The organism is Paenibacillus sp. J2L1-98 (genome assembly GCF_056269405.1).
Genome location: NZ_JBWDNW010000001.1, coordinates 979,974 through 1,037,644, shown reverse-complemented (window position 1 = coordinate 1,037,644; position 57,671 = coordinate 979,974). Strand labels below are relative to the sequence as shown.

35 protein-coding genes and 4 pseudogenes (2 of these 39 cut by a window edge) are annotated in these 57,671 nt (G+C 47.0%); 38 read left to right on the top strand and 1 reads right to left on the bottom strand.

All coding sequences use genetic code 11. The annotated features are described in order from the left end of the window. The 8 genes and pseudogenes from AC0YNZ_RS04590 to AC0YNZ_RS04555 form a co-directional block, all read left to right on the top strand. Positions 1 to 1,622, top strand: the 3' end of a protein-coding gene (locus AC0YNZ_RS04590; RefSeq protein WP_475825457.1) for a hypothetical protein. It extends 4,000 nt beyond the left edge of the window; the window shows 1,622 of its 5,622 coding nt (coding positions 4,001–5,622); its start codon lies beyond the left edge, outside the window; its stop codon occupies positions 1,620 to 1,622. Beyond that, complete coding sequence (locus tag AC0YNZ_RS04585) at positions 1,615 to 3,498, top strand: hypothetical protein (RefSeq protein ID WP_475825456.1); 1,884 nt, start codon at positions 1,615 to 1,617, stop codon at positions 3,496 to 3,498. Before AC0YNZ_RS04590 ends, AC0YNZ_RS04585 begins: the two co-directional genes overlap by 8 nt. Positions 3,499 to 3,912: 414 nt before the next feature. Continuing rightward, on the top strand, positions 3,913 to 4,248 hold the full coding sequence (locus AC0YNZ_RS04580) for a hypothetical protein (RefSeq protein ID WP_475825455.1): 336 nt from the start codon (positions 3,913 to 3,915) through the stop codon (positions 4,246 to 4,248). A 378-nt stretch (positions 4,249 to 4,626) separates the two neighbouring features. Further along, entirely contained in the window at positions 4,627 to 5,157 is a 531-nt protein-coding gene (gene sigK, locus AC0YNZ_RS04575) for an RNA polymerase sporulation sigma factor SigK (RefSeq protein WP_110771657.1), read from the top strand. A gap of 147 nt (positions 5,158 to 5,304) precedes the next feature. After that, positions 5,305 to 5,481, top strand: a complete 177-nt coding sequence (locus AC0YNZ_RS04570) for a hypothetical protein (RefSeq protein WP_475825454.1) — start codon at positions 5,305 to 5,307, stop codon at positions 5,479 to 5,481. Continuing rightward, positions 5,474 to 6,085, top strand: coding sequence for an ATPase (locus AC0YNZ_RS04565; protein ID WP_475825453.1), 612 nt, complete (start codon positions 5,474 to 5,476; stop codon positions 6,083 to 6,085). The genes AC0YNZ_RS04570 and AC0YNZ_RS04565 overlap by 8 nt, the downstream gene beginning before the upstream one ends. Before the next feature lie 48 nt (positions 6,086 to 6,133). Next, a pseudogene (locus tag AC0YNZ_RS04560) lies at positions 6,134 to 6,588 on the top strand (sigma-70 family RNA polymerase sigma factor); the annotation flags it as partial. Between the two features lie 741 nt (positions 6,589 to 7,329). Next, positions 7,330 to 7,740, top strand: a pseudogene (locus AC0YNZ_RS04555) (sigma-70 family RNA polymerase sigma factor); the annotation flags it as partial. 315 nt (positions 7,741 to 8,055) lie between these two features. Here AC0YNZ_RS04555 and AC0YNZ_RS04550 read toward each other — a convergent pair. Continuing rightward, positions 8,056 to 9,300, bottom strand: a complete 1,245-nt coding sequence (locus AC0YNZ_RS04550; RefSeq protein ID WP_475825452.1) for an NAD(P)/FAD-dependent oxidoreductase — start codon at positions 9,298 to 9,300, stop codon at positions 8,056 to 8,058. A 778-nt stretch (positions 9,301 to 10,078) separates the two neighbouring features. Here AC0YNZ_RS04550 and sigK (AC0YNZ_RS04545) point away from each other — a divergent pair. The 30 genes and pseudogenes from sigK (AC0YNZ_RS04545) to AC0YNZ_RS04400 form a co-directional block, all read left to right on the top strand. Further along, a complete protein-coding gene (gene sigK, locus AC0YNZ_RS04545; RefSeq protein ID WP_475825451.1) occupies positions 10,079 to 10,633 on the top strand; it encodes an RNA polymerase sporulation sigma factor SigK in 555 nt (184 codons plus the stop codon). An 808-nt stretch (positions 10,634 to 11,441) separates the two neighbouring features. Further along, positions 11,442 to 11,585: a beta-xylosidase family glycoside hydrolase gene (locus AC0YNZ_RS04540; protein WP_475825450.1), complete on the top strand. Its 144-nt coding sequence runs from the start codon at positions 11,442 to 11,444 to the stop codon at positions 11,583 to 11,585. 157 nt (positions 11,586 to 11,742) lie between these two features. After that, on the top strand, positions 11,743 to 12,708 hold the full coding sequence (locus tag AC0YNZ_RS04535) for a phosphotransferase (RefSeq protein WP_475825449.1): 966 nt from the start codon (positions 11,743 to 11,745) through the stop codon (positions 12,706 to 12,708). A 51-nt stretch (positions 12,709 to 12,759) separates the two neighbouring features. Then, complete coding sequence (locus tag AC0YNZ_RS04530; RefSeq protein WP_475825448.1) at positions 12,760 to 13,191, top strand: carbohydrate-binding protein; 432 nt, start codon at positions 12,760 to 12,762, stop codon at positions 13,189 to 13,191. A gap of 36 nt (positions 13,192 to 13,227) precedes the next feature. Next, positions 13,228 to 13,357, top strand: a pseudogene (locus AC0YNZ_RS04525) (glycoside hydrolase N-terminal domain-containing protein); the annotation flags it as partial. A 147-nt stretch (positions 13,358 to 13,504) separates the two neighbouring features. Then, positions 13,505 to 14,995 (top strand): glycoside hydrolase family 43 protein, encoded by a 1,491-nt coding sequence (locus AC0YNZ_RS04520; protein WP_475825447.1) that lies wholly within the window; start codon positions 13,505 to 13,507, stop codon positions 14,993 to 14,995. A 42-nt stretch (positions 14,996 to 15,037) separates the two neighbouring features. Further along, a pseudogene (locus tag AC0YNZ_RS04515) lies at positions 15,038 to 15,850 on the top strand (type 2 periplasmic-binding domain-containing protein); the annotation flags it as partial. A 240-nt stretch (positions 15,851 to 16,090) separates the two neighbouring features. Continuing rightward, positions 16,091 to 18,427 carry a helix-turn-helix domain-containing protein gene (locus AC0YNZ_RS04510; protein ID WP_475825446.1) on the top strand — a complete coding sequence of 779 codons (2,337 nt, stop codon included), beginning with the start codon at positions 16,091 to 16,093 and terminating at the stop codon, positions 18,425 to 18,427. A gap of 12 nt (positions 18,428 to 18,439) precedes the next feature. After that, on the top strand, positions 18,440 to 20,041 hold the full coding sequence (locus AC0YNZ_RS04505) for an ABC transporter substrate-binding protein (protein ID WP_475825445.1): 1,602 nt from the start codon (positions 18,440 to 18,442) through the stop codon (positions 20,039 to 20,041). A gap of 261 nt (positions 20,042 to 20,302) precedes the next feature. Next, entirely contained in the window at positions 20,303 to 21,274 is a 972-nt protein-coding gene (locus tag AC0YNZ_RS04500; RefSeq protein WP_475825444.1) for an ABC transporter permease, read from the top strand. Positions 21,275 to 21,297: 23 nt separating this feature from the next. After that, on the top strand, positions 21,298 to 22,179 hold the full coding sequence (locus AC0YNZ_RS04495) for a carbohydrate ABC transporter permease (RefSeq protein WP_475825443.1): 882 nt from the start codon (positions 21,298 to 21,300) through the stop codon (positions 22,177 to 22,179). A 75-nt stretch (positions 22,180 to 22,254) separates the two neighbouring features. Then, positions 22,255 to 23,880: an ABC transporter substrate-binding protein gene (locus AC0YNZ_RS04490; RefSeq protein WP_475825442.1), complete on the top strand. Its 1,626-nt coding sequence runs from the start codon at positions 22,255 to 22,257 to the stop codon at positions 23,878 to 23,880. A 586-nt stretch (positions 23,881 to 24,466) separates the two neighbouring features. Then, on the top strand, positions 24,467 to 30,733 hold the full coding sequence (locus tag AC0YNZ_RS04485) for an OmpL47-type beta-barrel domain-containing protein (RefSeq protein ID WP_475825441.1): 6,267 nt from the start codon (positions 24,467 to 24,469) through the stop codon (positions 30,731 to 30,733). 112 nt (positions 30,734 to 30,845) lie between these two features. After that, entirely contained in the window at positions 30,846 to 32,990 is a 2,145-nt protein-coding gene (locus AC0YNZ_RS04480) for an RICIN domain-containing protein (RefSeq protein WP_475825440.1), read from the top strand. 84 nt (positions 32,991 to 33,074) lie between these two features. Further along, positions 33,075 to 34,514, top strand: a complete 1,440-nt coding sequence (locus tag AC0YNZ_RS04475; RefSeq protein WP_475825439.1) for a glycosyl hydrolase family 28 protein — start codon at positions 33,075 to 33,077, stop codon at positions 34,512 to 34,514. 86 nt (positions 34,515 to 34,600) lie between these two features. Then, entirely contained in the window at positions 34,601 to 35,404 is an 804-nt protein-coding gene (locus AC0YNZ_RS04470; RefSeq protein WP_475825438.1) for an alpha/beta fold hydrolase, read from the top strand. Between the two features lie 1,365 nt (positions 35,405 to 36,769). Beyond that, positions 36,770 to 40,855 (top strand): OmpL47-type beta-barrel domain-containing protein, encoded by a 4,086-nt coding sequence (locus AC0YNZ_RS04465; protein WP_475825437.1) that lies wholly within the window; start codon positions 36,770 to 36,772, stop codon positions 40,853 to 40,855. 626 nt (positions 40,856 to 41,481) lie between these two features. Then, the gene (locus AC0YNZ_RS04460) at positions 41,482 to 43,245 is read left to right on the top strand and encodes a sensor histidine kinase (protein WP_475825436.1); all 1,764 of its coding nucleotides are present in this window, start codon (positions 41,482 to 41,484) and stop codon (positions 43,243 to 43,245) included. Then, complete coding sequence (locus tag AC0YNZ_RS04455; RefSeq protein ID WP_475825435.1) at positions 43,245 to 44,690, top strand: response regulator; 1,446 nt, start codon at positions 43,245 to 43,247, stop codon at positions 44,688 to 44,690. The genes AC0YNZ_RS04460 and AC0YNZ_RS04455 overlap by 1 nt, the downstream gene beginning before the upstream one ends. A 192-nt stretch (positions 44,691 to 44,882) precedes the next feature. Beyond that, on the top strand, positions 44,883 to 45,845 hold the full coding sequence (locus AC0YNZ_RS04450; RefSeq protein ID WP_475825434.1) for an ABC transporter permease: 963 nt from the start codon (positions 44,883 to 44,885) through the stop codon (positions 45,843 to 45,845). After that, positions 45,842 to 46,714, top strand: coding sequence for a carbohydrate ABC transporter permease (locus AC0YNZ_RS04445; RefSeq protein ID WP_475825433.1), 873 nt, complete (start codon positions 45,842 to 45,844; stop codon positions 46,712 to 46,714). Before AC0YNZ_RS04450 ends, AC0YNZ_RS04445 begins: the two co-directional genes overlap by 4 nt. Before the next feature lie 64 nt (positions 46,715 to 46,778). Next, positions 46,779 to 48,389 carry an extracellular solute-binding protein gene (locus AC0YNZ_RS04440; protein WP_475825432.1) on the top strand — a complete coding sequence of 537 codons (1,611 nt, stop codon included), beginning with the start codon at positions 46,779 to 46,781 and terminating at the stop codon, positions 48,387 to 48,389. A 170-nt stretch (positions 48,390 to 48,559) separates the two neighbouring features. Continuing rightward, entirely contained in the window at positions 48,560 to 48,673 is a 114-nt protein-coding gene (locus tag AC0YNZ_RS04435; protein ID WP_475825527.1) for a LamG-like jellyroll fold domain-containing protein, read from the top strand. Between the two features lie 121 nt (positions 48,674 to 48,794). Beyond that, positions 48,795 to 50,420: a glycoside hydrolase family 43 protein gene (locus tag AC0YNZ_RS04430; protein ID WP_475825431.1), complete on the top strand. Its 1,626-nt coding sequence runs from the start codon at positions 48,795 to 48,797 to the stop codon at positions 50,418 to 50,420. After that, complete coding sequence (locus AC0YNZ_RS04425) at positions 50,401 to 51,324, top strand: family 43 glycosylhydrolase (protein WP_475825430.1); 924 nt, start codon at positions 50,401 to 50,403, stop codon at positions 51,322 to 51,324. The genes AC0YNZ_RS04430 and AC0YNZ_RS04425 overlap by 20 nt, the downstream gene beginning before the upstream one ends. Positions 51,325 to 51,365: 41 nt before the next feature. Next, positions 51,366 to 53,741 (top strand): glycoside hydrolase family 95 protein, encoded by a 2,376-nt coding sequence (locus AC0YNZ_RS04420; protein ID WP_475825429.1) that lies wholly within the window; start codon positions 51,366 to 51,368, stop codon positions 53,739 to 53,741. Between the two features lie 122 nt (positions 53,742 to 53,863). After that, a complete protein-coding gene (locus AC0YNZ_RS04415) occupies positions 53,864 to 55,873 on the top strand; it encodes a glycoside hydrolase family 31 protein (RefSeq protein WP_475825428.1) in 2,010 nt (669 codons plus the stop codon). A 263-nt stretch (positions 55,874 to 56,136) separates the two neighbouring features. Next, positions 56,137 to 56,316, top strand: coding sequence for an aspartyl-phosphate phosphatase Spo0E family protein (locus AC0YNZ_RS04410; RefSeq protein ID WP_475825526.1), 180 nt, complete (start codon positions 56,137 to 56,139; stop codon positions 56,314 to 56,316). 406 nt (positions 56,317 to 56,722) lie between these two features. Continuing rightward, positions 56,723 to 56,944 carry a hypothetical protein gene (locus tag AC0YNZ_RS04405; protein WP_475825525.1) on the top strand — a complete coding sequence of 74 codons (222 nt, stop codon included), beginning with the start codon at positions 56,723 to 56,725 and terminating at the stop codon, positions 56,942 to 56,944. Between the two features lie 159 nt (positions 56,945 to 57,103). Then, positions 57,104 to 57,671: the 5' portion of an ABC transporter permease gene (locus tag AC0YNZ_RS04400; RefSeq protein WP_475825427.1), read on the top strand. 419 nt of this gene lie beyond the right edge of the window; the window shows 568 of its 987 coding nt (coding positions 1–568); the start codon lies at positions 57,104 to 57,106; its stop codon lies off the right edge, out of view.

Here is a 57,671-nt window from a genome sequence, read left to right as displayed (position 1 = left end):
CACCGAACGAGACGATGACCACCTTATTCGAGCTTGCGCCGCTGCTAAGCAGCGCAAGAACGCTGCTTCAACGATCGCGCCCTTTGACAGCAGGCGATATGAAGTTCGGGGCCAGTACAAGCAAGCCGGACGAAGTGACCGCCAGCTTAAATCCGCTGAGAATTACATTGGCGCTAGACGAGCTCGGCATTACCGAAACGACAGGTTTGAGGAAAACGCTTAAGCAATATGCCGAGGACATTGCAGCTTGGACCAACGAAGAAAAAGCGGCGAACATCGAAACGATTTTGAACCGCGGAATCGACATTTACAAGCAATTATCCATGTTCGGCCTTCCGCATTCCGGGTACGGACATATGCTCGAATGGCGAAGGCGGCAATACGAGGCGCTGTTTACTAGAATCAATTCGCTGATTACACGGTGGGACGAGAAGCTTGCAGCATTCGATGCCCTGATCAACGCATACGGGACATCTTCGGACAAGCTTTCCTTGCTGCAGCAAGCAGAGCTTACATTATCGACCGAATCTACCCAAACGCCGCTAGCAATTACGATAGATGCTTATAAAGCGCAATTAATCAATGGGAAAAGGGACGCATTTCTCAAAAAGCAAGACGCTTTTAAAAAGTTATTGGAAAAAAACGAATTGCATGAGTTATTTGCAGCGTTTGAAGCCGAGCTAGCCGGTCTATCATCTTTCGACGCGGCAGCATTCGAGATCGAGAAGGAAAAGCGGCAGCTTATCTTATTTGCCGACGACATGCAAAGAGGAACGGAGAGTTTGCGGCTGGAATTGGATAAGCGCGCCTTGCAAGTGGCGAAACTCGTACTAGAGCATGATGAAGCTATCGATGCCAATCGAAAGGTTGCGGCTTTATTGGAAGCCGGCAAACTTCTGTTCGGTGACGATTTCAGGATCGTGCCGGAGTTTAGTTTATCGGATCCGCTATTGGAAGAGTGGACAATGGCCTTTGCCGACATTGAACAGCTACTCGCCTATCAAAAAACTGGCCTTAATCAACCGTTTCCGATCGACGATTGGCTTTACGGTGTTGCGCGTGTACGCGACAAAATGCGGCATGTGGAGAATATGACGATGCTGGCAGACGCGCTGATCGAGAAGGATCTCAAGCTTGAGCCTGTGCAATTCCCGTACCGGAATACGGACAGCTGGCTCGCACTGGAGTATCCGGCCTCGTACAAGATCGAAGAAGACAAGCTGCTCTACACCGCAATGTACCCGCCGGCTGCGGGCGGAATTCAGCGCAGCCAATGCGGTATTCTGATCGACGAGTGGACGGAGGTTATCCCTGCAGAAGAGGAAACGACGGGGATCGCCTTCCATTACGATCGGCCTAATTCGGAAGCGCCGCAGTCGCTGCTGTTAGTTATGCCGTCGGATTTCAAGCAGGCTTGGCAATGGCAGGATGTTGTCGATTCGCTTCACGACACGCTGAATATGGCGAAGAAACGGGCTGTCGAGCCCAGCCATATCGATGCGACGGATTATGCCCGTTTCCTCCCCGCGCTCCTATCGGCGGTTACCGTATATCCGATTACCGCAGCGCTTTCCTTGGCCTTGAATAATGAATTTTATCGGGAGTGGAAAAACGGTGAATGAATTTATATCGATCGACAATATTCAGCAAGTCTTCGACAAAGTGCGTAAAATTCCGTCTATCCTGATGTGGAACAGGCTTGAAGGCCGTCCACGCACCCAAAAATTCGATCGTGCCTTAAGGGCGGAAGTGCGAGATCCTCTGTTCCTTTTGACTAAGCAATGGCAGATGGGAGAATTCCAAGGAGATGACGCCGGCTCGCCCTTAATCACGAAGGTGCATATGGAGACGATGCGATTTCAGAAATATAAAGCGAATTCCCATCCGGCACAAAAGTTCGAATCGAACATACCTCTCGAGACGAAAGTTGAGCATCGTACGCTACCGTTCAAAGCGGGTGACCAGGAATTGTCGCTCGACATCCGTCTGTTAATGGGCAGGCAATGGCTGAAAATGGCCGATACGCCTGAGCTTCAAGGGCTGAAGAAGGTTTTCATTCAAGCCTATTCCATTAAGCAGCCTGACCCAACTAAGCCGGAGGATGCGCATATATGTGCGCATCTCGGCGTTTGGCAACGGTATGCATCCGTTGCGGGAAGAGCAATGGACGGTGCAGCCCTCTACACTTATATGAAGGCATCGATAAGCCATCATGCCTATGATAAATTCCCAACGCCGGACAGGCAGGCGTTGACACAGATGCAGAAGACGCTGATCGAAAGCCTCGAGAGCCGGTTTACGGCTTGGTTCGAGAAATTGTTCAGCCAACCTGCAGAAGAAAATCAGGATGCATGGCTGCCTTCGAAGCTCGAATATCAATTTTCTTGTTCGGCACCCAGCAATGGCGAGGAAAAGGTATATACGGCGGAGGAGTATTATCATGGCAATCTCGATTGGTATAACCTGAATTCCAATCGCGCGGTGAGATCGTTGGGAGAGGCAGACGGATCGGATACGGCTGATGCGCTGGAATCGGCACTTACTCAATCGCTTTTTGCTTCGCAGATCAAATTCGACGGCATGCCGAATACGAGGTGGTGGGCATTCGAAGAAGGCAAGACGAACTTTGGAGATATCAAGCCGGATAAGACGGATTTGAATAAGCTGCTCTTAATGGAATTCGGCCTCGTTTATTCTAACGATTGGTTTCTCGTACCGGTTACAGTCGGAACTGGCAGCATTGCCAACGTCAAAGGGATGACAGTCGATAACGTATTCGGAGAACGCATATGGGTTCAGCCTGCGGGCGCAGGAAACGATCAGGATTGGCAGCGTTGGAGCATGTTCGCGTTAAGCGTTGATGGCAATAATCTCAATGAAGCTGCGGATTTGAGCCTTATGGTGCTGCCGACCGTGCCTAAAATTCAAGAAAGCGAGCCGGTAGAGGACGTGTACCTCGTTCGTGATGAAATAGCCAATATGGTATGGGGCATCGAGAACAAAATTTTGCTGCCGAACGGAGATTCGAAATCAGGCAGAGAAGCCGCATTGGAATTGCATAATTACTATCAGCGGTTGCTCGGCGGCGCTACGGCAGGGGGATCGGATGCAAAGGCGGATATCAAATATGAGCTTATGAGCACGATGCCTGAAAATTGGATTCCGTTTATTCCAGTTCACGTACCGGGCAGCAACAGAGAAATACAGCTACAGCGCGCGGCAATGCCGCGTATTCTCGAAGGGAATACGAGCAAGCCGGATAAGGTTCGTCCTCGCACGACGCTGCTAAGCGTAGGCTTGGATAAGCAGCCTAAAATCGCCTATCTGTTATTCGAAGAAGAAGTGCCAAGATCTGGCGTGCGCGTCTATCAAAGCTATCAACGCACAAGATGGCACGATGGGCGTGTCTATAATTGGCTCGGCATACGGAAGCAAACCGGCAGAGGAGAAAGCATCAGCAATCTTAGATTCGATGTGCTGGCAGATATGAAGAAATAGACAGCTAACACCCCGGTCTTCATTAACTGAGCCCCTTATAGTGGACATTGGAAAAACACCCTGGTGTTGAAACTGATGAAAACGATAGGGGGTGTTTTTCGTTATGGCAAAGTAGGGCAATTTTGTAGCACAACTACACTTCACACTAGATTGATTACCTGTAAACGTCAGTAAGCGTAATATAAAATATAGGCGAGCATACAAAAGGAGCGATGTAATAAATTGAAACCTAACCAAGTAAGAAAAATAATTAAGGGTATAAGCCTATTTGTTTCATTTCTTCTTTTAGCAGGATGCAAATATGTGGGAGATGTTAAACATCATCCGGTATCCAATTTAGAGAATATAGAACATTTATTTAGTGGCCCCTTTTTAATAACAACTAAAGGTAATGTCATTATTTAAAAAGATCAGTTGATTCATGCTAATGATAAGGATGATGGAACATTTGAAACCGATACCACTAAATTTGTTCAAATAGATAAATTGGATAGTGTTGTAAAAGTTGTCAGAGGTGAGAATCGAAACTTCGCACTTAAAGAGAACGGAAGTGTATGGTTTTGGGGAGAACCCCTGAAGTATGTGCATGAAGGTTTATTTGATTCCCATCCCCAAGTTAAAACGGCAACCAAATTCCCCTATGCCGATGAAGTTATAAATCTGTGGGGATCAGGTGATGGTTTATTTATCAAAAAAGGATGGAACCGTTTGGGGCTGGAAAACCTCGGATTGCCGACTCCCAACGAATAATGAAATGGCTAGCACCTAATTTGCAAGCCAACAGGAATTAAAAAAACCCCTTTTAGCTGTACACCCATATGATTGGTTAGATAATGCAAAAGTAGTTGGGAGTTGTATGACCGGAATCAAAAGTGACGGAACGGTTTGGGAGAAATATGATGGATCACCTTATATGATTAGTGGATTACATGACATTGTCGATCTTCAAGAAGGAGAAGAATATAATTTTTTATTAGATTATCTGAAATAATACAACAGGCTAAACTCTGTGACTTGGATGAGGACGGAATAATTATCGATCAGGACAATTCAATCAATGATATCATTCATGACATTAAAGCCGGAGTCATAAATATTGAAGATGTATACGGATGAAACGATGAAAATTTGACATCGCTTCGTGTTCACATTGTCAAAAAATTCGACAATACAGGGGAAGACTTGGAGGATTTGATTTCGATTGGAACAATCGGTCTGATTAAAGCGATCGAGAGCTTTCAGACCGGCAAAGGGACGAAGCTTGCTACATTCGCTGCTCGTTGTATCGAGAATGAAATACTTATGCATCTGCGTTCTTTGAAGAAGACGCGGAAGGACGTTTCGCTTCATGATCCGATCGGCACGGACAAAGAAGGCAACGAAATAACGCTGATAGATATCCTCGGCACGGAGGCCGATGATATTGTCGATAAGGTGCAGTTGAAGATTGAGAAATCGAAGATATATAAGAACCTTGATATACTGGATGACCGCGAGAAGGAAGTAGTCATTGGCCGCTTTGGGCTGGAGCATGGCGGGGATGAGCGGACGCAGCGGGAGATTGCGAAGGAACTTGGTATTAGCCGGAGCTATGTATCGCGGATAGAGAAAAGGGCGTTGATGAAGCTTTATCATGAGTTTTATAAGGCGAAACGATAAATAGATTCCGATCCAGACTGTTCTTTTAGAGCAGTCTATTTTTGTGTTTGAACGCTAATGCGGGATGTGTCATTTTAGGACACGTTCTGTGCTATACTTCAATTATAAGATAGCTGATCATAAATTTTGAATGGCCGGAGGGAAGTTATGAATCGTATACAGGATCTACAAAAGCTGATAAAGCTAACGGGAGATCGCGCCAAGTTAGATGCAAAGGCTAATGATACCTACGTCGTTTATAAAACAAAAGATGGGCAGTTTATGAAAGAATATAGCAATGGGAATATCGAAAAAATTGAAAAACAGGAAAATGATCATGAGTGAACCAACTGCTGTTATGTTTGTATTCGCAGGGAATAATGGCAGCGGAAAGAGCACCATTCGCAATCTAATTATCGATCGACTTGGGATTAGTGTTAATGTTGATCCAGATTCATTGGCACGCCGTATTGATAACGAAAATCATGAAAAACATAGGGTATCGGCAGGTAAAGACGCTATCAAGTTGGTTAGGGAGTGTATAAAGAACAAACGTGATTTTTCAATTGAAACGACTTTAGCAGGTGGGAATGCTATTCGTCAAATGCAAGAGGCGAAAGATAATGGGTTCGAAGTGATTATGTTTTACGTAGGTCTAGGAGATTACCGATTGAATATAGATCGGGTTGCTGCACGAGTTAAAAATGGTGGACATGATATTCCTACAGTAGACATCATTAGAAGAGATCAAACCTCTATGAAGAATCTGCTTGCTCATCTATACCTTCTTGATCACTTAATTGTTATTGATAATAGTGACTTAGATGGTGTGATTGTATTGGAAGCTGATGTCAACCATAATGTAATAAAATATATGGCTGAGACTATTCCTAATTGGGTGAAAGCGATAGAACAGCACTTACAAAATGAAATAGATACTGATGAATGAACCAATCGATGTGACATCACAAAGTTTGGTTCATTTTTATTACCATGAATGATGTTTGAAATGACATCGTGTTGTGTCCACAACGTCAAAAAAATCGATAATACCGGTGAGGTCTCGAGGATCTGATCTCAATTGGTACGATTGGATTGATTAAGGCTATTGAGAGCTTTCAGACTGGAAAAGGCACGAAGCTCGCGACTTTTGTGGCTCGTTGTATCGAGAATGAAATACTTATGCATTTGCGGTCTTTGAAGAAAACGCGGAAGGACGTTTCGCTGCATGATCCAATCGGTACGGATAAGGAAGGTAATGAAATTACATTAATAGATATCCTTGGCACGGAAGCCGACGATATTGTGGATAAGGTACAACTGAAAATTGAGAAAAGTAAGATTTATAAAAATCTTGATATATTAGATGACTGAGAAAAGGAAGTTGTGATTGGGCGATTCGGACTTGAGCATGGCGGGGATGAGCGGACACAGCGGGAGATTGCGAAGGAACAAAAGTGAAACGACTGCTGGCATACCGTTTCCGCTCGAATGTGCTCATTTACCACGTCAGTCTGATTAGGGGGCTGCCGAATGTTCATTTTTTTAATAACAGCCAGTCGACTGCAATTCGTAGTAATGTGCTAGAGAATATAAAGGGAATAGCAAGGATCTGGAATGTGAGTTGAAAATAACTTCTTACCTCCTCTAAACTAGTATCATTTTTAAAATCTGGAATCAATTGAGTGAATAAACTGAAGTCATTAATGAGTCTTCCATATACAGCGCTTATTGTTACAATGACCACAAAGATGAATCTAATTATATCCAATGAAATTTTAGAATGATCAAGGAATTCTTTACGAGAATGCTTCCTGTTCAGAAAATACAACATGATAAAGAACATGATCGTAGTCAAGAAAGTGAAAAGTAAGAAAGATGGTATTGAAATACTTAATTGTAATCCGATTATGAAGTTTAAACTAAAAGGTACAGTGAAATATGTGAAAAAAGCCATGAACAGAATGTGTCTACTTTTTATAAGTAATTTTGGCTTTACTATAAGTGTGAAAGGTAAAATTATTAGAAATAGAAAGAAGTACATAGGTTGTTTATCCTTAATAATAGAGTAGGCAAATATTGCGATAAGGATAAAGTTAAAAGTTAGTAATAGGTGTTTGTGAAAGATAAGAGACTCAAACTTTGAAGGGAATCGAAGTACCCTTATTAAAAGATCAGACATAAAAAAAACTCAAAGGGACGAAGCTTGCGACATTTGCAGCTCGTTGTATTGAGAACGAAATACTTATGCATTTGCGTTCGCTCAAGAAAACCCGCAAGGATGTGTCGCTGCACGACCCGATCGGGACGGACAAAGAGGGCAACGAAATTACGCTGATCGATATTCTCGGTACGGAAGCCGACGATATCGTCGATAAGGTGCAACTGAAAATCGAGAAATCGATGATATATAAGAATTTGGATATACTGGACGAACGCGAGAAAGAAGTAGTTGTCGGACGGTTCGGTCTGGAGCAGGGCGGGGAAGAGCGGACGCAGCGGGAGATTGCGAAGGAGCTTGGCATTTCGCGCAGCTATGTGTCGCGGATCGAAAAGCGGGCGCTGATGAAGCTGTATCATGAGTATTATAAGGCGAAGCGGTGAGGAGGAACGACCCCTCCTTCAGATTTTGACAAAGCCCCGATTAGCGGGGCTTTGTTTATGGTACGCTCAGCATGGGCGCCATCTTTAGAGGGATTTTATACGAGAACCTTTGTCATACGTTTATCCATGTAAAATGAGAAGTTCTTGCGGTAAAATAAATCCATGATGCTTGGCAGATACAGCTAGCCCTCGCGTGCGGATAAATTGCCCGCGTCCAGAAAGTCTGCGATTTTCTGGACGCGCGAGAGTCTGTAAAATAAAATGTGTAAACATGAGCTCACCCGGCCACTTCCGTCCACCGCCGGGACGTCCCGGTCAATTCTGCGCCTTCCCCTGAAGCAGCCGGAAAACGGCTTGTTCGAAGTCGGCCGGTTCGCTCGCATAGTTGAACATGCCCAGGTACGTGTCGAATGTCTCCTTATCCCCGGCAATCAGCCGGTTAACGGCTTTTTGCTCCTCGGTGAACGGCCTGTTTTTTGTCAATTGGCACGCCAGTTCGAACCGGGAGATCATTTTGGACTGCAGCGCGCCTTCATACGCTTCCGCCATGGTATCCCAGCTCGATTCCCAAGATCCGTTCCCGGCCAAAATCTTGGTCAGCGCCATACTCCCCCAGATCGCGTCATGTAAACCCTGGCCGATCGCAGGATCTTTAAAGGAGTGGGCGTCGCCGACGAGCGCCCAGCCTTTTCCCATGCCTTGAAACCAGTCGTTGTCATACCCGAGCACCCCTCTGACCGGAAGGACGAAACGCGACTCCCGCAACCGCTGGGGGAACGACGAGACGGTGTCCGCGAAACCGGCATCAGCTAAATCGCGGAACGCCGTTTCCGGATCCCGCTTGAAACGTTCCATCCAATCATCTCTGCCCAGCGGAACCATAAGCCCGATCACGTACAGGCCGTCACTGGTGGGAAAGATGATGGCGATATACTCTCCGAACTTGTAAAATTCCACGCATCGGTCGCCCTCCTGCCGGTAATCGGCGGCATAAGCGACATAAGAAGCGAAATCGGTCGGCACGCATATTTTCCGCTCGCTCTTCACCAGACTGCGCACCGTTGAATGGCGGCCGTCCGCACCGACTACCAGCCTTCCCGCAAAGTGTTCCGTCCGCCCATCCTTATGGACGCCGCAGACTCCCGTAACCGTGTCTCTGTCCAAGATGACGTCCGTGACGCGAAATTGCTGGATGGCCGTAACTCCCTGATGCGCCGCGGCATGCTCGAACAAAATGCGGTCGAGATGCGTTCGGCGGATGCACAGGCATTCAGTCTCCCCTTTCGATTCGGGAAAATCGCCGTCCATTACGGCATCCTCGAACTGGATAAAGACTCTTTTGTACGTCGGCGTTCCGGTTTGCAGCAGTTTTTCCAGCACCCCCATATCCCGCAGCAGGGAAAGCGCGTTGTTGAAAAAGTTGTGCGTCGACAAAATGTCGCTCGGTAATCTTCCCTTTTCCAGCAAAAGCACCTCCAGACCGGCCTTCGCGCATTCATACGCCAGCGACGACCCCGCCACCCGCGCTCCGACGATGATCAAGTCATATTTCTTCTGCACCGTACCCCTCCTTTATCGTATAAATCAAGCGGTTACCGCGACCTCTCCGAACGTTAAATCCATTTTGGGGTCTTTAACTTGAACGACTGTCTTTAAGAAAATTTGAATCTAATTCACTCTCAAACTTTTTGAATCGAATTCGGGAGAATGATTGTGTTGAAAAGGCTTACACACTTTCTTTATCATAACCGTTAGACCACATTATGTTAATAAAACTTAAGACCTGTTAATTTGTAAAATATTGTAGATTTCATTTTTTGCTAGACTAATGCTGTTTGCAACATTAACTGGTAATGTTGAGAATCAAGGCTTGTTTGTCTTGCCGCTTATACGCCAAACGATGAATGTATATTGGCGGGACGAACCGAAGGCAAAACGGAGGTATGGTCGGTTTACCGGCAGTTCTGCAAGATGAACCATCTCGTTACATTCTGAGCAGTACTTAAAACCAGCTAATATTTTTAAGGTTTTTTTTATGCCTGAAGCATGGATCTGGCTTTAAGCCAGGGGGTAATCCCCTAATGGAATATATCATTAGACGTCATTAATCTTCGATCGAAAATCTGCTTTTGAATTTATTCCTCATTGATCATTTAATTATCATTGACAACAGTCTTTCGTGTGGTGAGATTGTTCTGGATGCCGACGGCAATAGCATTAAATATCGCGCTGGACCTATCCCAACTTGGGTTAATGCAATAGAGCGACAGTTACATAATAAATATTCCAAACAAGGATGAACCGGTCAGAGTTACAAAGTGTCCGGTTCTTTTTTGTCTTGAAGCTTTTTCTAAGAAAAGAAATTACATCGGGTCGTGTCCACAATGTCAAAAAATTTGACAATACAGGTGAGGATTTGGAGGATCTGATCTCGATTGGAACGATTGGATTGATTAAGGCAATCGAGAGCTTTCAAACTGGAAAAGGCACGAAGCTCGCGACGTTTGCTGCTCGTTGTATCGAGAATGAAATACTTATGCATCTGCGGTCTTTGAAGAAGACGCGGAAGGACGTTTCACTGCACGATCCGATCGGCACGGATAAGGAAGGAAATGAAATTACGCTTATAGATATCCTCGGCACGGAGGCCGATGATATTGTCGATAAGGTGCAGCTGAAGATCGAGAAATCGAAGATATATAAAAACCTCGACATTTTGGATGATCGCGAGAAGGAAGTCGTTATCGGCCGTTTCGGACTTGAGCACGGCGGGGATGAGCGGATGCAGCGGGAGATTGCGAAGGAGCTTGGAATTTCGCGTAGCTATGCGTCGCGGATAGAGAAAAGGGCGTTGATGAAGCTTTATCATGAGTTTTATAAGGCGAAACGTTGACATTGTGTATTAGACCTCATCGCTGGCAGCGATGAGGTCAGGGGTTCGATCCCCCTAGGATCCACCAAAAACAAAACGAAAAAATCCTTGATAATCAAGGTTTTTTTATTTTTATCAAATAGAAAACAATGATACTGAGCATGAGGTTTTTAACCTTGGGGACGAATTGGGGACGAAAAAACAAAATGTTAGGATTAAGCCTCTGTTAAATGGGCTTTCCCGCAAGAATGCGTATTACACCTCGTTCTCAATAATGCGTTTTCTTTGGCTGTCTATCCAGTTCTGGGTAGGTACAATATGCTTTACCATCCATGTCGAAAAGACGAAGAAATGATCTTTTTCTGCCCATCTGTCATTCGCATTTTCCTTGGCCAGAATGGAGTTTCTTTTAAAATGAATAAGATCGGGCATCAAACCCAATTTTTGATTTAGGCATCTTTATGATGTTTTGGTCATTTTTACGTCTTTATCGTGCTAATTCATGGCCTGAGAATCAAGGTTCGATTTCATACCTTGCTGTACAATCGAATATGAAGGGCAAATATCATAAGATTTTGGGGACTGCTAAAGGATTGTCTGCGATTTCGGTGCAAGATGTAAGCTCTTTTGAAACAAATAATTGCAAGTGATTGCTTTTACCATCAGGCTCAAAGAAGGACGCAAGGTGATCGTATTCAGGAGAGCCGCAGGATTAATGAGAACGGAAAGCTTGTTAGATTGCCCGGCGGGCTCGGTCATACAGAAGATAGAGGCTCGGCCGGAATGGTCCGGCTTCTCCATCCAGTCCGTTTAATCCGATGAACTTGAATTGGGCTCGGGAGAATCGCATTTGCTTTCAACAGAGGTAGCAGGCGGCTTTACGGGCGTAATTGTTGAGATGTATGCAGTCTGCGAGACGGGACAGGGCTCGCCGGCACGCTTTGAATGGTTCGATTATAAACCGGCGAATTAGTATACACGGCGATTCCTATCAAGTTGGCTGTTTGAGTGGAAATATGAAGGACGTTGCCCAAGCGATGGCTTTGGGGGCGTCCTTTACTTTTCTGGCAGACAGCTCAGTATCGAGAGCCAATCTAGTTTTGAATTTAAGGAAAGAAGTGACCAATAATATGGAAAGTAATGTTAAACTCAAGTTGATAGGCAGTGATATGGAACGAATTATTCATCATGCCTTCGGAAGCCGAGTCGTCGAAACGAAAGAATTAACGGATGGGTGGGCAAACAGCGCATACACGATCCTCACAAGCGACGGCCGCAACGTTATTCTAAAAGTGGCGCCGTTCAAGGGAACAAAAATGATGCGCTATGAGGCAAATATGATGCGCACGGAAGTCGAGGCGCTCCGCTTGTTTGGCAACAGCGGTACGCTGCCTGTGCCCAAGGTGTTCGCACACGACGATACATGCACCTTGATCGATGCGGAGTACTTTATTATGGAGCGGTTTTCGGGGGTCCCTTATAACAAAATCAAAGAGACGATATCTCAGGAAGTGAAGGACGCGATCGAATTCGAGCTGGGCGTTTACAGCCGTTTGATCAATGAAGTGCAGGGTGAAAAATTCGGATATTTCCTGCAGCAAGAATCATGGAACGATTCCTGGCCGGAAACATTTCAATGGATGATCCGAGGCGTGCTGGCTGATGGCAGAGATGCTGGGGTAGAGCTGCCTGCCGGCGATGCGGTTATCGAATTGGAAGTCGAACGGCATCTGGATGCTTTGCGAGAAGTAGATCAGCCCCGTTTCGTGCATTGGGATTTATGGGATGGAAATGTGTTCGTCGAGCACGGAAAAATAACGGGGCTGATCGATTTCGAAAGAGCTCTTTGGGGCGACCCGCTGATGGAGGTTTATTTCGGCCGCTTCAACCGGTCCGAAGGGTTCTCGCGGGGCTATGGGCTGGCCGTCGCAACTCAAAACCAACAACGGCGCAGGGTGATGTATGATTTTTATCTGGATCTGATTTTATGGATTGAATGTACCTTCCGGCAATATGAAAATAAAGACCATTGGAATTGGGCCCGCAACAACCTTGCGGAGGGCTGGGAACGTCTCCTTTCGATCGGTCGTGATTAAATCAGGTCCACCCGTAGTAAGCGACGATCGGTTTCCAAGATCAGCGGGGATTTGGAGGTCTCTGCCGTAGACGGAGATACCGTGCCTCCGCGCGACTTGACCAGGGAGACTCCGGCAGTAAACTACGACGAGTACGAAGGCGTCTACCTGGACGAATGCCGGGAAGGCGGGTGCTGCATCCGGTTGTCGGGCGAGGCAGGCTGGCTGCGCTTTGACGATGCAGATTTCAGCGGCGGGATCGGCGGCTTTGAAGCCCGTTGTACGACCGGTCCGGGAGGCGGTAGAATAGAGCTTAGATTGGATGGGTTGGACGGCTCTCTTATCGGAACGTGTACCGTTCAGGAGGCGGGAGGGCAGCAAATGCGGCAGACGGCTGCCTGCAAGGTGAACGAACCGTCGGGAGTTCGCACCGTCTATCTGATCTTGGACGGGGATATCGGGCTGAGCCGCTTCCGCTTCCTTCCGCAAACCGGAGTTCATTGATACGAGAGGAAACATCGGAATGAACGCGATGAGCTTGTGGTATCGGAACCCGCATTCGGTTGGAATGAGGCACTACCGATCGGCAATGGCCGTCTTGGCGGGATGGTGGTTCGGAGATACCGTCCGCGAGCGGGTGCAGTTGAACGAAGACTCCGTCTGGTACGGAGTATGATTTTTGCGCTGATTTTAGGGGTATTATTGTTTGTTTTAGAAAGGTATATTGTAACCACTACACCCAAATACTCAATTGTTGCGAGCTAATAATAGATTTACAGGTTGCTTTTGTCTATATTGACACAGAGGTGGAAGAAAAATGAAATACAATAACCCGGTCATAAAAGGATTTTATCCAGACCCTAGCGTTTGCAAGGTTAATGATATCTATTATCTTGTCTGTAGTTCGATGCAGTATTTCCCCAGTGTGCCTCTTTTTGAAAGCAAGGACATGATAAACTGGACGCAAATCGGTCACTGTCTGAACAGAGAGAGTCAGATCCAACTTGACAAAGTGAACAGTTCAGGCGGTGTTTTTGCCCCTACCATCCGGTATAACGACGGACGATTCTACATGACGACCACCAACGACACGAAGCGTCAGAATTTCTATGTATGGACGGACGATATATACGGCGAATGGTCTGAACCGATTTATGTTGATCAAGGGGGAATTGACCCTGATTTGTATTTTGAAGACGGAAAAACCTATTTTATGAGCAACGGAACAGACGATCATGGCGTTGGAGGTATCGTTCAGTGTGAAATTGCCATAGAAAGTGGCCGCAAGCTGACCCCGAGCCAAGTGATTTGGCAAGGAACGGGCGGACGTTTTCTTGAAGCGCCGCATCTGTACAAAATAAACGATTGGTATTATCTTATAGCGGCTGAGGGAGGAACCGAATTCGGCCATATGGTAACCTATGCCCGGGGAGTTTCTCCTTCCGGACCGTTCGAGGCGTATCCACACAACCCCGTGCTGACCAATCGCAACTTAGGCGGCTATGAAATACAGGCTGTCGGTCACGGCGACCTTGTTCAGGACGACTTCGGAAACTGGTGGATGCTTCATCTCGGATTCCGTCAGATCGGCAAATGGATTGCTTATCATCATCTTGGACGCGAAGTATTCCTTACTCCGATGACCTTCGGGGAGGACGGCTGGTTTACTGCAGGACATAACGGCACCACGCTATCGAGCTTTGACACCGACCGTATTCCGAATGGCATCGTTCAGGAAGAGAATAAATGCTATACCTTCGAAAATACGAAATGGGACAAGCAATGGTGTTATCTTCGTCTGCCTTCTATGGAAAATTATGAATTTGAACATAACAAGCTGAAGCTTAAAGGAACTGAAGTCACGCTTGATCAAGCGGATTCGCCTACATTCTTTGGCATTCGTCAAATGAATTTTAACGCGGAAATATCTTGCGATGTATGCCTCACGAATGGCGAGGCAGGCATCACGCTCTATATGGATGAGCATCATCATTATGATTTCGCGATACGCAAAGGCGACAGCGGGTATGAAGTCATTGAACGCCTGAATGTCGGCGATATTAAATCCATCGAAAAAGCCGTGGATCGACAAAATGACAATCAAGTTTCCCTCGTTATACAAGCCAGTAGCACATGCTACCGTTTCTTTCTACGCGCAGATGGGGAGGACATCCAACTGGGCACCGCGCATACGAAATATCTGTCCTCCGAGGTAGCGGGAGGATTCACGGGGGTGATCATCGGGCTCTATGCGTGCGGTGAAGGCTCCATTGCGGAATTCTCAAATTTTAAATGTGAATATCAATGACAATGGGGGGGAGGACCGCAAGGTTCTCCTCAGGCTGGGGTATCTTATCCGAATAAAATATGGATTAATACGACATGGCTTGAGAAGTTGAAGCTGGAAGTGCCGAAGACGACAGAAGAGTTCGCTAAAGTGCTTGAAGCGTTCAAGACACAGGACCCTAACGGCAATGGCAAGCAGGACGAAGTTCCGTTAAGCGGCTCGGTAGAGACGTTTGGCGTGCATATTATACCGTTCCTGATGAACGGATTTATATACGAATACGATCGGACCTATTTGACATTGAATAACGGAAAAGTCGACATCGCGGCCAACAAGCCGGAGTGGAAAAAGGTCTGCAGTACATTAAGTCGCTGTATGATAAAAAAGTAATCGATCCGGGCGCATTTACGCAAAATGCTGAAGCGTTCAAGATGATCGGAGAAAATGCCGACGCGCAATTGCTCGGAGCTGGCGCAGGAATGCACCCCGCCATCTTCATAAACACAAGGGAGGGCAATCTTTACAATAAGGATTACAACCCGTTGGCACCTCTTACAGGTCCGCATGCAGCCTATTCCACTTACAATTATCCGGTTGATCCCGGTGCTTCATTCGTCATTCTTCGCTACGATTGCCGGTAAACCGGGCGGAGCGCCATTGAACAATAGCTGGGGGCCTGTCGCCCAGTATTATCAGCCGAAGACATTCAGGAATGGAACGGTACAAGGAACGGACATTTATTTACCTACGGGCTTTGAATGCAGACTGCAAGAAGCTACGCATCTTTATGATGGCAAACAGCCGAAAGAGGTTTTCCCTTTGTGGTCGGTATGGATTGATCCGGCGAACGTAGATGAAGTAAGCATGCAGAAGTCGTATGATGCTTCCGCTAAATAAAAATTAATTCTGGCAAAGGAACCTTGGAGCGATCCAAGGTTCCTTTGCTAAGTAATTTTATGCTGTTATCGCTTTCGTAAGCATGAAAGAAGTTAAAAACCGCATAATGAATCAATATTTATATGCATGAACTGCGAACCAGGCAGTAGTAAGGATGAAAAATAGATGATATATTTTTGATACAAATAAGAGAGAATTACTTTTTGGAGGGGGATCGTAATGAAATCGCTGTCAGCGGCATTCCGGAGAAACAATGTGCTGATCCGAATCATTTTTTCGTACGCGCTGGTTTGTCTTTTATTTATCGGGGTGTTTTCTTATGCGGTCATGAACAAGGTGTCCAGCGATCTGACAAGGGACATCGACGAATCGAACGAACGGATGACGGAGCAAATGTATAATACGGCCGATCTGCTGTTATCTTCGACGTATAATCATTTCGCCCAGGTGTTCGGAAACAACGATATCGTCTTCAACGCCATGTATGCCGATTCGTTCAGTCCAATTGAAACTTATAAAATCAATGAATATTTGAATGATCTAATCATTGCGAATCCGCTCGTCCATTCGGTCTATGTTTATAATATGAAGAAGAAATTTATATTTTCTTCGTTTTCGATGGTAAGCGATTTCAAACGTTTTTTCGATACCGACATGACAGAGATGCTGGAAAACGGGAATTACTCCGAGCAGGGGGTCTTCATCCCCCGTCAGGAGCGGTTCACCTATTTGAATAAGAAGTATGACAGCAAATTAATAACGGTTATTTATTCGGAATACGGCAGCAGCAAGACGATGGAAGGTTCATTCGTATTGAATCTCGACCAACAGGTACTGCACAATCTGGTGACCAAAGGAAATGCATCAAGCACGCAGCAATCATTCATTCTGAGCGGGAGCGGCACGGTCATATCCGGTTCGGACAATAATTCGGCAGGACGGAAGGTGCTGGATCAGCAGATGATTCAAAAAGTTCTTCAGTCCAAAGAAAACAGCGGAAGATTGTTCCAATCGATGGAGGGAAAAGAGTATCTGATTTCCTATATGAAATCGGAACGGCTCGGCTGGAGCTTCGTCGGAGTCGCAGAATACGGCAGTCTGCTGCAAAAAGTAAACGCTAATAAACGGTTTATTGTCTGGGTATCGGTATTCTTCGTGCTGGCCGCTGCGGTTACCGCTTTCTTCTCCACGAGAATGATTTATTCACCGCTGCGAAGGCTGGTCAAGCGGATTGGCACTTCCTCCTTGGCGGAGAAGGAAGCAGCGCCTCTTAACGAATATGATTTGCTCGCCAGATCGTTCTTATCTTACGAAGATCTCATCCGGCATCTGCAGACCAAGGTATCCGATTTTACGCCGAGCAAGAAGAATGAGCTGCTGCGGTCGATCGTTAGCGACGGTGCGGTACCTGCCGCTTCTCATATACAGGATTTGGGAATTCAACTGACCGGAAGTTACTATCGGGTATGTTTGCTTCGGATTGACGCTTATCAGAAGCAAATGAAGCGGTACGATACTTCGGACATCGCCTTATTGAAATATGCCATGACCAATATCGCACAGGAGATCGTTTCCCCTCACTATAAAATGGAAACCTGGAGCGATAACAGCGACTCCGTCGTCCTCATTTTCAACATCAACGACGACGATTGTTCCCATGCTGCAATCGAAACGCTGCTGTCCAAGATTCAGACCCATATTACGGGCTATTTGAGCATGTCCGTTACGGTATCGATCGGACCAATCGCTGCGGAAATCGGACGAATCCGCCATTCCTGGCAGCAAGCGTACCGGCTATCCCAGTACCGGCTCGTTCGCGGGACCGGCTGTATCATTGCGCAAGATATGGAAGCGAACCGCGATTCTTCGGACGGTGAAGCCCTGTTATCCCTGGAGAAAACGATCATGGACAACCTGAGGACCGGAGACAGGGAAAAGCTCCGTCACTCGGTCGCCGATTTTATACTGCGTGTGAGCGATTTTCAATATGATGATTTAATCGAGCAATTGTCCGGACTTATGCTCATGACCGTGCGGGTCACCAAAGGAATGATCGAAGAGGAGGAGCTGCTCCAAACAGGGGTCTATTCGCTTCCACAGGCCGTATATCAACGGGAAACGCTAGATGAAATCCACGCTTTCTATTTGGAGGCTCTGGAGAGAGTGCTCGAACTCAGGGAGCAGCGCTTGTCCATGAAAAAATCCCGCGTCGTGGAGATTATGGGCGAAATTATCCATAAACAATACGGCAATCCCGACTTCTCGGTCGATCTGCTGGCCGAAATGGTAGAATTGTCGACGAACTATGCCCGCAAAATTTTTAAAGAACAGATGGGCAAATCCATTTCGCAATATATCGCGGATCACCGGTTTGCCATCGCGCAGGACTTGCTGGTGCAAACTGATATCCCGGCGAGCAAGATCGGCGAAATGGTCGGACTCTTAAATACGAATTATTTTTACTCTTCATTTAAGAAGTATTGCGGCAAAACACCGGATCAATATCGCAAGGGAATAAAAACGATAACGAATCCCGATATTAACCTGCACGCTTAGGAGGAAGACAGAATGATTGCAAAGAGGTTAGTATTGACCGTGTTGATTTCGGCATGTTTACTGGGCATTTCCGGATGTTCGAGCAGCGCAGACCCGGAGTCTGCACTGAATCGATCGGCTGCGCCGAACGGTCCCGAACCGGTTACGCTCAAGATGATGCTGTTCGGAGAGAAGCCTATGGACATGCAGCAGGTGCTGGACGAGTTTGAGCAAAGAACGAAGAGCACGCTAAACGTGAAACTGGACATGGAATGGAACGCTTACCCGGATTATAAACAGAAGACGAAACTGAAACTGCTGGCGGCGGATCAGTTCGATGCCCTCTTCGACGCCAATTGGAGCACGTTGACGCAGCATGTGAATCAAGGTCTGTATTTACAGCTGGATAGCTATTTCAATAACGATCAATACCCGGGTTTGAAAAAGGCTTTCCCGCCGGAACTGCTGGACGCGAACAAGATAGGCGGTCATATCTATTCCATTCCACTCGTGCAATATTATGCGGATCTTCCGGTAGTTTGGCTTCGAAAAGATCTTCGCGAGAAGTACGGATTGCCGCCGATTCAGAGCTACGCGGAGCTGCAAGCTTACTATGAGCGTGTGCAGCAGCATGAAAAGGGGATGATTCCGCTTGCGGCGGGAGGCGTCTGGGGGTTCTATGAGATGTTTTATCCCGAGAACCGCCCTGATAATATTGTTTATCATAACCCGTTCGGAAGCGGTGTGGAATGGAACATTGCGCTCACTGCTGACGGGAAGAAGGTGCTGGGTGCCACAACGATCGGAGACCCGGCGGATGACTACAAGAGCTTTCCTGCACCCTATAACGATCCGCGATTCGTATACGGCCATTTTGCAAAAGCCGTCGAATGGAACAAATTTATAAGTGCAGACCCATTAAGTATGAGAAGCGGCGGAGATCTGCTCGTAGCAGGTGTTGCGGCGTCAACGTTAGGCAAGATAGGTGCGTTCCCCGCCCTCCGGAAAAGCCTGAAAGAGGCTAATCCGGATGCGGATCTGGAATATTTCATTTACGGGAGTGAATGCGCCAGGAAAATGGAAAAGAGTTGCGTCGGCACGGATTATAAAGCGTGGAATGATATCGTCATTCCTGCAACGTCGAAAAATCCGGATCGGGTCATGAAATTTTTCGACTGGCTGTTTTCGGACCCGGCGAATCATGATTTATTCGAGCTTGGCATCGAAGGGAAGCATTGGACAGCAGTGGGCAAGGAAGAATATAAACAAACGTCCGAATCTGCACGCTATATTTTTCCAAACTATGAAATGACTTGGCACCCGACGTTATCCCGTACAAATGCGGACAACGACGAAGCTCTGAAAAAGATATATAAATATGAAGCGAGCCCAGAAACGTATTATCGGCTGCCGCTTTCCGGTTTTGTATTCAATACCGACCCTGTTAAAAGTGATATTGCAAAGGTTAGCCCGAAATGGGCCGCAGCCGATCAAATTTTGAAAAACGGCGTTATAAAGGAGTGGGAAACGGAAGCAAGCAAAGTAAACCGGGAGCTGCGCGCTCTCGGTCTTGATAAAATTCGGCTAGAGTTGATTAAGCAAATGCAAGCGTATTTGGATCATGGCGGAAAATAATTTGATTAAGTAGAAAAACCCGGACCCGAGCAATACTCGGTGACCGGGTTTTTCTTGGTTTTTCGCTATAAATCCTCAAATTGTGGATGGTGAATGAAATTTTAGAGTCTCCAAAAGGTTGAAAAAGTGGCCTGGAGGACAATAATTGCTCTACCTCTGATGCAAGTAATTCTGCACAATGAAGCCATAACAAAGAAACCCCAGAAAGAGAGGAAACGAAGTGAACAAAATACCATCTTTGAATCATAGGGGGGAATCCGTATGAAAACCACAACAGCCTTTCAGAGCGTTGCGAATCAAAAAACAAATAAGCGGAAGCTGTCATCTTTTTTTAAGGAGATCAGTAAAAACGGGAAGTTGTATCTATTAACCATACCGGGTATTCTGCTCGTCTTTATATTCTCTTATATCCCTATGGGTGGACTAATTATTGCTTTCCAGGATTTTAATGCCATCGATGGAATTATGGGGAGTAAGTTTGTAGGGCTTAAAAACTTCGAGTTTTTTATTCAATCCAGCGAAACGCTTCGAGTGATATGGAATACACTCTATCTTAATTTTTTGTTCATCCTGTTTGGAACCATTACTTCAGTTAGTCTTGCAGTCATGTTATCGGAACTCGGAGGTAAGTGGTTTAAACGAATTGGCCAATCTGTCATCATTCTTCCTAATTTCATTTCATGGACAGTAATTGCCATGTTTGCTTCATCGCTTCTAAGTACGGAAGCCGGACTGCTTAATAAGCTTATTGAATGGGTAGGGGGAGATCCTGTCTCGTTTTATTCGAATCCGGCTTTATGGCCACTTATCCTAGTACTAATAAAAATATGGCAGGGAGCAGGCTTTGGTTCAATTGTTTACTTAGCTTCTATCGTATCCATTAATCCGGATATTTACGAGGCAGCCTCCATAGATGGTGCCAGCAGATGGCAGCGGATACGCTTTATAACGCTACCGCTATTGAAACCAACCGTCATCTTGCTCACATTGCTTGGTCTTGGGGGAATCTTCTACGGGGATTTCGGGATGGTTTATGCTCTTGTCGGAAATAACGTTGTTCTTTATCCAACCACAGATGTAATCGATACCTATGTGTTCCGGGCATTGACCGAGTTAGGTGACCTGAGTATGGCTTCTGCCGTAGGCTTCTTCCAATCACTCATTGGTTTCGTTCTTGTTATTACAGTCAATCAAATTGCCCGTAAATTTAATCCGGAATCTGCAATTTTCTAATCTTAATCGAAAGTAGGGATAACATGATTAAGGAAAGTCTTGGCGATCGTATTTTAAAAGCATTCATTTATTTAACGTTGATTTTGTTCTCGATCTATTGCTTGTTACCGTTTATATCCGTTATAAGTAATTCGCTTAGATCGGAGTCTTCTGTTATTAAGCATGGCTTCGAGCTGTATCCTCGTGATTTCTCGTTGCTTGCTTATGATCTTATATTTAAAGATCCGACTATTTATAGGGCTTATGGCGTGACGATTTTCGTAACCGTTGTCGGAACATGCCTTGCTATGTTAGTGACTTGTATGCTCGCATATCCCTTGTCTTTAAAACTACTTAAGTATCGCAATTCCATTAACTTTTATATTTACTTTACGATGCTTTTTAACGGTGGATTAGTTGCAAGCTACTTGCTCATTTCAAAATATTTAGGGATGAAAGACTCGATTTGGGTTCTTATTGTTCCAGCATTGCTTAGTCCATGGAATATGTTTCTCATGCGTAATTTCTTCAGTTCAATTGATGAATCACTATCAGAATCGGCCAAAATTGACGGCGCAGATGATATCTATATTTTTTTTAGAATTATATTGCCTATTTCCTTACCGGCACTTGCAACCATCGGCCTGTTCTATTCAATCGGGTTTTGGAACAAGTGGTTTGAAGCATTGTTATATATCTCTGATGAGAGCAAGTTCCCGCTGCAATACTTAATTCAGAGAATTATGAGTAATGCACAATTTGCCAAGCAACTATCTACTCTCGTTAATTTGCCAAACTTTGATACGCCGACTTATACCACTCGACTAGCAACAACGGTCGTTACGATTGGCCCAATCATTCTTCTGTATCCATTCCTGCAAAAGTATTTTGTCAAGGGATTGATGGTTGGTTCCATCAAAGGGTAATGCAGGTAAGGCTATCTCCGTCGCATTTGACGGTTTAGCATATAATGTTGACCAAGAAAAGGGAGGAAGAAAGAAATGAAGAAAAAGCTTAAAGGGTTATCCCTGCTGGTGCTCACAGCGGCTCTTACAGTCGTCACAGCTTGCAGCAACAACAATGGGAATGGCGATGCGGGTAATGGCAACAAAACTGAAACGACAAATTCTACAAATGTGAGTGAGACAAAAACACCGGACCCAGGCACGCTGAAAGTGTCACTATTCGGAGAAAAGCCGATCGCCATGGACAAAGTCGTAGCGGAGTTCGAAAGCAAAACGAAGGACAGCTTGAATACAAAGCTGGATATTACATTTGATTTGCCGGACCAATACAGCAACAAATTATCATTGAAATTGGCGGCTGGCGAAGAATTTGATTTGGCGTTTGATGCTCCCTGGTGGAACATGAACCAAAATATTAGCAAAGGCTACTATCAGGAGCTGGATAGCTATTTTAATAATGATGAATATCCAGGTCTGAAAGCAGCGTTCTCTGAGGAATATTTGAATAACAACAAAATTAACGGACATATTTATGCGATTCCAGTCACCAATTTCTATACGGATATCCCTGTGGTCATGATTCGTAAGGATCTGCGCCAAAAATATGGCTTGGAACCAATTAAAAGCTATGATGACTTGAAAGTTTATTTCGATAAAGTGAAGGAAAACAATCCGGAGATGGTTCCTTTCGGCGGCGGCCGTATGGTCTTCTACCAAATGTTCTCTAACTTTACGGACAAGCAAACGAATTTCCGTGCGTACCCTTATGAAGTCAGTGGAACAGCTGCGCAGTTTAATATCGTCCTGTCCGAGGATGGCAAAAAAGTGCTCGGCGCAACAACAATTGGCGATCCGGAAGCGGATTATGCCAGCTTCCCAACGCCATACAACAACCCGGATTTCTTCTATAAGCATTTAGACACACGGGTGGAATTCGCGAAATATCTGCCGAAAGATCCGCTCGCTGAGAAAGCGGCAGGCGGTCCAGAAGGGGCTGCTTATGAGTCTACATTAAACGGATTTGCAAAAGCCGTTCAGGAATTAAAGCAGAAAGATCCAAACGCATCCCTCGAAGTTTTTGTTTATAACGAAGCTGCTATGAATAAGCAAGACGCGGCTATTGGGACGAGCTATAAAGCCTGGAACTTCCTTGTTGTTCCAAAAACAAGCAAAAATATAGATCGCACGATGAAATATTTGGACTGGCTGTACAGCAACCCAGACAACCATGATCTATTCGAGCTTGGTATTGAGGGCGAGCACTGGACTAAAGGTACAGATGGCCAATACAGCACAACCGATAACACGTTAAATTATGTTTTCCCTGGTTATGAAATGACTTGGAATCCGATTTTGTCTCGTGTCAATGGTCAGAATGATCCTGCAGTTCTGGATTATATTAATTATCAAGCTAAAAATGAAACGTATTATCAACTCGCGTTGAGCGGATTTACATTCAATACCGAGCCGGTGAAATCGGAAATTGCAAAAGTACAAAGCAAATATGACACGGCAAATCTCTTTTACCTTGCAGGTCAAGACCCTAATTGGAGAGAAAGTGCAGTTAAATTGAATAAAGAGCTTCGTTCGCTTGGCTTGGACAAAATTCGGGCCGAGTTGGTGAAACAGGTTCAAGCGTATCTCGATAATGGTGGTAAATAAGACATAATATATCACTTGCCGGCGCCTGACAAATTGAATTTGTTTGACGCCGGCTTTTTTACGAATGGCAAAAGCGAAACTCATTCCTTATCAGGAGTGGTTCTACAAGCGTATCTGGATCATGGCGGAAAATAAGTTGAATAAGTAGAAAAGCTTGGACCCGAGCAAAACTGGGTGAATGGGTTTTTCTTGTTTTTTCGCTATAATCCTCAATTTTTTGAGGGTGAATGAAATATTGAAGGGTCGAAAGCTTGAAATAATGACATGCCCGGTAATAATTGCTCTACATTGAAAGTCGCTATTTCTGCCACAATGAGTCTTGCAAGGCCATCATGGAAAGGAAGGAAATCGAAGTAAAATCAATTTATGCCGAATGACGAGTCATAAAGGGGAGATGAATGGAAGACACAACAACTATTTCGGCCTCTAGAGTTTATGTCATCGCTGGGAGAAAGTCACCATCTTTTATAATGGAGATCATCAAAAACCGGAAGCTGTATTTATTTACGCTGGAATTTAGGTAATCCGAACAAAAGAGCCCTCGGCAATTGTCGAGAGGCTATAGCTCATGAGGAGGAGACACATAATGAATAGAACTGAACTTTATTTCGAAAAACTATGGAAGCGCTTGCTGGCCGTTGTTGCAGCAGTCAGCATGCTTGCGACACTTATGCCGGTTGGCACGGCTTCGGCTGAGGATACGCCCGTCAGCACGGGTTATCAGGTTGAAATCTATGAAACGAATACGAATGGTTTCACACATCCGGGTATCGGATTAACCAAAGAGGTGCTGGAAAGAATGCGGGCGCAGGTGCAGGCGAAAAAAGAGCCTTGGTATTCGAATTATGTGGCCATGACCGAATCTGCTGCAGCTTCAAAAACCGTTTCGTCCAGCAACCAGAGCTCGACGGATCCAACGAAACCGGCTGCCGATTATTTTAACAGTCAGGGCATTGAATCGAGATTTATTGCTGACGGTTTGAAAGCGTATACGCAGGCGATGATGTATTATATTACCGGCGATGAGACTTATCGGGCAAACGCGCTGCATATTATCCGCATTTGGTCCCAGATGGATCCTGCGAAATACAAGCCCTATACCGATGGGCATATTCATGCGGGAATACCGCTCAACAGGATGGCAACTGCTGCAGAAATCTTGAGATATTCAAGCTATCAAACGCCAGAGCTGCAGTGGACGGATCAAGATACTGCTAATTTTACGAGCAACTTAATTGTTCCGTTAACAGAAACGATTCTTCATAATCAAAACTTTTTTATGAACCAGCATAATTATCCGCTGCTCGGAGCTATGGCGGGTTATATCTTTACCGATAACAGAGAGAGATATAACGAGTCTGTCGAATGGTTTACCGTTAATGCGACAGCCAAGGATCAAGGCTTCAACGGATCGATTAGCCGGTTGTTCCGTATGGTCGATCGAAATGACTTGACGGGCGAACCGGTCACGCCGCATGTACAGCATGTGGAGATGGGCAGAGACCAGGCGCATGGCGGCGGTGACTTGACAAATACGGGCATCATATCGCGTATTTTGATGGCTCAGGGAACCAAGGTAGATCCGGTGCAAGGAACCGTATCCACAAATGCCGACGCTGTAGGTCCCTATGAGTTTTTGAATGAACGCATATTGGCGGCAGCTGACTATTATTGGCGGTTTATGCTTGGTTATGATACGCCTTGGACGCCGGTTGCGTACGCCATTTCTCCCGATGGGACGATAAGAGATACCTATAATCATATAGCAAACGGCTATCGGGGCAGATTTGCCAACAATACTATATGGGATCTCTTCTACTACTATAAGTATGTCAAAGGAGTCGATATTGAGCAGAAGGCTCCCTATTTTTATGAAGCATTCACCAAGAGGAATCCGCCCGCTCCTCACAGATGGAACGAAGTGGACGGTGGAGGAGACGAGTGGCTCTATTTGCCTCTAGCGGCAGAGGCTGACGCGGCAACCTATACTCCGAAAGCGCTGAATGATTCGATCTATGAAATCGAAAACAGGGGCACATTATTAAGCGATAATACAGACATCATGCAAGAGGGCGATACTTCCTTCGTCAGGTTCAACGCAACCACGGAAGGAACTAAAATTGCCGTTACTCAGGCTACCATCAACGGGACTATGTTCGGAGTCAACATTCGGACCAATGGCGTAGCTGCAATGGAAGTGGGTTCAGGTAAGCTCACGCTGCCGGACACGAAAGGGCAATGGAAATATGTCGCCTACCCGTCGACAACTTTGTCGGAACACTATGAGGTGACTGTCAAAGGACCTGCCGGAACCACGGTTGATATTGACCATATCCTGAAGAAAGCGGATCCGTTGACGCCGCCTGCATTTAACGCAGGAAATTCGGATTTGATTCTGTACACCTATGTCGGTTCGCCGATCAGCATCGACATCTCCGCTACGGATGCAAGCAGCACGGATGTTGTTTCTTATGAGCTTCAGAATAATCCGGGCGGGCTTGAAATCAATAGTGAAACCGGCGCATTTTCCTGGCAGCCGACGCAAGCTGGAGACGTATCCTTTGTTGTCACGGCTACTGACGGCACTACGGTCTCAACCAAGAATGTTACTATTCATGTAGCTGGTGACCGGGCTTCTGCCGTACAAGCCGTAATAGCTCCGTATGATCCGAATGCCATCTATTCGTCTGCTTCGCTTGCATCTTACCAAGCCGATTATGAGAAGACGATAAGTCAGATTGAAGTTGCGACTAATGAAGCCTTCAATCTGCAATTGCAAGCTCTGAGGAGCGCAGTCCAAGGTCTCGAATTAGTGACGCCTTTAAGACCGGACGGAAGCATACATTATACGGATAAAGTATATTGGTCATCTTGGGGTTCAGCTATTCAAAATATGGACGATATGGACAATCAAACTGGCGGTTGGTTCGGGCTGGCGCTCGGGTCGGCACCTAATTTGTACCATATTGTGGATTTCGGTCCCGAGTTTAAGATTGCAGCCACAAAATTCGGGTTCCAAAGCAATATATTTGCGGATCGCCTTGCAAACTCTACGGTATATGGATCGAATGACGGGGAGACCTGGACGCGGTTGACACCTGGAGTTACAGCCTATACGCAAGAATATAATACCCTTGATGTAGATCCTGCGTACCGGAATGTAAAATATCGGTATATCAAATTGCAAATGATTCAGCCGCTGCCAGATGTTCTTTATGGCATCGTTAGAAACTTCCTGGAATTGCAAGAATTTAGAATATATGGTCAGCGCTACGAGATTGGCAATAAGATCGAGTCCGTATCGATCGGTTCGGATCAGAGCGTAAGCGGAAAGATTTCCACGGGCGATACGGCAAAAGTTACGATTAAAGCAAAAGAAGCAATTCAGAACTTAAAGGTCAAGATACAAGGCATTGATGCGACGGTCAGCGCGACAGACAACATCAACTGGACGGCCGCAGCAAAGTTGACTGGAAATGTGACAACCGGCAAGATTCAATTTACGGTTGACTACCAAAAGAATGACGGAACGAGTGGGGACACCGTGTATGGGTCTACCGACAGCACCAAGCTGTTCCTTGTCGATGGAGCCAAGTTCATCAATGTACCCATGCTGGCTACAGTTAAAGCTTCGGACAAGCAGTGGCCTGGCAATGGCTTGTCAGCGGATCAGGTAGGGTACTTGCTGTTTGATGGCAACATATCTACGTTTGGCGATTTGAATTCCGAGCCTTCCTATTACACGGTAGATTTCGGAGCAGGCGCTGCTGTTAAGCTGGACGAAGTTGTGCTGATGCCAAGAGAAACGGCATTTGCAAGAATGAGAGGACTCATCGTTCAAGGCTCCAACGACAATGTCAATTGGACGAACATTACGAAAGGCGTTTCAGATTCGCAGCCGAAAACATGGTTCCATGTTAAAGGCGATCAAATCATTAATCATAATGCATACCGTTATTTGAGACTGTATAATAGCTCCGCATGGGCCGGCAACGTGGCAGAAGTTGAGTTTTATGGCGATTATATGACTTCTGCTGCAACGATTGCCTCCAAAATTACAAGCATTGCAACGCCTGCAAAGGATGCGACGAGCATCAAGATGCCAAAAGTGCCGGCAGGTTATACCGTATCGATCAAATCAACATTGCCAGCAGGAGTGATTGACACAGACGGAACGATCACACAACCTGACTTTGACACCTTGGTGAACGTAGTATTTACTGTAACGAAGCTGGCGGACGGCACGACAGCAGATACGGGAAGCATGGTAACTTTAGCAACGGGCAAAATTAATTATCCCCAAATCAATGTCACAACGCTTGCTAAAGTTACCGCTTCGGATAAACAGTGGCCCGGCACAGGCTTGTCGGCGGATCAGGTAGGGTATTTGTTGTTTGACGGCAATACTTCTACAGCCGGCGACCTGAATAGCGGCTCAGGAGCCTATTACATTGCAGATTTCGGAGCAGGCAATTCGGTTAAGCTGAATGAAATCAAGCTCTTGCCAAGAGCAGGGAGCAACGCGATAAGAATGAATGGTCTTGTTGTTCAAGGATCGAACGACAATGCAACTTGGACTAATCTTACTGGGCCTGTTATTGGAGCAACAGACGGCACTTGGATGGATATCCGATTAGATAAAATGTTAAATTATCAATCCTACCGCTATATCAAGCTGTATAACAGCAGCGCATGGTTCGGCAACATCGCGGAAGTCGAATTTTATGGCGATTATAACTTCAATTTTGATTCCAAAGTGGTCGCGCCTGACGGCTATACGAAAGCGAGCTATTACCTGTATCAGATTGAAGTAGAACGGATTAAAGCGGAAATGAGCGAGCCGGGAGCAGACAAGGCTGCGCTTCTCGATGAACTGCTTCAGGCTGAAAGGCAGCTGATGTCTGTCAGCTCGCTCTATCCGAAAATCGCCATTACATCTTCGATGGCTCTGGCATCATCTGCTTCCTGGGATGGTAAGGCTAACGCCGCAACGAACGGATGGTATGCTTTTGACGGAAACACGGCCACTTCCCCCGATACGACGAACGCAAACGGTTGGGCTCGTGCCGATTTGGGCGCAGGCAACGCCAAAGTGGTTGGCAGCGTGAAGTTTATACCAAGATCCGGCAATGCTGCTCGTATGAATGGAGCGCTTATCCAGGGCTCAAACGACGGAACTAATTTTGATACCTTGTATACGATAAGCGGCGTCAGCGATATCAAATGGTATACGCAAATGATTAACAGCAGCACGGCATACCGCTATTTGCGGTACTATACGCCTAATGGTTTTGCGAATGTAGGCGATCTGGAGTTTTATGAGAAGCTCGCAGATCGCACGCTGCTTACGCTTCTGCTGAACAAAGCCGCAGCCATTAGCGCTGACCAATACACGGCGGAAAGTGTCGCGGCACTTCAGACAGCCGTAACGTCGGCGATAAGCGTGTCTGACAATGCCAATGCATCCCAGGCCGAGATCAATGCTGCGTCCGCCAGTTTAGAGACGGCTCTGAAGGGCTTGCGCTACCTGATTACTGCATCCGTGGACCCCGCCGAGCCAAATGGGTTGAACGGTTGGTACATAGTGCCGGTTACCGTCACTTTATCGACTTCCGGGAGTGCGGAATACAATCTGAACGGCGAAGCAGTATGGCATTCCTATGCATCTCCGATTACATTGGAGCAGGACGGCGTTCATACGCTCAAGTATCGGTTGGCAAATACCACGGGCGATCAAACGATACAAGTGAATATAGATAGGACGGCTCCGGCAGACGCAACATTGTCTGCGAATGTAACAATGCCAACCAACACCGATGTTACTGTAACGGTTGACTATCCGGACGACGCCGCAGTGAAGGAGTACAAAATAGGCGGAAATGGCATATGGACTGCGTACGGTGCTCCTGTGGTTGTTTCCGAAAACGACACGATATATGCAAGAGGAGCGGATGCTGCGGGTAACGTGTCGGATGTAACGAGCTACACGGTCAGCAATATCGATCATATTGCGCCAGCCGATGCAACCCTAGCTGTCGATACCACAGCGCCGACCAATCAAGGTGTCGCCGTGACGATCAGCTATCCGGGCGACGCCGAAGTGCAGGAGTACAGAGTAGGGGAAAGCGGAGCATGGACAGCATACCCCGCACCAGTTATTGTTTCAGATAATGAAACCGTGTATGCAAGAGGAATAGATGCTGTAGGCAATGTATCGAATGTAACGAGCATTACAGTAAGCAACATTTATAAGATTGCTCCTGTAACGGAAGCCGTGTTAAGTCCTGCTGCGCCTAACGGCAAGAACAGCTGGTACACGACGGATGTTACCGTAGGCTTATCCGTGAACGCCAGTGCAAACGGCGGAGCTGTGACGACGGAGTATCAAGTGAATGACGGCGATTGGATCCCCTTCACCGGTTCGATTCCTGCCTTTGGGGATGGAACCTATAAGCTGGCTTACCGCAGCAAGGATCAAGCGGGCAATGTAGAACAATCTAAAACCATCGAGTTTAAGGTTGACAAGACTGCGCCGGAGCTATCTGTCAAGTTGGATAAGACGTCGATTTGGTCTCCTGACCATAAAATGGTGACGGTTAATGCTACGCTGAATTCGAGCGATGCCGGATCGGGTGTTGAATCTGTGGTGCTAACGTCCATCACATGCAATAAACCCGATAGCGGTCAAGGCGGCGATATTCAGGCCAATTTCGGTACGGCTGCCACTTCATTCGGCTTGCGTGCTGAAAAATCGCGCATCTATACGATCACGTATACGGCAACCGATAAAGCGGGCAACAAAACGGTTGTATCTGTAAAGGTTACTGTGCCCCACGATCAATCTGGTAGTTAATAAGCAGAGTTTGTAGCGGGAGGAAGGCCGTAGCGCCTTCCTCCGAAATAAGGGGGCGTACGATAGTTTTTAATAAGAAAATGAGTTCATTTCATTTTTGGAGGTGTGGTTAATGAAAAAGCTTGAGATGAAGTGGAAAAGGATGCTGTTCAGTTCGTTTGCAATTCTGCTTATGCTGTCAGCCATTCCATTCGGCGTTACCTTTAAACCGACATATGTAAGCGCTGCCACGTTTACGCACGGGGGAATTTTGTATACGCAGGCCGATTTTGACCGCGCAAAGCAAAAGATCGCCATGGGTGCGAGTCCTTGGACCGAAGCGTGGGCGGCCGGTAAGAATAACAATTTTGCATCGTCTTCGTATACGCCGAATCCGAAGAAATCGCCGCAAAGGTGGGGAAACTCCGCTTGGAATGTGGGGGTCACTGAACTTTTTAACGATTCCGAGGCGGCACTCGTTCAGGCAATTATTTGGAAGGTTTCAAGCGATTCTACAGAGGCCAATAATGCGAGATTGAAGGCGGAAGAAATAATAGACGCCTGGTCAAGTACGCTGAATGCAGCCGATTCCAATCCGGTAGGAGGCGATGAAGTCCAAATATTAGCGGGAATCACCGGTATAAGATTTGCAGCGGCAGCCGATATTTTACGGGCAGACAGCGGCTGGGTAAGCGCCGGTAAATTCACTGCGGCCAAAAATATGCTTCGCAACGAGTTTTATCCGAATCTGAACAGTTATCTTGTCACTCATAACGATAGTGACGGAGACTACGGTACATACCCCTACTGGTACCGTGGGGCTCAGGACACTTTGGCGATGCAGACGATCATGGCGATCGGCATTTTGTGCGACGATATCGGCTTGTACAATGAAGCAGTCGATTATTTTAAGAACGGGGATTTTAACGGGCGGGCAACGTACTACCTCTTCCCGACCAGCGACCCGAACCTGGCTCAGTCCGAGGAAAGCGGCCGCGATCAGCCGCATAACATGCTGGGGATCGGCGCGCTCGCCAATATGGCGCAAATGTCGTACATTCAGCATCAAGGCGATTCGTCCTTCGAGGATTTATACGAATATTCCAGCCGGCTCATTATGAAAGGCGTAGAATATTCCGCCAAGTATAACAACGGGGGGACAGTGCCGTTTACGCCGCTTTATACCTATGAATGGAGAGACGAGCCGGCCGTTTCCCCATCGGGCAGGGCGCAATTTCGTCCGATTTTTGAAATGGTGTGGAACCATTATCACTATAACAAAGGAGTGGCTGACGGAACAGCAGCGGATCCGTTGTATTATACAAAATCCGTGGTAGATTCGCTTCGTCCGGAGCCTCTAAGTACTGACCATCATCCATTTACGACGCTTTTATATGCGCAAAGCCCGATCCTGTCAGGCCAGATCTATACGCTCAGAAACCCGAACAGCGGAAAAATACTGGACGTTTCGGGCGGCGGAACGGCCAACGGGACGAATGTGCAGATCTGGGAGGACACTGGCAGCGATAGTCAGCGCTTTTACATATACGAAAACGGCGACGGTACTTACCGGTTAATAGGGGTCCCGAGCGGCAAAGCGCTCGATGTTAACGGCGGATTAACGGCTGACGGTACGAATGTACACATATGGACCTATGGCGGCGGAGCGAATCAAAAGTGGCAGATTACAGCCAATGCGGACGGCACGTACAAATTAATCGATTCCAAAAGCGGCAAAGCGCTTGATATCAATGGGGGAGGCACTGCGAACGGAACGAATGTACAGATCTGGACGGATAATGGCGGGGCCGCCCAGAAGTGGCAGCTCATTCGCGGCGGGATCGCATCCGGAGCCAATTATGCTCTGCTAAACCCAAACAGCGGCAAAGTATTGGACGTAAGCGGCGGAAGCACGGCAAACGGGGCGAACGTGCAAATTTGGACAGACAACAGCACATCCGCAACCAATCAACAGTGGACAATTACAGGCAACGGCGACGGTACGTACAGACTGATCGGCGTTGCGAGCGGTAAGGCTCTGGACGTGTATGGCGCAGGAAAGGATGACGGTACGAACGTTCAAATATGGACGTACGGCAGCGGAGCGAACCAGAAGTGGAAAATGGTAAGCAACAATGACGGGACGTTTAAATTGGTAGATTCGAGCAGCAACAAGACATTGGAAGTGACTGGAAGCGGGACGGCAAATGGGACCAATGTTCAAATAGGGCTCAACAACGGTTCCAGCGGTCAGAAATGGAAGCTTATTCGGAAGTAGTGATCCTCCTTCCTGGAGGTTTGTCCGATACGGGACCGGGTCGCATATTTGACTGAAATCAGAAGGCTAAACATGGAGGTTGTTATGAGCAAACCGATAGTATATGAAGCGCCTAAGGGCGCAATCGGGCGGGACGACTTTACCGTAAGCGTCCGTACCCCTGGCGAAGAATGGCAAGAGCTGTTTGTGTATGAGGTGAAGGTGGACATGCACCAGGTGCGTCAAGCGTCGTTGGTTTATTTCGACATGGAGGGTCCTGTCGAAGTCAAGGTTATATGTCCCGGCCGGTCCGTGGAGCAGGCGGTCATCCGGCCGGTGTCTGCAAACATTCCTCTCGTCAGGAAGGATAACGTTATCTCGCTCACATTGGATCGTCCGCGCAAGCTGTCGATTGAAATCAACGGCGAGAGGTTTAGCAACCTCCATGTTTTTGCCAATGCGATGGAGGAGGATCCCCCGCTGTCTGACGACCCGAACGTGCTCGTGTTGAAGCCGGGCATTCACCGGTCTGCAGATATTTACAGACTTGCCGCAACGCCATCTGCGCTGGATGGTAAAGTGCCGGATGTTATCTACTTTGCGCCCGGCATGCATTATCTGGAAGAAACCGTTCTGGCCATTCCGTCAGGCAAAACAGTCTATATCGCCGGCGGCGCGATCGTTGTCGCATCGCTTGTATGCGAGCATGCCGAGAATATTGTTATTCGGGGAAGAGGAATCCTCTATTTATCCGATTTTCACCGCTTTTCCGCTTTTCGCGGCGTTCGGATCGTCTTTTCGAAAAACATTACGGTCGAAGGCATTATCTTGCTGGACCCGCCGCATTACAGCATTTACATCGGAAAATCGGAGCACATCCGCATCCGTAACTTCAAGTCGTTCAGCACACGCGGCTGGTCCGACGGAATCGATATGATGGCCAGCTCTCACATCGATATCGAAGACGTTTTTCTTCGAACCTCCGATGACTGTATCGCGATTTACGGCACGCGTTGGGATTTCTACGGCGATACTCGTCACGTCAGCGTTCGTGACTCGGTACTATGGGCGGATGTCGCGCATCCGCTGATGATGGGAACGCACGGCGACCATCATCGGGACGGTGACGTCATCGAGAATATTGTATTCGAGAATATCGACATTCTGGAGCACCATGAGCCTCAGGTCAATTATTGGGGAGCCATGGCGATTAACGCGGGGGATAAGAACACGATCAGGAACGTGAACTACGACAATATCCGTGTGGAGGAATTCGAGATGGGCCAGCTGATCGACATTCGAGTCATTTGGAACAAAGATTACAACCCGGCTCCGGGCAAGCAGATAGAGAACATCACGTTTCGAAATATCACTTTTACCGGTGCGAATATGAACCCGAGTCGAATATACGGCTATGATGACGAACGAACCGTGGAAGGCGTTCAGTTCATCCAACTTCGGATCAACGGGAAGTTGATTCTGAATGCGGAGCAGGGAAACTTTGACGTTAATGAGTATACGAAAAGTCTATCATTCAGCGAGTAAAGCTTTCTTTCACTGTGTGATAGATTTTGTTCGGCCTCGATCATGACAGTCTGAAGAAGCTGAAAATAAAGGAGGATATGCAAATTATGTATATCGATGTAACGGGCGCCAAGCTATATTATGAAGAGTCAGGTCAAGGGGATGCGATTATTCTCATCCATGCCCATTCGGTTGATTCCGGGATGTGGGCACCACAATTCAATGACTTGTCTCCATACTATCGAGTCATTCGCTATGATTTGAGAGGTTATGGAAGGTCATCTATGCCGGAAATAAGGGAAAGATTTGTTCATGCATACGATCTGATCGAATTGATGGATAAGCTGCAGGTCGAAAAGGCCCATCTCGTTGGATTGTCTCTGGGCTCCATGGTTGCGCTGGACATATATGCGAAATACCCGGAACGTGTTCTTTCGGCCGCTTGCGCCGGCTCAGGGCTTTATGTAGGTGGAGATGAGCATTGGCCGGAAGAAGAAAGCGACGGCGATACGGAACGGAATGAAGCTAGAGTGCTGGATGTGCCTGCTTTCAAGGAGGAATGGATCACCCTTCAGCTTGGACACAGCGGCTCAAATAAAGAAGGAATCGAGCCGGAGTTAAGAAGAATGGTAGGTGAATGGGCGGTTTGGCAGCCTCTCTATGAGAGATACAGGCCGCTAGTTGGTCCTCCGATCATAAAACTTTTGGAGAAGCGCGACTTAAGTCTCCCCTTGCTAGTAGTCATTGGGGAAATGGACTCTGAGGGTAGCAGGCAATCCTCGAAGAGGCTTCTTGATATGATTCCTGAAGCGGAAGCCGCTTATTTGCCTGAGGCGGGTCATTTCTCTAACATGGAGCAGCCGGAATCGTTTAACCGGGCTATTATTGATTTTATTTCTAGGATCTCATGAAATAAGATGACACTAACCTAAGAAGATGGGATATTGCATGGTTTATCATGCATTGAACTTTTTGGTCCTATTGTCGAGGGTGAGGATAAAACCTTTGTAAAGGTGATCAGAGGCAATATTGATAATAAAAAACCTCATTCGCTCAATGAATGTGTTCAGCAGGTATGCAGTAGATCTTTTTTGTGGTTAAGTTTCGTTATTCAAATAAAAAGGCTCTTCGCTTGTTACAACAGTAGAGATGGCATCAATTAAATATTTGGGGGCTGTGTGATGATTCAAAGATTGATTACCCAGTGACCGCGGCTCCAACTTGTAGCCTATCTCATACGATATATTAATGATTCTATCATCAGGTAGAAGAGGTAGGTCGTCGCGCAGCGACATTCGCGGCTCGTTGTATCGAGAATGAAATACTTATGCATTTAAGGTTACTTAAGAAAACCCGGAAGGACGTTTCGCTTCAAGATCCGATTGGCACGGACAAAGAAGGCAACGCATAGTGGCTGTCCTATCTCACTTTGGCAAGCTGCGAAGCAGGAATCGCTGGAAGCTCCGATATTTCTATTCACGTACCTGTTAGTTTTATATAAAAGATGAGCATGATCCGGCACGATCTGCTGCCGTGGTCGCCGAAGATTCCGCTGACCTGTCGCGTGTTCGCGTGTTTAAATCCTGATTTCAGCATAGTTAAGCCCACATCCTTTGAATAGGTGTGGGCTATTTGACGCTTACCTATCTTCAACGTTTTTCGCGGTTAAAGGTCAGCTGTTCCCAAGACGAATTTTCGGTATTTCGGTGACATATAAAGAGACTGGAATCACGGTCGGACACGCAAGAGCACTGCGGTTGATGTCGGTTTATTCAAGGGTATCGCGTCATGGGTTCGGTGGCCTTTATGCGCTAAAGCCTTGGAGTCTCAATTCTAAATAAAACTGACTTTATTCTTAAAAAAGAGCATATGAATTGCTTCCTCACATCGATATTATAAAGTTTGTTGAGGTCTTGCTGAACACAAAAGCCCCTGGCGGATTGTGTTCCACGATACCAATGCGTTTTGTGGATGTCTCACTAAACAGATAGAAAGGAGATGATGTCGGACATCACTTTGCAGGCAGACGGAACGATGGGATTGGAAAAATTCCCTGAGCAGTAGAATCCACTCGCATCGCCCCCTTCGACCAGCTTATCTTTAGAAAGACGCCTGCGGCCCGTTGGAGCAACCGTCGATCTGAAGGAGTTAAGCCGTGTTTCAGGCCACGGTTACGTCTTATTTTGGTAGCGGTTACATTTTGTATGTAGACAGAGATTGTGGCTTACATTGGAAAAGAAGCCATAGAATTGTGTTTTTCAGAAAGGAGAGCGATCATGAAAAAGCATTTGAAACAGGTCTTATCGTTACTGTTATGTGTACCAATTATATGTATGCAGTTATATACCCTTTTCCTGGGATCAACAGCGATTGTTGCGGCGGCGGCTGGGACAGCATCCTTCCCGGCGGTGCAGGACGCATTTGTGTCTAATTTCGGCACGCAGGCAGACAGCTTGGGGATAAATTTAAACGCAAATAAATTAATTTACGGGAAATTCCGGCATACTTATCTCAACTTTGATTTATCCTCCATCGAAACTAATCGTTATAATATTGACGAGATGAAAATGATTTTGAGCTTCAGAAAAACGCATGCGCCAAACGAGTTGGTATTTACTGAAAGCGAACCGACCCTGAGAAACTCTGGCGCCGAGTGGACGGTAAACAATCTCACATATAATACCCGCCCAAACGATATAGCTGAATCGCCGGTTGTAACCCAAAACGTCACGTCAACCGGTGAAGAAAACCTTTCCATTGACTTGTCCACAATCTTCCGATTTGCGTTGAGTAACGGAAGAAAAGTAGTCAGTATACATCTTACGACAACTCGTGTGAACGAAAATGCGGTAGCTGCCAGCGAGATGTATTCCTCAAGGAATACATCGGGATACTCTGGACCATCCTTGGCCGTCACTCTTGGTGATCCTATTGTGAACAATAGTATCGTCGACAAGACGGCGATCAGCGCGCTGATTGCCGAAGCGGATCAGCTAATTGGAGCCGAGTACACGGCGGCTAGCTGGGAGGTGTTTGCGGGTGCCCTCAACAATGCAAAAGAAGTAAGTCGGGCCAGTGCGACGCAAGCCCAAGTCGACCAAGCCCTCTTATCGTTGCAAACGGCGATGAACAACCTTGCGGAGCTCGCTTCCAAGATTACGGGTCCGAACATGGGGAATTACTTTAACAACAGCAAGACCGCGTCAATGATTTTTAAAATGAAAAATGGGGAAGGCAAATATGTTAAGGTTGATCCCATCACGGAAAAACTGTCGCTTACGGCAAATGCCGCAGAGGCTTCCACGTTCGCGCTGTATGTCCTTGACTATTTCGCCACCGTGGAACATAAGGAACCGGAGGTTGGAGCCACCAGGACGGCTTATTCCATAAAATCCCTGGACAATGACAAATATCTTACGATCCAGAATTACTTTACGGCTGAAGAGTTCCTGAGCAATACCCATCGTTACTTTAATATCCTGAGCGGCGCCCAAAGCGGTACCAGCACCGACAGGACGTTCGAAGTCAAGGCGTCGGCAAGTATCCCAAGCTGGAACGAGCGGTTTTATGTAGACCATTATGTGAAATCGGGTTATTACCGCATCTGGTCGCATTTGTCCATGATGAGAGACGACTCTGGCTTTAACCGCATTAATGTAAAAATGACCGACGACTCCATGCAGAGCACCGGAACGGCCGCTCAGAATACCGAATACAGATTTTATTTTGAAGAGGTAACGGGCGGGGATCTGCTGGAGATAAGTCAGGAGGTATCTGGAGACGACGCTGAATTGTTCTGGCGTCCCGTGAACGGCGATACGAACCCTGAGAATTATATTGTCGTTGGGACGGACGCGGACGTTGTTTATGCCGACGGCTTGATACGCGTAACGGTTTCGGACCTGAGCGTCGGCATCCACAAGTATACTGTGGAATATAACGGAAGCGGCTATCAAGCGATAGCGGATGTGAAGGTACGAATTTTCAACCATCCTGGTATTTTGCATACGATAAAAGACCTGGAGAGAATGAAGCTTCGTGTTCAGGAGAAGGCTGAGCCCTGGTACTCTGATTACCAGAGATTGCTGCACAGCGTTACCTATGATTTATCGAGCTTCGATTACGAGAGTACTGTATTTTCGAATGTCGGACGTGGAGGAGCCCCGTCGGATTCCGGCAACATCGGCTATTTTGAGAAGGGCGGCAATGCCGCGTATTTCAACGCCCTGCAGTGGGTGATCACGGGAGACTATAGATACGCGGAAAGAGCCTCAGACATACTTGGGAAATGGGCGAAGGCCTTAAAAGTGATAGATGGTAGGGACAGGATCTTGGGCGCCGGCATCAACGCTTACAAATATGCCAGCGCCGCTGAGATTATAAGGTATTACAACGGCGGATACAGCGGATACAGCGACGCTGACTTCAAAGCGCTGCAGGATATGATGCTAAACGTGGTATATCCGGTGATCCAGGACGCAGCTGCTCCCATGCTTGCCAACGGCAACTGGGACGCAGCGGCCATAGTCAGCATGATTTCGATAGGCGTTCTTTGTGACAATACGGAAATCTTTGACCGCGCGATGGCCTTATATCAGGACATTCATGTGAACGGCTCCATCTTCACTTATGTGAACGAAACAGGCCAGAATATGGAAACCGGTCGTGATCAGGCTCATGCCATGCTGGCTATCGGATATATGGCCGAGATATGCCTGATCGCTTACAATCAGGATGTGGATTTGTATTCCCTGTACGATAACAGGCTGGCAAAAGCTTTCGAATATTCGGCGAAATACAATCTGTATTCGAAGGAGCTTTACGGTGAGGATGTCCCCTTTGTTGCGATGCCAAACGTTTTTGGCGATACCAGCAGAGGATATTATGGAGCCGGGTTTGACAGGGAGAATAACGGGCTTAACAGAGGCGAGCTCAGGCCTGTTTTTGAGCAGGCTCTTGCCCTCTACACCAAGGTGGGCGGCATCGATATGACATGGACAACGAGGGCGGCGGCGGCCTCGCGCCCGCAGGCAATGGTGCATTTTGACAATTTGAACTTTGGCACCCTGACGTACTATAGCGGCGAGCCGCTGAACTCAAGCGGGCCGTATTTTCAGATGCGGACCAGATGGGAGCCCTTATATCAGAGGAATTGGAGCATCGTGGACGGTCAGAGGGTCGCTGAGACATTGAACTCTTACTATGATATTAATGAAAACGGCGAGCTTGTTACCAGCGTCATGAAAAAGGACGCGCCTTTCTATCAGTTGGTCACTAACGACGACGGCACATATTCGATACGGCTGGTCAAGACAAACACCTATTTATCAGTAAAGGATGATACGGTAGAGAGTTACAATGTTATAAAAGCCGATGCCACAGAGATAGGCGAAAATGAAAAGTTTATTCTGCGTTCCAGCGGGGTAGTTCCCTTCTTCCTGGTTTCTCCCAAGTTTGACAATCGGATCGTATATCAACACGCGGCCGGATCAGGGAGTGGTGCCGTATTAACACTCCGGCTGGGAACAAAAAAACTGTCGCAAATAGCAGATATACCGAATATCTCAACGAACGAAAGACTTATTTTCATGTACAATACTGAGGATATCGCGCTGAATAGCAGCGACGATGCGGCGCCGGAGACGACCGCAACGGCGGAAGGGGAAGCGCAGAACGACTGGTACCGTTCGCCTGTCGTCGTTGATTTCGCCGCGGCCGATGAAATCTCCGGCGTGGCAGCGACCTACTATCGAGTGGACGACGAAGACGTCGCGAGTGGGAGACAAGCCGTTATCGAAACCGAAGGCGTGCATACGGTAACTTACTGGAGCGTCGATCGGGCGGGTAACGCGGAAGAAGCGAAGTCGTTGTCCGTGTCGGTCGACTTGACGGCGCCTAGCATTATCTTCGACGTTGCGGACGGTACCGAATTTACGGTAGACCAGCTCGTCGCGATCGGCTGCGATGCAACGGACGAATTATCGGGGATTGCAACGACGACTTGTGAATTGATCAAAGTGCCGGCTTATGAATTGGGTCTCGGCGAGCACACGTTTAGCGCGTCCGCCTCCGATCAAGCGGGTCATGCGACGAACGCCTCGATTAGGGTCATCGTCACCGTTGACTACGATAGCCTTGCTCGTCTGACCAGAATGTGGTTCGAGGAAAGTGGGCACGGGGATGTCGCCGCCTCTTTGATAGAAAAGTTGGATGCCGCCAAGGCTTCCGCTGTCAGTGGAAACGCGAAGGCGAAGGAAGGGCAGCTGGGAGCTTTCGTAAACCAAGCGAAGACGCAAAGCGGAAAAGCGATCACGGCGGAGCAAGCCGATTTGCTCGTCTCTTTCGCCGCTGCGTTGATGTAATAATCTGCAATAAAACAGCCAATTCCGAGCAGAGCGGGATTGGCTGTTTTTACCCTTTTTGTGAGCTTGCACTACCTGAAGCACGCCAAGCATTTGCTGCATATAAATACCAGCGAAAATGATAAATATCTGTTCGTCGAGCCAGTAATAAAATGTCGTGTGAAGTTCCAGTGTTACAACAAGAATGGTTTAGTTCGTGATGTCCGAGTCCTCTCAACTCTATAGTATTGTGAGTTGCAAAAGAGGTCCCATTTTTCGTAATTCTAAATCTCCAAGATTTTCAGTCAAGAAACAGGCACCAGAATTATGGATTATTTTACGGCCAAACGTATGGAATAAAAAGATTGATGCGAATCCCGACACTATGTGTTTTACGCAGAGTACGTCTGTCAGCTGAGAAACTATCAAAACATTATCATCTTGTAAAGGAATTTAGTCCGTTTGGCTTGGTGTATGAGGATGAGGCTTCTTTTTATGCTGCTCTAGAAACACTAACAGATGTTAGGGTGCGAAGCGGCTGCAATTTTGGCGGCTAGGAATGCATCAACTATTTGCCTCTTTTAAATAAGTAATGAATTTGAGACAATAATTAATACAATATTATTTTTCAACGAAGGGAAAGTCATATGAAACTGTCCTATCTTAAGAAACTTCCCATTATGCTTCAGTTATCTTTACTTGGTTTATTAATTGTTACGGTTATGCTTTTGATCATGGCTGCGAATTATTTAAGCGCCATCAATGTTGTAAAGAGGAATAACAGCGATTATATCAATGGACTTATCTCGCAGCTGAATCAGTCCATTTCTTCGAATAGTAATGATTATAAAAGAAGTATTGAAACGGTTGCCTACAACAAAACCGTACAAAAATTTTTAAGTGCTGCAGATCCAACCCAAAAGTTTGAATTGTTTACCCAGTTGAAAGCTTATTTGTCAGATATGGCGGGGATGAAAGAGGGAATTCTGGATATCGCACTGGTCGACAAAAACGGCGCCGTCTATAATCTCCGGGCCGATGCGGATCAACTAACGGTTATTTCCAGGGAGATTCCGCGAAATAACTTGTATTATTTTTTGGGACTGAAAATGATCGATTTGCCTTATAATTCAACGCCGGTATTGGTGGCGGGAGCTCGTATCTACTCTACAACTGATTTTGAGGCAGGCAAAAATGAACTTGGCACTTTACTGCTGGTCATCAATAATCGATTGCTATTCGGCAACGGCAACCCTGTGCATTTACCCGAGGGAGCTTTCGTTTACATGACGGATCGTAAAGGAAGGCTCCTTTATACGAATGATGATTCAAGCAAGCTGGGGGAGCCTATTCCTAAAGATACATTGTTGAATGAAAAGCATAAATATATGATTCAAAGGGAAGCCATTCCGGATTTGAACGGCGAGATTGTCATTAAAATGCCGAATCGTGTGCTTCTTCAAGGCCTCAACAAGATCCGTCAAGAGCAGCTTATCATGGTTGCAATTGCACTCGTTCTGATGATCATACCGCTTCTGTACGTAAGCAACAACATTCTGCAGCCTTTGAAGAAGTTAATGAGACTGATGGGGGAAATAACTCTCGGGGAGAGAAAAAATCTCAGCAAACGAGTCGAAGTGGATGGTTATGCGGAAATGATTATTATGGCTTCGCGTTTTAATGAAATGCTCGCGGAAATTGAGGATTTGACGGACAGTTTGCTGGAAAGCAAGCGTGTCCTCTACGAGACGGAATTGATTAAGCGGAGAGCGGAGCTCAGCTTTCTCCAAAGCCAAATCAATCCGCATTTCTTATACAATACCCTGGAGTCGATCAAAGGGCTTGCCGCGGATGAGGGCTCTTCGCAAATATTCGAACTGACTACAGCGCTTTCATTGTTTTTCCGTTACAGTATCAAGGGGCCCGATATGGTTTCCTTGGATAAGGAATTGATTATTGTAAAAAACTATATCTTCATTCATCAAATCCGATTTGGCAAACGGCTGCAAGTGGAATACGACATAGGCTCGGATTGCCTCGTCTGTCTAGTCCCTAAGATGATTCTGCAGCCCATCGTGGAGAATGCCATCAAGCATGGCATCGAGCCGCTCGAGCGAACCGGAGTGCTCAGGATCAAAGGTTATAGGGACGGGGAGAACCTGCTACTATTCGTCGAAGATAACGGTACGGGAATAAGTCCGGACAAGTTAGCGGAGATCAACGCTTCGATTGAACGCCACCGATCGGCAGCCGGTAGCCTTGACGGCTATTCCGAATCCGGCATCGGACTTGCAAATGTGCATGACCGAATCCGCATCAACTTTGGAGAAACATACGGCATCGGGATGACGAGCGAGCTCGAAGGCGGAACGACGGTCACGATTAAAATTCCGGCCAAGGGGGAAGTGTAATGTATAAGGTCTTTCTCGTGGACGACGAGGAACTGGTTATTAAAAGTCTGAAAGCGACGGTGGATTGGAAGGGCAGCGGCTATGAAGTTGCGGGCTATGCGCTAAGCGGTGAAGAGGCTGTAGAAGCTATCAAACGAATACGTCCGGATGTAATTTTTTCCGATATCCGGATGCCCGGCATGAACGGGCTGGAGCTGAAGAAACGATTGGACGATGCCGGCGTATCCGCCAAATTTCTTATCGTCAGCGGACTGGCGGAATTCGCTCTCGCTCAAAAAGCGATCCAGAACGGCATATTCGGGTATTGCCTTAAACCCTTTGACGAAATGGAAATCACAGGGTATCTCAGGAAGCTCAAGCGGGAATTGGATGCCTCTCAATTGCTGCCTGAGGGGGAAATACTTGATTTGATCGAGGCCGGTACGCCGGAAGCGCACAATCGATTACGGCATGAGTTGGCGTTGGCCGGCATTACCGGCTCCGAAGAAGACGGCTTGCGGATCATTCTTTCCGTAAGAAGGGACAAGCTGCCGATCTATGAGAAAATACCATGCCTTATAGTACGCATCGGTTATCGCAAGTTTATATACGTGATGGCTGACAGAGATGCGGATCAATTAATGGCCACCTTTGCTTCTGAAGGCCATTCGTTCTTGAAAGGAATCGGTTTCAGCAAACGGGGTATCGATACGGCGGGATTTGCGCAGGCCATCCAGGATGCAGAACTACAGGCTTATCAATACTTCACGTTGGCCGAAGCTCTCGCATGGGAAGGGTCATGGCAATCGAATGACATGAAGTCGGCATTTGCCATGCTGGCAGAAGGAGATGACCAGGCGTTTATTGCGCAGCTTGATTCTTTGCAGGCCATGTTTCGGAGCGGCCATCTAAATATCCGGCATGCTCTGTTGTTGTATAACGATTGCATTTCGCAGTTAAGCCGAAAGGGAATGGGATCGAACGAGTTATATCTCTATTCTTTTGAACAATTGGCAGAGCAGTTTGAAGATGTTCGGGATATGATCGATGATTTAAAGCGATTGTTCCAAGTGGAGAAGGATCACAACCATCATCATCTGGTTTTCATGCAACCTGGACGCAGCAGTACATTCTCTAACATGCTGGAATACATCAACGAGCACTTCGGCGAGGACATTACAATACTGGGCTTAAGCAAACAATTTAACTTAAATCCGAATTACATCTCGCAATTGTTCCGTAAAGAACTGGATAAAACCTTTACCGAATACTTAACCGGTCTTAGAATAAACCGAGCTTCGGAGCTGCTCCGGACGACCTCCATCCCGATCAATGAGATCGCGGATCATGTAGGGTATAAGGATTATTTTTATTTCAGTAAAATGTTCAAAAAAATAATGGGTGTTCCGCCACGAGGGTATCGCTACGATCAAAATCAGAATAACTCCAATCCGGCTCCTTTTTGAAAAGGGGCCCTTTTTTTGTACTCCTTATCGAAAACTTGTCCTTGAGTTAGTTTTCTCGACATTTTCAGAGAATATTCGACATGTATTTATTTTAGAAATACAAATTAAAACCACTAATCGAGGGACATACCCTTAAGAAAGCGCTTGCTTTATAATTTTCCTCATAGAGAAGATTTGGAGGCGAGAGGGATAATGCAAAATTCTGTAAGTCAATTCAAGTACAGGAGGCAGTCGGGATTAGAAGCCAACCGTCACAAGTGGCAGGAAGTCGTCAAGCATAAATACTTCTATTTGATGATATTGCCAACCGTGTTGTTTTTTCTGATCTTTGCGTACGTGCCCATGTACGGCGTGGTCCTTGCTTTTAAGGATTTCAATTACATGCTGGGGATTATGGATAGTCCCTGGAACAACTTTCAAAACTTTCGTGATGTGCTGAGCGATCCGAACTTCAAGCATGCTTTTAATAACACCATGCTCATCAGCTTCGGGCGTTTGATTATCGAATTCCCGATTCCGATTCTGCTGGCGATCCTGTTGAATGAAATGAGATTCGGAAGACTAAAGCGGATCTATCAAACCGTATTTACGTTTCCGCATTTCATCAGCTGGGTTGTATTAAGCGGAATCATCACGAATATTCTCAACGATCAAGGTGTGCTTAATCAAATTTTGGTGCTATTCGGATTTGAAAAAAATTCGATACTGTTGCACAACGGGAGTTTTCTGGGCTTGCTTTTCACGTCGAGTATTTGGAAAGAAGCAGGCTGGTCATCCATTATTTATCTGGCGGCCATCGCGGGCATCAACCCCGAGCTTTACGAGGCGGCGGGCATTGACGGGGCTAACCGTTACCAGCAAATGAAAGCCATTACATGGCCGGTGCTTCGCAATACGGCAGCCATTCTGCTTATATTGGCAGTCGGCAACATTATGAATGGCGGATTCGACCAAATATTCAATTTGTATAACCCTGCCGTTTATGAACGTGCCGATATTCTCGATACGTTCGTATACCGCAGCGCATTTGTGGATGCTACGGGGTTCGGCTACTCGACAACGGTCGGTTTGCTGAAATCGGCCATTAATTGCTTACTTCTGTTTGGGGCAAACTTTTTTGTGAAACGTGTTTTTAAGGAGGAGGGCCTCTATTGAAGCGATTTTCGATATCTAATGCACTTATCACCCTCATCTTGGGGCTTGGCGCGATTGCGACTGCATTCCCGTTTTATCAAACGCTTGTTCAATCCTTGTCTACCGTATTGGACATGAGGGCAGGGGGGGTTATGATTTGGCCCCGATCGATTGATTTTTCTTCGTATCAGTATATCTTTCATCAAGGGAGGGTCGTCAATGGCTTGTTGATATCGGTTATCGTGACCGTATCGGGCACATTGGTCTGTCTGGCGGTCACGACGGCAGGAGCTTATGCGTTATCCAAGAGCTCGATGCCCGGGCGCAATTTTATCTTTCTTGGCATCATCTTGACGATGTTTTTTTCAGGCGGCCTTATTCCCTTTTATTTGACGATTCAGGGTCTTCACCTGCAGAATAGTTTGCTTGTCATGATTTTGCCTGTGGCTGTAAACGCATTCAACTTAATCCTGATGAAAAACTTCTTCGGATCCGTCAATCCTTCTCTTGAGGAATCAGCAAAAATCGACGGGGCTAACGATTTGACTATACTCATTCGTATTATTGTACCTGTTTCACTGCCGATTATGGCTACCATGTCATTGTTTTATGCGGTTGACCGATGGAATGAATGGTGGCTTCCGATGCTGTTTATTAACGATACCAGCCTGCACCCGATGCAGCTTGTGCTAAGAGATGCTATCACTAATCTGAGTCAGGTCATGAATAGTTCGATGGGTGCACAGTTGGCCGCACAAACTCGGAACGTGTATACCGAATCGGTAAAGTCGGCGATGATCATCGTCTCCGCTGTTCCGATCCTGATGATTTATCCCTTCGTGCAGAGATACTTTAATGCGGGGATCATGATGGGTTCCGTGAAGGAATGATAATAATGGCTTCGGCCGTTGTTATATATATTCAGGTTTCAAAACAATAAGGAGGGTTTGCAGGATGAAGTTGAAACAAAGAGTAAAGGTTGGGGCGGCGCTGCTTCTTGCCCTAGTGACTGTGTTATCTGGCTGCGGCAAAGGGGAGGATCAGTCTCCAAATACATCCCCGGGCCAAGCGGCTAACACGACACAAAGCGCGGACGATTTGAGCAAGCCACTGGAGCTGAGCGTTGCCGTATGGGACATCCAAACGGGCTTTGACGCTCCGAATGCAAAGAATGACACCGTTTACAACGATTTGACCAAGAAATTCAACGTCACGATCAAACCGGTTAATATTACCTGGAACGACTGGCAGGAGAAAGCGAAAGTATGGGCCGCGTCCAAGCAGCTTCCCGATATGTTCGCAAACGAGATTGATATGGGGATGTACCAAACCTGGGCCAAGCAAGGCGTTCTCAAACCGCTCCCTGACGATTTGAGCCCATATCCGAATCTGCAAAAAATCATGTCCAATGAGTCTGTGCAACCGCTCAAGGTGGATGGGAAATTTTATTCGATCCCGCGCTTTAGCAACGAGGATATCGGCGACGCCAGATTAGGCAGACCAATCCGTTATCGGAAGGATTGGGCGGAGCAAGCCGGATTTACAAAGGAGCCGCAAAGCTTTGAGGAGTTCCTGGCTATGACCAAAGCCGTCATGAAGCAGCACCCTGGAATCGCCGGCTTGACGATTAACTCGAAAGGTTACCTGTTAACGCAATTCCTGGGAAGCTTCCCTGAAATGGTGTACAGCAATAACTGGACTCAAGAGAACGGCAAGTGGATTCCTGCCTTTACGTCGGAGAGAGCCTATACCGGTATCCAGCAGCTTCGTACGCTCTATACGGAAGGTGTTCTTGACAAGGACTTTGCGATTCAGAAAGACGCCGACGGCACGAACAAGTTCTTGTCCGGCCAAAGCTTTGCGCTTTATGGTAATGTTGGGGGCGATGATCAAGTAGCCATGTTCAAAAAAGCGAACCCGGGCGTTAGCGCTTCCAAAGCAATCGGTTTTATGAATATTTGGCCTGCGGCTGATGGCAAACGTTATACGATGGCTGGTGCTCCTTTCTGGTCCAATACGTTTTTCCCAGGTACGCTCAGCGACGAGAAATTCAAACGAGCGCTTCAAGTGATGGATTACATGCTGTCTGATGAATACAGAGTCCTGGGCATTAACGGAATCGAGAATGTCGATTACAAAGTGGAAAATGGAAAATACGTTTCCCTGCTCAAACAAGATGAAACGCTTGCTAACAAATATCCGATCACGTCCAAACTGGTTTGGCTTGCCGCATGGGATACCCTCCTGTATAAGGGCAAAAAAGTAGTGAGCTCCGATCCTGAGGTTGCGGCACTGCTGAAGCTGGAGATTGATACATTCAATCAATATAAACAAGAAGATACGCAGATGCCTTTCAACTCTAAATTCAATGCGATATCGACTCCAGCCAAAAATAAGTTTACGGCTCTAGACCCAAATATTATTGATGACATCTTTAAAGTCATTTTGGGCAAAGGAGATCCGATCGCCCAGTGGAAAGAAATCGTCAAGGGATACGACGCCAAAGGCGTTCCGGAAGCGATCAAAGAAGTTAACGAAGAGGCAGCCAAGATAGGCATTAAGTAATTTTTAATTGCCGCCAAGTTATAGTTGCCGGGCTTCTTGCACAGGAGCCCGGCATGTAACTAGGGATCTTATGTAAAAGGAGCTGAAATGATGGATAAAAATTTTGGCGAAATTAGCGCCGCTTGGCAGTCCGGTAACCGTAATCCTGACATACCGGGCGTTCGCGGTGGATTGGCCGCTCGGAATCTTCCTCCAATCCTTATATCGACGGACGTGTGGACGACTTCCGCATCTATAACGTTGCTTTAACCGATCAGGAAGTATCGGCTGTGATGAACGAGTAGATTGCAGCGTCAGTGAATGAGCCAGCGGAAGTCCGGAACATGAACGTCATGTTCCGGACTTTCCGTCATGCATGATCATCTTGTTAAAAGCCAAATTTAGAATGGAAAGGATTACGGTGTTATGGAGGATAACTACTATCTATTATCGCAGAAGGGGTCCTGGGGAGACCAGGGGGACGGCACCTATATCAATCCTGTCTTGCCTGGCGATTATAGCGATCCGGATGTCATTCGAGTCGGGGATGATTATTACTGCATCTCCTCTACTTTGCATTGCTCTCCGGGGATGGCGGTGCTGCATTCCAAAGATCTTGTGAATTGGAGCATGATCGGGCATGTAGTGCAAGATTTGATAAGCATCGGTCCGGAATACAATTACGATCGAATGAACCGTTACGGCAGAGGCGTCTGGGCAGGTGCCATCCGATTCCACGAGGATAAATTTTGGGTATATTTTTTCACGCCCGATGAAGGATTGTTTATGAGCACGGCTTCCGATCCTGCGGGACCTTGGGAGCCGCTTCATCGGGTTTGGCAGGTCACCGGCTGGGACGATTGCTGTCCATTCTGGGACGATGACGGACAAGGCTACCTGGTTGCCACTAATTTTGCCGATAACTATAATATCCATTTAATTAAACTTAGTGAAGACGGCAAAGAGCTGTTGCATGACAGCGATACGATTATCCATCAATACAAAGGGAGCGAAGCCAATAAGCTCTACAAAATAAATGGAACCTATTATTTTTTCCACAGCGAGGTTCGCTGTAAGGAAGGCGTTGAAGTCAGAGTCGTCATGATGTTAAGGTCCGAACATATTTATGGGCCTTATGAGGAAAAGGAAATTATCCATACGCACGGCATGGATGTAGACCGGGAGCCGAATCAAGGCGGACTTGTCCAGACGGTTTCCGGGGAGTGGTATTTCATTAGTCATCAAGGAACGGGAGGGTATTACGAAGGGAGAACGCTTCACTTGCTGCCCGTAACATGGGTTGACGGATGGCCGATCATCGGAAACGATACGGACGGCGACGGAATCGGGGAGATGGTATGGGGAGGGAGGAAGCCCATAAACGGACATCACGTGACAGTTCTTTCTACAAATGACGATTTTGACCGAGCGGTACTTGAGCCGTATTGGGAATGGAACCATCAGCCGAGAGCCGACAAATGGTCGTTAACGGCCCGGCCCGGCTATTTGCGTCTGCACGCATGCCAACCCATTGACAAGGACAACTTTTTTACCGTCTGCAACATCATTACACAAAGAGCGTTTAGAACCGTTCACAATGCGGCAACCGTAACAATAGAAATCAACGGCATGGCGGACGGGCAAGAAGCGGGGCTTTGCCATTTTGCACAAACCTATTGCACGATTGGCGTTCAACAACAGAATGGGACAAAGGTTCTGAAGTTTAACAATTCGGGTACCGTAGAATGGGGCCCGGAATTAACGGGTTCCACCCTTTGGGTAAGGTCTGTGTGGAACATAGACGGGATCAACCGTTTCGAATATAGCGTCGATGGGGTACATTTTACGGGCTTTGGAGACGCGTATCAGCTGGGATGGGGGAATTATAGGGGCGATCGAATCGGGTTATATAGCTATAACTGCGAGCGTGAACAGGGTTATATCGATGTAGACCAATTTTGTTATGAGGTCGTCAGGAGCATTGTAAGCGTACATGAAGTTCGAACATACTTTCTATGGGAGTGGAGAATGAATGAGATCGCCATTGTTTAGAGACCCAATCTATGACGGAGCAGCAGATCCTGTAGTCATTTGGAATCGTCAGACCAAGGAATGGTGGATGATCTATACGAACCGCCGAGCGACCGCAGAGGGAAGGGGCTATGCGTGGGTTCATGGAACCGACCTCGGCGTGGCGGTTTCCCGCGACGGCGGCAAGGAGTGGGTATACCGCGGCGTACTGCAGGGGCTGGATTTTGTATGGGGAAGAAATACGTTCTGGGCGCCGGAGATCATCTGGCACGACGGATTGTATCATATGTACGTTAGTTATATTCAAGGAGTACCCGATCATTGGGGGCATCCGAGGGACATGCTGCATTATACCAGCCCGAATTTGCTGGAATGGCGCTTAGTTTCCAAGCTCGGCTTGAGCTCGGGAAATGTTATTGATGCATGCGTGTACCAGATGCCGGACGGCCGCTTCCGGATGTGGTACAAGGATGAGGGCCATCACTCTCATATGTATGCAGCAGATAGCAGCGATCTCTACCACTGGCAGGTAGCGGGGCCGGTCATTACCGAGCGTTCCCAGGAAGGACCGAACGTGTTCCGCTTGGGCGGCTATTATTGGATGATTACGGACGAGTGGCACGGGCAGGGCGTGTACCGTTCCGATGATCTTCAGACGTGGGAACGAAACGGCATCATTCTCGACCAGCCTGGCAAACGTGAGGATGACGGGACGATCGGCCTTCACGCAGATGTGGTCGTACAAGGGGAAGAGGGATATATCTTTTATTTCACTCACCCTGGCCGTGTTAATGGGCATAACGAAGATTCGGGCTATGAAATGCGCCGTTCGTCCATTCAGGTTGCTAAGCTGGAAGTTGTGGACGGTGTTCTGTGCTGTGACCGCGACAAGGAATTTGAGTTAAATCTTGGAGCGGAAGATTGATAGAAATGCATTCATATTAAAAGGGAGGACATGAAATCCAAATGCAAATTCAGTTTCATTCCCCAGCCGTCTATTGGGTAGAAGCGCTTCCCGTCGGAAACGGCAGGCTAGGCGCGATGGTCTTCGGGGGTATCGAGAAAGAACGGATCGCTTTAAATGAAGATACGCTATGGTCAGGTTACCCCGGGGATTGGAATAATCCGGGGGCGAAAGCGGCGCTGCCGAAAGTGCGGGAGCTTATCGCGCAAGAGAAGTACGAGGAAGCGGATCGGCTCTGCAAGGAAATGCTGGGACCTTATACGCAATCTTATTTGCCTTTCGGCGATTTGCACATTGTGATGGATCACGGTCAGCTAAGCCGCCGGGGGTATAGCCGAAAGCTTGATCTCTCTACCGGCATTGCGACGGTAGCCTATAACGTCGGCGGTGTTCAATTTACCCGTGAAATATTCGCGACTCATCCCGATCAGGCGATTGTCGTGCGATTAACGGCGGGCAAGGAGGGTTTCCTTAGCTTTCGGGCAAAGCTGGACAGTCCGCTCCGATATACATCGAAAGCGGATGGCGATCACTTTACGATTTCCGGCGCAGCGCCGGAGCACGTCGAGCCTAATTACCGCGATGCGGAAGATCCCGTGCGTTACGGCGATTCCAATACGTCGAAAGGCTTGGAATTCCATGGACGCCTGGCGGTCGTACATGAAGGCGGAACGATGCGGGTTGATGCGGACGGCTTGCAAGTCATCGGTGCTACTGTCGCAACCTTGTACTTCAGCGCGGCGACAAGCTTTGACTTTGGGCTCGGCGCGAGCAACTCTGAACGCGATCCGGGACAATGGACCGCAATAGCGATTCAGGCCATATGCGAGAAGGAATATAAGGATATTCGAAACCGTCATGTGGACGATCATGGCAATCTGTTCGGCAGGGTTGCCCTGCATCTGGGCGAAAGCAAGGCTCCCGCAGATATGCCTACGGATCGGCGCATTGCCGAATACGGCAGCAGCGATCCAGGCCTGGTAGAGCTATTGTTCCATTATGGACGTTACTTGTTGATGGCCAGTTCGCGCCCGGGAACCAGTCCGGCCAATCTTCAAGGCATATGGAATGAAGAAACGAGGGCGCCATGGAGCAGTAATTACACGCTAAATATTAACGCGGAAATGAATTATTGGCCTGCGGAAACGTGCAATATGGCGGAGCTGCACGAGCCGCTGATCGATTTCATCGGCAGACTGGCCGTTAACGGCAAGAAGACGGCGGAAACGAACTATGGCGCACGGGGATGGGTTGCGCACCATAATTCGGATTTGTGGGGACAAACGGCGCCAGTAGGCGATTTCGGGGATGGAGACCCTGTTTGGGCGTTCTGGCCGATGGGCGGCGTATGGTTGACTCAGCATCTGTGGGAGCATTACGCGTTCAGCGGGGACGAAGCTTATTTGCGGCATACAGCGTACCCGATCATGAAGGAAGCGGCGTTGTTCTGCTTGGACTGGCTTATTGAAGATCAGGATGGTTATTTTATTACTTCGCCTTCGACCTCTCCCGAGCATAAATTCCGGGTTGGCGATAAGCATCGAGCCGTAAGCACGGCGACGACCATGGATCTCTCACTGATCGGCGAATTATTCGACAACTGCATCAAAGCGGCGGAATGCATGAAGGTCGATGAAGATTTTGCTATGACGCTGGCAGAGAGGAAGCAAAGGCTGTTGCCTCTCCAAATCGGCAAGTACGGTCAATTGCAAGAATGGTCCGAGGATTTCGAAGATGAGGATGTTCATCATCGTCACGTCTCTCATCTTGTCGGGGTTTATCCGGGACGGCTCATTACTGAGCGGTCTGCTCCCGATCTGTTCCAAGCGGCGAAAAAATCGCTTGAAATTAGAGGAAACGAGGGGACAGGATGGAGCCTTGGCTGGAAAATCGGCTTATGGGCAAGATTCAAGGACGGCAATCGCGCAGAACGATTGATCTCGAATTTGCTTACTCTCGTGAAGAGCGACGAACCGATCAATCATGACAGAGGCGGCGTATATGCCAATCTGTTCGACGCACATCCTCCCTTCCAAATCGACGGTAACTTTGCGGCCACGGCGGGGGTCGCAGAGATGTTGCTGCAATCCCATCAGGGATACTTGGAACTTCTGCCGGCGTTGCCTGATTCCTGGAGAGACGGGTTTGTCAAAGGGTTGCGGGGCCGAGGGGGCTATGAAGTCGATTTGGAATGGAACAACGGCGCGTTGTTAAAGGCGGAAATCGAAGTTTCCATAACGCAGACTTGCCAAGTTCTTGCCAAGCGGAAGGTCAGGATTACGCAGGATGGTGAAGAGGTTCAATATGTTCAAGATGCGAATGGATGGATCGGGTTCCATGTAGAAAGCGGAAAGCGTTACGTCTTATTGACCGTTTGAGGGAAATCCGTTCATCATTCCTGTCTCCCCGATGGGACAAGCTCCTCTTGCTTCGAGAATGAAGCGCGGAATTTAATAAGCAATACAATTGGACTTTAACGCATTTGCGGAAGGGGATAATTATGAATTTTTTTACAGCCGAGAATGGGAAGCTGATTTTTGAGTATAACGGAGAAACCTTGCAAATTGAAGCTTGGGGTGAAAACAGTTTGCGTATCCGCTCCCAAATGATGGGTGAAATACTGGATACGGACTATGCCTTACTGCCTGTTAATGGCGATGCGGAAGCTGCAATTGAGATCGATGATGAAGCTGAAATGGCTTCCATTCAAAACGGTAAGATAAAGGCGGTGGTCAGACATTCGAGGTGGGATACTCCGGGACGAATTTCTTTTTATAATGAAAAAGGAGAATTATTGCTTCAAGAAATAGGCGCTGGCGGAGCTTTAAAGCTTCGGGCAAGAGCATTCAAATCGATTATCGGAGGGGATCATCAATTAACGGTTTCCTTTGCAGGAAATGATGGTGAAAGAATCTACGGAATGGGTCAATACCAACAAGAAACCTTTGATTTGAAAGGCTCCGCGCTCGAATTGGCTCATCGTAATTCCCAAGCCAGTGTTCCGTTTTTGTATTCCAGCAAAGGGTATGGCTTCTTATGGCATAATCCGGCGATCGGAAAAGTTAACTTCGCGAATAATAGAACCGAATGGGTTGCAGAAAGCACAAAACAGCTGGATTATTGGATAACGGCAGGCGATTCACCGGCAGAAATCGAAGCCGCGTACGGAAAAGCGGTTGGTACCGTTCCCATGATGCCTGAATATGGACTTGGCTTCTGGCAGTGCAAATTAAGATATTATAATCAGGAACAGCTGCTCAAGGTTGCGAGGGAATATAAGAAAAGAAAGCTGCCGATCGATGTAATCGTAGTTGACTTTTTCCACTGGCCCAAACAGGGGGACTTTAGATTTGAGGAAGAATTTTTCCCTGATCCGAAGGCAATGGTGGATGAGCTGAAATCCATGGGAATCGAATTGATGGTTTCGGTTTGGCCTCAGGTTGACCGCTATAGCGAAAATTTTGAAGAAATGCGCCAAAAGGGTTATTTGATTAAAGCTGAAAGGGGAGTCCAAGTTGCCATGATGGATTGGTTCCCTTCCAGTATTTATTTTGATGCTACAAACCCTAAAGCCAGGGAGTATGTATGGTCAAAATGCAAAAAGAATTATTATGATTATGGAATCAACATCTTCTGGCTGGATGAAGCAGAACCTGAATACGATGTGTATGATTTTGATAATTATCGCTACGCAATGGGACCTAATGTTCAAATCGGAAATATATATCCGCAGCGCTATTCCAAAACCTTTTATGACGGAATGCAGGCGGAAGGACAGGACAAAATCGTAAACACGGTTCGCTGCGCTTGGGCAGGCAGCCAACGATACGGCGCATTAGTGTGGTCGGGAGATATTCACTCTTCTTTTGAGGATTTCAGAAAACAAATCGTTGCAGGCCTTCATATGGGGATGGCGGGGATCCCTTGGTGGACGACGGATATCGGAGGCTTTTCAGGAGGTAACCCGGACGATCCCAAATTCCGTGAATTGCTAATCAGATGGTTCCAATGGGGGGCTTTCTGTCCTGTTATGAGATTGCATGGCGATCGCAGGGGAGGCAAGGAAGTATTCAGAAAAGACGGCAGCAAAGCATTAAATACAGGCGGAAACAACGAGGTATGGAGCTTTGGGGACGAGGCTTACGATATATTGGTTAAATATATGGAACTGCGGGAAGCCTTAAGGGATTATACCCGTGAGTTGATGAAGGAAGCCCATGAGAAAGGTGCGCCGGTTATGAGGCCGCTCTTCTATGAATTCCAGAATGACGATAAGGTCTGGGATATTAAAGACGAATACCTGTATGGTCCGGATCTGTTGGTTGCCCCAATCCTTTATGAAGGCGCTGAATCAAGAGAGGTATATTTGCCTGAAGGTTCAAATTGGACGGATGCACGTACAGGAAGTATCTTCGCAGGCGGACAAACCATTTATGTTGAAGCTCCTCTAAACACGATTCCGGTATTTTTACGGGACGGAAAACAAGAATATCTCATAGGAAAAATATAATATTCTATCTCCGATCGGTCGTCCTTAAGGACTGCTTCCGCATTTGTACCAGAGCTCTTGCTTCTAGCGAGATCGATTAATCACTGAACGCTGCGGGCAACCCCGAATCTTGGCGCCACATGCTGGACGTCGCTTGGCGGATGCATGATCGGCCCTTCAAGCCTGTTGATGCTTGTGCTACCGTTGCCGGACGGCGGTTTCCGGATGTGGTACAAGGATGAGGACCATCACTCTCTCATCTCTTCAGAAAGGAGGAGGGGGGACTGAGTAAGAATGATATTGAAATCTTGCGTAAGTCATTATATCAATTAGCTTTATTACATCAGTATAATTTCCTTGATCCCGATGTAATAAGTAAGAGTCAGGAGCTGGATCTTCTGATAAATGAAATGATTCATGTAAAGCTGGGATGTCGTAGCGCATCAGAGTTATCGAAAGAGTGAGTTTCAGTCACCGGCTTCAGTTTGCTATAGCAAGCGGGAATTTCCATGCGCCCCCTGTACTTTCGTGCAGGGGGCGGTTTTGTGCTTATCCATGGATTGAAAATTAAGGATATTGTTTTAATGCTCATTCGTATCCCCCCCAAGTCGATGAGTAGATGGAAGTCTATATCATGCTACTTTTTGTCCTGAAATTCAAGGTTTAGTGTTATAACATCGTATATAATCCGTATTGAAGGAGAAATTCAAGAAATCGGGAGTGTGAGTAGAATTGTCAGCACGGCGAATATGGGGGTTTAGAATGAAGGCCGACTACGAGACAATAAATTCGAGTTTGAAAAAAAGTAAGCGGTTTCAAGTTCGGTGGCGCTACTTTCATTGATGGTTTAGGCGCAAATCCCCCCCGGTTATTCCCGGATTTTATCCCAACCCGAGCATTTGCCGGGGGCGTGAAAGGCTGTTATCTGGTGACGAGCTCTTGATGGTTCCACTCATTTACAGCAAGGATCTTGTTCATTGGCGCCAGATCGGACATTGTCTTACCACGGAGAGACTGCTGCCGTTAGCGAATGTCCCGAGTCCAGGAGGCATCTTCGCTCCGACATCGCTATCACGACGACTGGTTCTATAACATGACAACGAATGTATGCGCCGAAGGCGGCTGCTTTTTCGTTCGCCAAAGCAGCCCGCGGCTACTGGACAGATCCGTGTCGCGCAGCCAGACAGCGATCCTTCTTTGTCATTCGATGAGGACTACTAAAACAAAATCATAGAGGGAGTTGTTGTTGAGATGTCAAATCAATCGGGCGGGGGGAGCAATATGGGAGCGAAACTGAATGGTCAAGCTTATACATCAGCTGCGATGAAGCGGTTTCAGTTTAAAGAAAAATACCAATTATTCTTCATGGCTTTACCTTTTCTGGTACTCGTTTTTGTGTTCGCTTATTTGCCGCTTTATGGCTGGATCTATGCCTTCTATGATTATAGACCTGGCATTCCATTATCCCAGACCGAGTTTGTTGGTCTGCAATGGTTTACATCGTTGGTGTCAAATCCGTACCAGATGGAGGAAGTTCTCAGAGTCTTGCGAAACACGTTCGCGATCAGTGCGCTTGGCATTCTGACTTCGGTTCTTCCGGTTATCTTCGCGATATTCTTGATGGAAATAAAGAACAGTTCATTTAAGAAAATCGTGCAGACGCTCACTACTTTGCCGAACTTTATCAGTTGGGTACTGGTGTACTCCTTCGCCTTCATGTTGTTTTCTGTTGACAATGGCTTCTTGAACAATTTGCTCATGAACATGGGCCTAATTGAACGGCCGCTGAATATTCTCGCATCGGACAACCACACCTGGC

Bases quoted from the DNA above. Each gene is read 5' to 3' on its own strand.
- AC0YNZ_RS04490 (WP_475825442.1), top strand. From the start codon at position 22,255: ATGAAGAAAAAGCTTAAAGGGTTATCCCTGCTGGTGCTCACAGCGGCT.
- AC0YNZ_RS04570 (WP_475825454.1), top strand. From the start codon at position 5,305: ATGAATCGTATACAGGATCTACAAAAGCTGATAAAGCTAACGGGAGAT.
- AC0YNZ_RS04495 (WP_475825443.1), top strand. From the start codon at position 21,298: ATGATTAAGGAAAGTCTTGGCGATCGTATTTTAAAAGCATTCATTTAT.
- AC0YNZ_RS04455 (WP_475825435.1), top strand. From the start codon at position 43,245: ATGTATAAGGTCTTTCTCGTGGACGACGAGGAACTGGTTATTAAAAGT.
- AC0YNZ_RS04460 (WP_475825436.1), top strand. From the start codon at position 41,482: ATGAAACTGTCCTATCTTAAGAAACTTCCCATTATGCTTCAGTTATCT.
- AC0YNZ_RS04415 (WP_475825428.1), top strand. From the start codon at position 53,864: ATGAATTTTTTTACAGCCGAGAATGGGAAGCTGATTTTTGAGTATAAC.
- AC0YNZ_RS04465 (WP_475825437.1), top strand. From the start codon at position 36,770: ATGAAAAAGCATTTGAAACAGGTCTTATCGTTACTGTTATGTGTACCA.
- AC0YNZ_RS04470 (WP_475825438.1), top strand. From the start codon at position 34,601: ATGTATATCGATGTAACGGGCGCCAAGCTATATTATGAAGAGTCAGGT.
- AC0YNZ_RS04485 (WP_475825441.1), top strand. From the start codon at position 24,467: ATGAATAGAACTGAACTTTATTTCGAAAAACTATGGAAGCGCTTGCTG.
- AC0YNZ_RS04565 (WP_475825453.1), top strand. From the start codon at position 5,474: ATGAGTGAACCAACTGCTGTTATGTTTGTATTCGCAGGGAATAATGGC.
- AC0YNZ_RS04425 (WP_475825430.1), top strand. From the start codon at position 50,401: ATGAGATCGCCATTGTTTAGAGACCCAATCTATGACGGAGCAGCAGAT.
- AC0YNZ_RS04520 (WP_475825447.1), top strand. From the start codon at position 13,505: ATGAAATACAATAACCCGGTCATAAAAGGATTTTATCCAGACCCTAGC.
- AC0YNZ_RS04430 (WP_475825431.1), top strand. From the start codon at position 48,795: ATGGAGGATAACTACTATCTATTATCGCAGAAGGGGTCCTGGGGAGAC.
- AC0YNZ_RS04420 (WP_475825429.1), top strand. From the start codon at position 51,366: ATGCAAATTCAGTTTCATTCCCCAGCCGTCTATTGGGTAGAAGCGCTT.
- AC0YNZ_RS04480 (WP_475825440.1), top strand. From the start codon at position 30,846: ATGAAAAAGCTTGAGATGAAGTGGAAAAGGATGCTGTTCAGTTCGTTT.
- AC0YNZ_RS04475 (WP_475825439.1), top strand. From the start codon at position 33,075: ATGAGCAAACCGATAGTATATGAAGCGCCTAAGGGCGCAATCGGGCGG.
- AC0YNZ_RS04500 (WP_475825444.1), top strand. From the start codon at position 20,303: ATGAAAACCACAACAGCCTTTCAGAGCGTTGCGAATCAAAAAACAAAT.
- AC0YNZ_RS04440 (WP_475825432.1), top strand. From the start codon at position 46,779: ATGAAGTTGAAACAAAGAGTAAAGGTTGGGGCGGCGCTGCTTCTTGCC.
- AC0YNZ_RS04510 (WP_475825446.1), top strand. From the start codon at position 16,091: ATGAAATCGCTGTCAGCGGCATTCCGGAGAAACAATGTGCTGATCCGA.
- AC0YNZ_RS04505 (WP_475825445.1), top strand. From the start codon at position 18,440: ATGATTGCAAAGAGGTTAGTATTGACCGTGTTGATTTCGGCATGTTTA.
- AC0YNZ_RS04450 (WP_475825434.1), top strand. From the start codon at position 44,883: ATGCAAAATTCTGTAAGTCAATTCAAGTACAGGAGGCAGTCGGGATTA.
- AC0YNZ_RS04535 (WP_475825449.1), top strand. From the start codon at position 11,743: ATGGAAAGTAATGTTAAACTCAAGTTGATAGGCAGTGATATGGAACGA.